Here is a 54,102-nt window from a genome sequence, read left to right on the forward strand (position 1 = left end):
CCCTGAGCCGGCAACCACACCCGAATTTCCTCCCCGCTTTTCCGCGAAGAGCCAAAATTTTTCACCGCGGATAGACGGGGAAGGAGCGGGCCGCCGGGGCCGCCTCCGCCAGGCGACCACGGCACGCGGACGCCGGTGGGCGCGAAATCGGCGTAATCAGGCGCTTCCTGTTAGAATGTGCGGCTTTCCCGGCCCGCCCCCAGCCGCGGCAGCGGTGCCGGAGCCACCCGCGCCGGGCAAGGCGGACGGGTGCGAAACACCGGATTCGCCTTTCCTTCGAGCATTCAATTTCAGGGAGCCAATGATGAAGAAACCGCTTCGCGTCACCATTACCGGGGCCGCCGGCCAGATCGGCTACGCCCTCGCCTTCCGCATCGCCTCCGGCGACATGCTGGGCAAGGATCAGCCGGTCATCCTGCAGCTGCTGGAAATCCCCCCGGCCATGGACGCGCTCAAGGGTGTGGCCATGGAACTGGATGACTGTGCCTTCCCGCTGCTGCAGGACATCATCTGCACCGATGACCCCAACGTGGGCTTCAAGGACAGCAATGTGGCCCTGCTGGTCGGCGCCCGCCCGCGCGGCCCCGGCATGGAGCGCAAGGACCTGCTGGAAGCCAATGGCAAGATCTTCGGGCCCCAGGGCAAGGCCATCAACGACCACGCCAGCCGCGACGTCAAGGTGCTGGTGGTAGGCAACCCGGCCAATACCAATGCCCTGATCGCCCAGGCCAATGCGCCGGACATCAATCCGCGCCAGTTCACCGCCATGACCCGGCTGGATCACAACCGTGCCCTGGCCCAGCTGGCCGGCAAGACCGGCCAGCATCACACCGCCATCAAGGGCATGATCATCTGGGGCAACCACTCCGCTACCCAGTATCCGGACATCGCTCACTGCACGGTGGACGGCAAGGGTGCCAAGGATCTGGTGGACGAAGGCTGGTACAAGGACGATTTCATTCCCACGGTTCAGCAGCGCGGTGCCGCCATCATCAAGGCCCGCGGCGCCTCCTCGGCCGCTTCCGCCGCCTCCGCAGCCATCGACCACATCCGCGACTGGCACCTGGGCAGCAACGGCGAATGGGTCAGCATGGCCGTTCCCAGTGATGGCAGCTACGACATCAAGGAAGGCGTGATCTACTCCTTCCCGGTCATCTGCAAGGACGGCGATTACGAGATCGTTCAGGGTCTCGATATCGATGACTTCAGCCGGGAACGCATGGACCTGACGGACAAGGAACTGCGTGAAGAGCGCGACGGTGTGAAGGATCTGCTGTAAACCGCCCTTTCGCCGTCCATCCGGAAAAGCCCGCCAATCACTGGCGGGCTTTTTTTTGGTTCTTCGCGGAGAAGCGGGAAGCGGATTCGGGTTGGGTTGCCGAGGCGGGTCTTGGCGGCAGTGCTAGCCACTGCCTCGCTGGCGTTCTCCGCCGCCGCCGAAAACCTCCTGCAGGCGGCTGATCACTCGAGATGCGGAAGCCGCGGGCAACCGCTCCAGCATTTTCTTCAGCCGGCTGAACAGGGCCTCCTCGAGCTGCGCGGCGGGATCATCACCGGGTGAACCGGCCTGTGGCCGCAGGACGATGCCACCGCTTCCCTGCCTGGCCGCCGCCTGCACGGCCGCCTGCGCGGCCTTGTAGATGGCCTCGATACTTTCGGACTCGTCACTGCCCGGCAGATAGGCGCCCACTGCGACCTGAAGCCGGATGCCGTGCTCACCGGCAAAGCGACGCTCGCCCAGGGTCTCGCTGATACGTTCAGCCAGGGCGCGGACACCCTCGGCATCGCATTCCGGGCACACGGCCGCGAAACGGGCACTGCCCAGGCGAGCAATCACGTCTTCCTCGCGCAGGGTGGCCGCCAGCTGCTGACCCACCTCCCGCAGCACATCCACGGCCACCCGTTTGCCCCGTTCCCTGACCAGGGACTCGAAATCCAGGATATCCAGACGCATGACGGCCATGGGCAGGTCGTGACGCAGGCCCCAGGCACGACTCTCCCGCAGGCGCTGCTCGAAATAACGGCTGTTACCAAGACCGGTAACCGTGTCCTGGATATTGGCTTCTTCCAACTCGCTGGTACGCCGACGCATGCGATCGTGGGTGGCATGGGCGCGGGCGCGGGCCAGCAGCTGGGCCCGGTCGAAGGGTTTGGTGATGAAATCGGTGGCACCCAGATCCAGGGCCTTGTCCCGTGCTTCATCTTCATCGTTGCCGGTCACGATGATGACCGGCAGCTCCCGGATCCGCTCCTCACCGGAATCCCGGATTCGCCCCAGGAGCTCGAAGCCATCCATGCCCGGCATGCCCACATCCGTGAACAGGGCCAGAATTTCGGGATCCTTGTGCAGACGATCCCAGGCGGCCAGCCCGTCCACTTCCACGATCAGATCGAACTCGGCATCCAGAATCTTGCTGGCCGACAGCCGCATGACCTTGGAATCGTCGGCGACCAGTATGCGTGGCCGGGCTTCACTGGCATCACTCATCGGCTTGAAATCCTCATCGGCTTGAGCCCTGTCCCTGCGACATCACGACCGCCCCACGGAATGCGGCCGCCTTTTCCAGCTTATGTACTGTCGACCCCGCCCGCCCCCCCGCGTGCCATGCCTGCAGAAGCGGCGAAATGCTTTCACTGCGGCGCTCACCATTCTATAGTGACCACGCAGATTCGGCACCGGTGTCCGGCACCGGCCTTGCCGCACGGGGGGGCGTTCCTTGCTCCATACTCTTTACCATAGCTGGAATTGATCCAGTCTGGCGACATTCGGGAGTCGAACCTTGATAACCGCCATCACCATCGCCGCCATGTTCCTGATGGTCCTGATCCTTCTCTACCGGGGATCGGGGCTGCTGCTCACGACCTTCAGTCTCGCTCTGCTGCTCGCGGCCTACAGTGCCTATCAGGCCATCGTGGGTGACGTTGGCCCCGGGGTGATCGCGAGCTGGAGCATCCTGTTGCTGGCCGCCGTGGTATTCAATATACGACCGCTGCGACGACGGCTGATCAGCAGCCCCGGCCTGAAAGCCTTCCGTCGCATCATGCCCGACATGTCGGACACCGAACGCGAGGCCCTCGAGGCTGGCACCGTGTGGTGGGAAGGCGAACTGTTTTCCGGTCGCCCGGACTGGAACCAGCTCTCGGCCCTGCCGGCCGGGGTGCTCAGTGACGAGGAACAGGCCTTCCTGGATGGGCCGGTGCAGGAACTCTGCGCCATGGTGGATGAATGGAAGGTCACTCACGAATGGGGGGACCTGCCTCCCGAGGCCTGGGCCTTCATCAAGGAAAATGGCTTTTTCGCCATGATCATTCCAAAGGCCTATGGTGGCCTTGAGTTCTCGGCTCTGGCCCAGTCGGAAGTGCTGACCCGAGTGGCCGGACACAGCCCGACGGCCGCTTCGCTGATCGCCGTACCCAACTCACTCGGCCCGGGTGAACTGCTGGAAAAATACGGTACCGATGAGCAGAAGAACCACTATCTGCCGAGACTGGCACGGGGCGAGGAAATCCCCTGCTTCGGCCTGACCGGGCCGCGCAATGGCTCGGATGCCGCCTCCCTGACCGACACCGGCATCGTCTGCAAGGGTGAGTGGCAGGGGCAGGAGGTGACCGGCATTCGCCTGAACTGGAAGAAGCGCTACATCACCCTGGCGCCTGTGGCCACGGTACTGGGTCTCGCCTTCAGGCTGTATGACCCGGATCACCTGATGGGCGACACCGACGATTACGGCATCACCGCGGCCCTCATTCCTACCGATCTGCCGGGTGTTACCACCGGGCGACGGCACTTCCCCCTCAACATCCCCTTCCAGAATGGCCCCACGGAAGGCGAAGACGTGTTCATCCCCCTGGATTTCATCATCGGCGGGCCGGCCATGGCCGGTCAGGGCTGGCGCATGCTGATGGAATGCCTGGCGGCCGGGCGGGCCATTTCCCTGCCGTCCAACACCACGGGGGGTGCCCTGGCGGGTATCTACTCCACGGGCGCCTATGCCCGACTGCGCCGGCAGTTCAACATGCCCATCGGCAAGTTTGAAGGCGTGGAAGAGGCCCTGGCGCGCATGGGCGGCTATGGCTGGATCATGGACGCCGCCCGGCGCGTCACCGCCACCGCCATTGATCAGGGGCAGGAACCACCGGTGGCCGGCGCCATCCTCAAGTACCACGTAACCGAGATGGCGCGCGTGGTGGGCAATGACGTCATGGACGTGCAGGCCGGCAAGGCCATCTGCATGGGGCCGCGCAACAATACGGCCCGGGGCTATCAGAGCATTCCCATTGCCATCACGGTGGAAGGAGCCAACATCCTGACCCGCAACATGATCATCTTCGGTCAGGGTGCCATCCGCTGCCACCCCTGGGTACTCAAGCAATTGCACGCCGCCCTGGAGACGGATCAGAAGAAGGCCGTGCGCGAATACGACGCGGCTCTGTTCGGTCACCTGGGCTTTACCATGAGCAATGCCGTCCGGGCCTTCTGGCTGGGCCTGACCCGGGGACGTGGCACCAGCGCCCCGGGCGGCGATACCCGGCGCTACTACCAGCACATCAGCCGTTTCAGTGCCGCCTTCGCCCTGATGGCCGATGTCAGCATGCTCACCCTGGGTGGTGCACTCAAGAAACGCGAACGCATTTCCGCGCGGCTCGGGGACATGCTCAGCTACATGTACCTGGCCTCCATGGTGCTCAAGCGCTATGAGGATCTCGGCCGGCCCGGGGATGACCTGCCTTTCGTGGAATGGGCCTGCCGTGACCTGATTTACAAGCTCCAGGAACAGCTTCATGGCCTGCTGCGAAACTTTCCCAGCCCCTTACTGGCGCGCATCCTGCGGCTGATGGTATTTCCCCGAGGGCGCAGTTTCTCCGCTCCCAGTGATGCCCTGGGCCACCAGATCGCCGATCGCCTCATCAGTGAAAGCTCCAGCCGGGAGCGGCTCACGCGACCGGTCTATGTTGGCCAGGACGGGCCCATGAAACAGCTGGCGGATGCCCTGGCCATGGTGGACGCCGTCGAGCCACTGGAGAAGCGGGTGCGGGAGGCCGTTCGCAATGGCCGCATTCCGCACCGGGCAGCGGCGGAACAGTATCGCCTCGCCGGGGAGGCCGGCATTCTGGACGACGAGGAATGCAAACTCATGCTGCGTTACGACGCCCTGCTGACGGAAATCATCGCGGTGGACGACTTCGACGGCCGGGAACTGGGCACACGCCCCTTCGACGGCATTCCGGCCCACAGCGGCACTGACCGGGATGCCGGCCAACGTGACCACGTTGACGCCTGACAACGGCGAGGTCATTTATGAGGTGACCCTGGAGGTCGCCCCCAGGCGCATCGAGGATTTCGACGCCTGGCTACCCGGCCATGTGCGGGAACTGCTGGCCCAGCCGGGTTTCTTCGCGGCACGCATCCAGCGTGACCGGGAAAAGGCAGCAGACGGCTGGCATCGACGGGTAGTGAGCTACCGGCTGCGCAACCGCGAAGCCCTGGACGACTATCTGGCCGGGCCTGCGGAGGCCCTGCGGGCCGATGGCGTTGAGCGCTTTGGCAAGCAGATGCGTGCCAGTCGGCGGGTACTGACCGTGAAGGCCCATCTGAGCGATCTGGGCGAGTGCGAAAACTGCGCCAGCCCGCTATACGGTCAGTATTGTCGCGACTGCGGCCAGCGCCGGGACTCCCCCATTCAGAGCCTGCCCCGGATGGGCCGGGAAGCGCTGGATCACCTGTTCAATGCCGACAGCCGAATCTGGCGCACCCTGCGCGATCTTGCCCTGCGGCCGGGGGCACTGACCCATCGCTACCTGCACGGGGGCCGGGTACATTACACGCCACCGTTCCGGCTCTACATTCTTCTCAGCCTGCTGTTCTTCCTTGGCCTCTCCCTGCTCGGGGGGCAGAACCTGCCCTTGTTCCAGTTCGGGGCCGAGCCACTGTCGGCGGATGTGAGCCGCCAGGACGAGCAGATCGAACGCGGCATACAGCGTTGCCTGGAATCGGACATGAGCGCATTCGGCATCGGTTTTGCCGGCCTGGAGCCGGAACGCCTGACCCGGCGCATGCGCACCCTCTGCATCCAGGTCGCCGCCGGCGACACTCAGGGCGTCTATCGTCAGGTCCTGGGCAATGCCTCAACCGCCCTGTTCCTGATGCTGCCCCTGATGGCGGGCTTCATGCGGGTGATCTACCCGCTATCGCGGCGGTATTTCGTCAATCACCTGCTCTTTCTCACCCACTTCCACGCCTTCCTCTTCCTGCTCCTGATCGTTCTGGGCGGCAACAGCCTGCTGGCCACTCGACTGGACATCGGCGGTGCCTGGCTGGGCTGGACATGGGCCATCGGGGTGGTGTGGATATTCATCTGGCTGGGCATGGCCCTGCGCCGGGTCTATGCACAGGGCTACTTCCTGACCGCCGTGAAATACCTCTTGCTGGCCGGTGCCTATCTGTTCGCACTGCCGCTGCTGATCGTGGCCCTCCTGATCTGGACCCTCGCCGGCTTCTGACAGCATGGCTTCAGGGCCGGTGATCGTCGGTATTGGGCTCTTCCTGCCGGCTCCAGTCGGGTTCTTCCGGCTCGACTTCCGTGCGTGGATCCATTTCCGAAATCAGGGTGGAACCCGTACGCGGCATGGCCACGAAGGGCTCCTGGTCTTCCACGGCCACTTCGGCCGGGCGCCGACGCAGCGCGGTAATGACCGCGGCAACGGCACACACCAGCGCGATGAACAGGAACAGGCCCTGGGGCCCGATCAGGGCCATCAGAAGAGCCGCCCCAACCGGGCCCAGGGTGGCGCCGACACCATAGGTCTTGATCAGCGTCGCACTGGTGGACACCAGTTGCTGCTGATTGACGTAGTCGGTGACATGGGCCACCGACACGGGATAGATGGTCGCACCCACGCCCCCCATGAGCCCGGCCAGGATCAACAGTGGCCACATGCCGGTGTCACCCAGCAGGGCGAGGGCAAGGCTGATGACACTCACCAGCGCCAGCAGCAGCACCAGCACATTGAGGCGGTCATAGAAGTCGGAAACATGCCCCACCGGCCACTGCAGCACCAGGCCGGACAGCACGGCCACCCCCATGAGCAGTGACACACCCCCGGTAGTCAGGCCGATGTTGGTACCGTACACGGCACCCAGGGCATAGAAAGCACCGAACATCAGCCCGGCGGCGAAACAGCCACCCACGCCGAACGGGGCCAGGCGCATGAGATGACGCAGACGGGTGCGCACGCCCTGGGGCGCCTGGGGGTGGACACTGCGACTGAGCGCGATGGGCACCAGGCAGAGGGAGAACAGCAGGCCGGCCACGAAGTACAGCTCCAGGCCTTCCACATCGGCCAGGTTGAGAAGGAACTGTCCGAGTCCGAGCCCGAGAAAACTGATGACCATGTAGAACGAGAAAACCCGGCCTCGCATCCGGGGTTCGGCCCGCTCGTTCAGCCAGCTCTCGATGACGATGAACATCCCCATCATGGTCATGCCGTTGATGATTCGAAGCACAATCCAGATCCAGGGGCTGAGGATCAGACCGTGCACCATGATGACGGCGCAGCTCAGGGCGGCGAAAGCGGCAAAGGCACGGATATGCCCCACACGATGAATGATGCGGTAGCAGACGATGCCACCCAGCATCATGCCGGCATAAAAGCCGCCCATGATCAGACCGATCAGGGGATCCGCCAGTCCGCTGATACCCATCTTGAGACTGAGCAGGGTCCCCAGCAGGCCGCTCCCCAGCAACAGGAGGAAGGTGGAGAAAAGCAGCGCCGCCAGCGATAGCAGGGTCTGCCGCATCGTCAGCTGTCCTTGTTGGCGAATGGTGAAGGTGTGAGCGTCATGATGAAGGCTTGCCGGTGAGAGCGGCAAGGCCCCCGTCACGGAATCGCCAGCCGCTGCGGTTCCGGGTCAAGGTCCTTGCAGCACCCGTTGCAGAAGGGAAAAGCGTTCAGCGCATGCCGGCATTGCGCGGGTTCCAGTCTTCACCATCATGCAGCCGGGGACGATGGATACGGGCGGATTTCTCGCGCGCCAGCCGGGCCGCCGCCGTATCACAGCTCCCGGTTTCGATGTAGTGAAGGGCCTGGGCAAGACTGGCTTCCTCCGGGTCGCCAAAGGCCAGCCCGGTGTCGTCCGACGCCTCGCAGGTCGGCGGCAGACCATCGAAATAGTCACCCTCGTCACTGGCATTGCGCAATTCGAAAGCGGTGGGGAAAAGCAGGAGGTCACACACATCGAATCCGTAGGAGCCGACCGGCTTGCCGAAGGTGGTGTCGCCGATGATTTCCACGTCCATGAAGGGGCGCAGACCGGTCACGATCAGTTCACTGGCGGAGGCCGTGCGTCCGGTGGCCAGCACCACCAGGCGATCCAGACCCAGCGCTGCGGTTTCCTGCTTGAAGGTTCGCGTCACGTCGTTGCCGCTGCGGGCATCGTTGTGCAGCAGTTGCACGAAAACCTCATCCACGACACGGCCGCCGCCGATCTGTCCGGCCAGTTGCTCGGCCACAGCGATGCGCCCGCCACCGTTGTAGCGCATGTCCAGAATGAGCTCATCCACGTCGGCCTCGGACAGTTCGACAAACAGCTCGTCAAGGCGCGCTCGTGCCGGCTCGATGAAGCTGCGAAAGAGAAAATAGGCCACCCGGCGCTCATCGGGAAGATCGAAGTAGCTCACCGCCGTGACGGAATCCACCGGAAACTCGGCCTTTTCCAGTTCCACGGAATACTCCTCACCGGCCGGGCGTCTCGCCGTCAGACTGACCGGCTCGCCCACCACATTGGGACCGAAGGCGGCGCCCAGGCCTTCATTGAGAAACCAGTCTTCCACCGTACGTCCGTTGATGGTCAGCAGGCGATCACCACGGCTCATGCCGGCAGCTGCCGCCGGCCCTTCCTCGAACACGTCCACGACACGATAGTCGTCCGGCGCCTCCAGCAGGGCAAGCGAGATTCCGATGCCAATGGTGATGCCTTCTTCGGTAAAGCTCAGAGTGCTCTCGCGATCCGCCAGGAAGGAAAAGCGATCAGGCGGATCCACTCGCAGGGCATCGAGCATCTGCTGGGGGGATGCGAAATGGCTTGGATCCCGCTCGGGCATCTGGTCCACGTAGAGATACCAGGCCTGCATGATATTCCGCACCCGCCGGTTCTGCCCCACGGTGGAACAGGCCAGCTGGTTCTCCGCCTGCTGGAAACCCGCCGTCTGATTATCCTGGATGTCACTGAGACAGGCAGTGAGAATCAAGGGCGCCATGATGGCCGACAATGTCATCAGGATTGCACGACGATGGTTGGCTGGCTGTCGGGTCATGTCAGTCTGTTACTCCGGCCGGCAGATCCAGGCGCACAAGGCGCAGGTCCCCGCGGTCAATACTGTCCCGGTGGTGATTCCAGAGGGCACGCATGCTCAGACCTTCCACCGGGTGCTGCAGTTCAGGGGCCAGCTCGGCGAGTGGCCTCAGTACGAAAGCATAGCGGATGATTTCATCCCGTGGCAGATGGGGCTGGCTGCCCGGCGGCGTGACACGCTGTCCGACCATGAGCAGATCCAGATCCAGCACCCTGGGAGCAAAGCGCACGCCATCGCGCTGGCGCCCGCAGGCATCTTCGATCTCGTGAAGGGCATCATTCAGCGAGGCCGGCTCGAGATCACTGTGAAAGCGCACCACGAGATTGATGAAATCGTCGCCGTCGAAGCCCACCGGGGTGGAGCGATAGACCGGGGAGATTCGAATGGGACCGAAACGCTGCCGCAAGGCCTCCAGGCCCAGAACGATGTGGCGCTCGGGGTCGATATTGCTGCCGGCACCGACATAGACCACGTTGTCCATCAGACCTCCGCGTAATCGTCCTGCCGACGCTGGATTCGAACCCCCACGTCCGCCGCGTCGGTGAGTGCCCCCTTTTTGTTGAGGGTCAATCCCACCGATGTGACACCGAACTCCCGCACGATGAGTTCACAGATGGACTCCGCCAGGCGCTCCACCAGCTGGTAGTCGCTGGCCTCCACATGCGCCACCACGGCCTTCGCCACCGACTTGTAATCCAGGGCGTCCTCGATGGCATCGCTTCTGGCCGCCGGACGAATGTCCGTGCTCATTTCGATGTCAAACACGATTTCCTGAGCCAGCCGGCGCTCCCACTCGAAGATGCCGACGATGGTTCGGGCCCGCAGGCCGCGGATGTAGACCGTATCCATTCACATTTCCCTGCTGGAAGATTGCAAGCGAAGAGATCCCGTTCAGGCGGCCGCCGTTGGCGGCCGGAGCTCATCCAGACGCCAGCGGGCGCGGGCCGAGATCCCGGGCGGGGTCACCTCCCCGGCCCTCAGGCGGCAATAGCCGGCGAAGGCGATCATGGCGCCATTATCGGTGCAGAACTCCGGCCGGGGAAAGTGCAGACTCGCATCCTGCGCTTCGCACATGGCCGCCATGGCCCTGCGCAGGCGGCGATTGGCTCCCACGCCGCCGGCAATGACCAGGCGGCGCAAACCGGTCTGGCGGATGGCCCGGCGACACTTGAGTACCAGGGTATCCACCACCGCTTCCTCGAAACTGCGGGCAATATCCGCCTTGAGGGTCGGTGAAGGCTCCGCTTTCTGCAGGGCATAGGCCACAGCGGTCTTGAGCCCGCTGAAACTGAAATCCAGGCCAGGTTTGCGGGTCAGCGGGCGGGGAAAATCGAAACGGGCGGTGCCCGTCTCGGCCAGTTCAGCCAGGGCAGGGCCCCCGGGATAGGGGAGGCCCAGCAACTTGGCCGTCTTGTCGAAGGCCTCGCCGGCGGCGTCATCGATGGACTGGCCGACGGTCTGGTACCGGCCCAGGCCTTCCACCGCGACCAGTTGGCTGTGCCCGCCGGAGACCAGCAGGGCCAGGAAGGGAAACTCGGGCGGATCGTCTTCCAGCAAGGGCGCCAGCAGATGACCTTCCATGTGATGGACACCCAGCGAGGGCACGCCCCAGGCCCAGGCCAGGCTGCGTCCGAGGCTGGCGCCCACCAGCAGCGCCCCCACCAGACCGGGCCCGGCGGTGTAGGCGACTCCGTCAATGTCGGTCGGCCCGCAATCCGCCGCGGCCAGAGCCTCCCGCACCAGCGGGGCCAGCTTGCGGATGTGATCCCGGGAGGCCAACTCGGGCACGACACCGCCGTAGACGGCGTGGGCATCCACCTGGCTGTGGAGCACATGGGCCATCAGGCCACGCTCGCCGTCATAGACGGCGACGCCGCTTTCGTCGCAGGATGTTTCGATGCCCAGCACACGCATTGCAAATCCCCGGGAATGTCTATAAAATTGCGCGCCTTTCCCCGGCGCCGCCGTGTGTGCGCCAGGAAATCCAATTCAGAGGTGAGAGTTTACATGCCCAGCGTACGCGTCAAAGAGAACGAGCCCTTTGAAGTCGCTCTGCGCCGCTTCAAGCGTTCCTGCGAAAAAGCCGGTGTGCTGACCGAAGTCCGCCGCCGCGAACATTATGAGAAGCCGACCCAGGAACGCAAGCGCAAGCGCGCCGCCGCGGTGAAGCGCCACATGAAGAAGCTGTCCCGCGAAAAGGCCCGTCGCCAGCGCCCTTACTGAGGGCGTCTGACACCAGGACCGTTCGCCCGCCCGAACCACGGATGAGTGAGTTCGGGCCCCGGATTCCGCCCGCTTCGGATTGTCTGACCATGAGCCTGCGCAACCGCATTCAGGACGACATCAAGACCGCCATGCGCGAGAAGCAGCGTGAGCGGCTGGCCATTCTTCGCATGCTTTCGGCTGCCATCAAGCAGCGGGAAGTGGACGAGCGCATCGAGCTGAGTGAAGCCGACATCACCGCCGTGCTGGAGAAGATGGTCAAGCAGCGGCGGGAATCCATCCGTCAGTACGAGGAAGGTGGCCGCAGCGACCTGGCCGAGAAGGAAGCGGCGGAAATCGTCGTGCTGGAAGAATACCTGCCCGAACCGCTGTCCGAAGACGAGCTCAACGGCCTGATCGACGCGGCCATCAAGGAAAGCGGGGCGGAATCCATGAAGGACATGGGCAAGGTCATGGGCCTGCTCAAGCCCCAGGTTCAGGGCCGTGCCGACATGGGTGCCGTCAGCCAGCAGATCAAGGCCCGCCTGAGCTGATCCCGCCTCCCGCCGGCGGCGAGCAGGCGGCCCAACGGCGACTCCCCCACTGCATTCGCTCACCGAGGCACCACCGTGCCGGCGGCCTGCTATATTCTGAGGACAGGCCCGGCGGGAGCCACCGTCGGCCGATATCCGTCCATCATTCATCCGGCGACCGGTGAGGGAGCATGGCCCGCATCCCCCAGCATTTCATCGACGAGCTGCTCGCCCGTACGGATATCGTCGACCTGATTGACGGCCGTGTCCCCCTCAAGAAGAAGGGCAGCGAGTACGCGGCCTGCTGCCCCTTCCACAGCGAGAAGACCCCCTCCTTCTACGTCGTTCCCGACAAGCAGTTCTACCACTGCTTCGGCTGCGGCGCCCACGGCACCGCCCTGAGCTTCCTGATGGAATACGACAACATGGAGTTCCGGGATGCCGTGCGGGAGCTGGCCGATGCCGCCGGACTGGAAGTGCCCGAGGACGATGACAGCGGCCCCGGGCCAGACCCGGATGGCGCCCTGCGCGAGGCCCTCGCCCACGCCGACCAGTGGTTCCGCCAGCAGCTCAAGCAATCGTCAGAAGCCAAGGCCTACCTGAAGGGGCGCGGCCTGTCCGGGCGCACGGCGGCGGATTTCGGCCTCGGCTACGCCCCGGAGGGGTGGAGTGGCCTGCTGGATACGGCGGCCAATGAGGCCCGTCGGGATGCCTTGCTCGCCACCGGCATGCTGATCCGCAATGACAGGGGCCGGGTCTATGACCGCTTCCGCGGCCGGGTCATGTTTCCCATCCGCGATACCCGCGGGCGCACCATCGCCTTTGGCGGCCGCATCATCGGCGAGGGCGAGCCCAAGTACCTCAACAGCCCCGAGCACCCCCTCTTTCACAAGGGCCAGGAGCTTTACGGCCTGTACGAGGCCCGCCAGGCCCTGCGGGACATTCCTCGCCTGCTGGTGGTGGAAGGCTATATGGACGTCATCGCCCTGGCGGATGCGGGCATCCACTGGGCGGTGGCGACCCTGGGCACCGCCGCCACACCCGACCATCTCAACAAGGCCTTTCGTACGGCCAATGAAGTGGTGTGCTGCTTCGACGGCGACAACGCCGGCCGCCGCGCGGCCTGGCGGGCACTGGAGAACGCCCTGCCAGTCCTCAGGACCGGTCGGGAACTGCGCTTTCTCTTCCTGCCGGAGGGCGAAGACCCGGATTCCATGGTGCACAAGGAGGGTCGCGAGGCCTTCGAGACCCGCGTGGCCTCGGCCACCACCCTGTCGCGCTGGCTGCGTGAGCGCCTGAGTGAGGGGCTTGCCCTGGACACGGCCGAAGGGCGGGCCGGGCTGGTTGCCCGGGCCCGGCCGCTTCTGGACAAGGTGCGTGACGAGGTCTACCGCAGCCTGCTGGCCGATGAACTGGCCGATGCCGCCGGGCTGGCTCCCGAACGCTGGGCCGCAATGCTCGCTCAGGGTGGAGAGCGGGCGGGCCCGAAAGACGCGGCGGCACGGCGTCAGGCCCAGCGCCCCCCGCGACCGGCCCTGCGCCTGACGCCGGTGCGCGAGGCCATTGCCCTGATCCTGCAGGCACCGCCTCTGGCCGCGGACATTCCCGATCGGGCCGCCCTGGCCCGACTGGACATCAAGGGCGTCAGCACCCTGAGCGAACTGATCGAACAGGCAGGCGAGACCGAGCTGACCACGGCCAGCCTGCTGGAACGCTGGCGCGACCGCCCTGAACACCCTCATCTCGCCCGACTGGCCGCTCACCCCATTCCCGGGGATGAAGACAGCCGGCGGGAAAGGCTGCTGGACATCATCCGACGCCTGATCGGCCCGCGAGCGGTGGAAGCCCGGCTGGAGGCCCTTTTGAAGCGGGAATCCGAATCCGGCCTCAATGCGGAGGAAAAGAGCGAACTCAAGGCGCTCTACCGGGCCAGACTGGAGCACCAGCGCACCGGCTGACGAACGGCGCAGGACTGCCGGGAAGCGAGACAGGACGGGAACTTGAAGCGGATTTGACTGCCTGAGAGAGAGGATTGGGCGCGAGGGAAAGCCCCGCTCCGACTGGAAAAAACGCGGAACGGCCGATATACTGGTCTGTTTCACTGCCCACGAAATCGGGCAGCCACCCTGAAGGCCTTACAGAGCGAACACTACCCGACTATGGCACAGGATCGCAAGAAGCAGCTGAAACGTCTGATCGCCGTCGGCAAGGAAAAGGGTTACCTGACCTACGCCGAAGTCAACGACGCCCTCCCGGACGACATCGTCGATCCCGAGCAGGTGGAAGACATCATCAACATGATCAACGACATGGGCATCGCCGTGCATGAAGTGGCGCCCGACTCGGATCAGCTGCTGATGTCGGATGCCGCCGTCTCACCGGACGAGGACGCCGCCGAGGAAGCCGCTGCTGCGCTGGCTGCCGTGGACAATGAGTTTGGCCGCACCACGGATCCCGTGCGCATGTACATGCGGGAGATGGGCTCGGTGGAGCTGCTCACCCGCGAAGGCGAGATCAAGATCGCCAAGCGCATCGAGGAAGGCCTGAACGAGGCGCTGGAAGCGCTGGCCCTCTTTCCCCGCGCCTCCACCCTGCTGCTGGCCGAGTTCGAAGCGCATCAGGAAGGTGAGGCCCGTCTGCCCGACATCCTGACCGGTTTCCGTGACCCGGACACCATGGAAGAGGAAGTGCTCAACAAGGGCGACGAGGACGAGGAAGAAGAGCCTCAGGACACCGGCCCCGACCCGGAAGAAGTGGAAAAGCGCATGGCCGCCCTGCGCCGCGCCCACGACAAGATGATCCGTGCCCTGAAGAAACACGGTCCGCAGGACGACAAGGCGCGTGAGCTGGTTCAGAAGAACGCCGAACGCTTCCTGGCCTTCAAGCTCAACGCCCGCTTCGTCGGCCGTGCAGCGGAAGAGCTGCGCGATGTCATGGTCCGGATTCGCAAGCTGGAACGGGAAATCATGCGCATCAGCGTCAAGGACGCCGGAATGCCGCGCAAGGAGTTCATCAAGTGCTTCCCGGACAATGAAACCTCCACCGACTGGCTGGATCGTCAGATCCGCGCCAAGCGCAAGTGGTCCTCCGGACTGAACCGCCACCGGGACGCCATCGTGCGGGTGAAGGAAGACCTCAAGACCCTGGAGGAAGAAACCTTCCTCAACATCGCCGATGTGAAGGAGATCAACCGGCGCATGTCCATTGGGGAGGCCAAGGCCCGTCGTGCCAAGAAGGAAATGGTCGAGGCCAACCTGCGCCTGGTGATTTCCATCGCCAAGAAGTACACCAACCGTGGCCTGCAATTCCTGGATCTGATCCAGGAGGGCAACATCGGCCTGATGAAGGCGGTGGACAAGTTCGAGTACCGGCGGGGTTACAAGTTTTCCACCTATGCCACCTGGTGGATCCGCCAGGCCATTACCCGCTCCATCGCCGACCAGGCCCGCACCATCCGCATTCCGGTGCACATGATCGAGACCATCAACAAGCTCAACCGGGTCTCGCGTCAGATGCTGCAGGAAATGGGTCGCGAGCCCCAGCCGGATGAACTGGCCGTGCGCATGGAAATGCCCGAGGAGAAGGTTCGCAAGGTGATGAAGATCGCCAAGGAACCCATCTCCATGGAAACCCCCATCGGTGATGACGAGGATTCTCACCTGGGGGATTTCATCGAGGATGTGACGGTGATCAGCCCGGTGGATTCCGCCACCGCCTTCGGCCTGCGCCAGGCCACCGGCAATGTGCTCGCCGGCCTCACGCCCCGCGAAGCCAAGGTGCTGCGCATGCGTTTCGGCATCGACATGAACACCGACCACACCCTGGAAGAAGTGGGCAAGCAGTTCGACGTCACCCGCGAACGCATCCGCCAGATCGAAGCCAAGGCCCTGCGCAAGCTTCGTCACCCGAGCCGTTCGGATCAGCTGCGGTCTTTCCTCGAAGACTGATTTCGGACTGATTCCGGCCGGGCGATCAAGGCCCCGGGGTTTTCAGAAACCCCGGGGCTTTTTTGTTTGCGTGAGGCCGAAAGGACGCCGCCTGTGCCCGCTGCCACGGCTCGGCATACCAATCGGGTACGGCCCCGGCGCCGTCGAGCAGACAGCCGGGTGCCAGCCAGGGGTAGAAATCCCGATAACTGATCACATTGCGTTCGTCCATGCGGTGATGAAACAGCTCGGGTGTGAACTCACCGGGATGACGCAGGCCAGTCACGGCCATCAACTCGAGCAGATGCGCGATGGTGTGTCGATGATAGCGGCAGACCCGTTCCGCCTTGTCGGGCACATTCAGGCCGCTGGTACGCAGGGGGTCCTGGGTGGCAACTCCGGTGGGACAACGGTTGGTTTCGCATTTGCGGGCCTGGATGCAGCCCAGGGCGAACATCATGCCGCGCGCCGAGTTGCACAGGTCGGCGCCGAGAGCAATGTTGCGCGCAATGTCAAAGGCCGAGATCACCTTGCCGGCGGCGATGAGGCGAATCCCGTCCCTGAGACCGGCACCATTGAGCGTGTTGTGGATGAATACCAGACCATCCCGCAGCGGCGCGCCGACGGAATTGGACAGCTCAAGCGGTGCCGCCCCCGTACCGCCTTCACTGCCATCGACGGTAATGAAATCCGGCTGAACTCCGGTCTCCAGCATGGCCTTCACCAGCGCCATGAATTCAACCCGGCGACCGAGGCAGAGCTTGATCCCCACCGGCTTGCCGCCCGAAAGCTCCCGCAGACTCTGCAGGAACTCCAGCAGACCGACCGGACTGTCAAATTCCGGATGGCAGCGCGGCGAAATGACATCCGTCCCCATGGCAACTCCACGGGCCTGGGCGATTTCACGGCTCAGCTTGCTGGCCGGCAGGATGCCACCACCGCCCGGCTTGGCACCCTGGGACAATTTGAGCTCGATCATGCGCACCTGCGCTTCCACCGCCTTGGCCCGAAACTGCTCGGGATCAAAACGGCCGTCCTCCCGACGACAGCCGAAATAGGCTGTGCCGATGCCCCAGACCAGGTCACCACCCCCCTCCCGATGATAGCGGCTGATGCCACCCTCACCGGTGTTGTGCGAGAAACCGCCCAGCCTCGCTCCGCGGTTGAGTGCCGCGATGGCGCGCCCTGACAAGGCACCAAAACTCATGGCCGAGATATTCAGGTGAGAGGACTGATACGGTTGACGGCAGGCAGCACCGCCGATGTGGACCCGCGGTTCGACCTGAAGGCGTTCCTCCGGCTGCATGGAGTGATTGAGCCAGTCATAGTTGCTGCCATAGACGTCCTGGATGGTTCCGAAGGGCAGAACGTCATTGACACCCTTGGCACGACGGTAGACCAGGGCGCGCTGTTCATGACTGAAGGGATAGCCGTCGCGGTCGGACTCGATCAGGTACTGTCGAAAATGATCACGAAAATCCTCGATCAGATAGCGACCGTGACCAATCAGGGGGAAGTTACGCAGCAGGGTGCGGCGGCGCTGGATCAGGTCATGGGCGATCACCAGCCACACGATCGCCAGCAGTGCCAGGGCCCACCAGCCGCTACCGCTTTGAACAGTGGCTGCGATAACAATGGCGCTCAGGGCAATGACGGTTGCGAGAATGAGGGTTTTGGCAGGCATGATCCGTCAGCTCCGGTTCCGATCCTGGGCTGACAGCATAACGAAGGCGGATGTCACTGGCGAGAAGGACATCCCTGTCCCGTGAGTGCATGAGCAAACCGGCCATAATCAGGGAGGCTGGCCGGAACCACCGTCAATCGATGGTGAAGTCAATCGTCTCGGTCAGGGTCGTTTCCACGGCGCGCCCATTGACGATGCGTGGCTGAAACTCCCAGCGTTCAACGGCGCGCTGGGCGCTGTTGTCGAAAACGGTGCCGGGGCTGGACTCGAGCACACGGACATTACGTGTCTTGCCATCGGTCCCCACCGTGAATTCCACAATGGCAAAGCCTTCAATTCGATTGCGGTAAGCCTGACCGGGATAACGCGGTGCCTCGATCAGAACCGGTTGAAGCTCGCGATTCTGTACATCGGTACTGGCTGCGGGCGTACGCGATGCTCCAGGCGCTTCATCCACCACACGCCGGTCGCTGCGGTCATCCCGGCTCGGGCGAATATCCATCTCGAGTGGAGCGTTTCCGGAGGAACCGAACGCCGGCTCCAGGGCAAAGTCACTACGATCCAGTCGCAGGCTTTCCCGATCCACGGACGGGCGTTCGCGCTCGCCACTGCGGCGCTCAATGCCGCGCAGGCCACCGGAACCCGGCGCACCGACGCGATAACTGCCCAGATCGGTGGAGGCCCCACTGGATCGACGTTGCTCAGAGCGCTCCTGACGTTCCTCTTCCTCTTCCGGTTCCACCGCCGCGGCGGCGGACAGGGAAAGCGAAAAGGCGATGGCGGCAGTCAGCAGCACGGGTGCTGTGGTCAGTCTGAAAGTACGATGTGTCATGGCATCCCCCTGGAAGGTAGCGACCGCCGGGTGACAATCACCCAATGTCAATATGGGCCAGCAACCCGCCCAGGTCAAACCTGAAGGGCTGGCAAATCGACTGACGGCCACAAAAGGCGGAAGACCGGCCGTTTCAGGGCCATTTTTCCCTCGTAACCACCGAATCCCCGGCTTCAACTCCTTTCAGCTGAGTTCGGCGGCAAATGCGCTTACACTACCCCCTCGAAACATTCCGCCCGATGACACTGACAGGAAGACCGACCATGCTTTCACGCCGACTTCTCATGATCACTCCAGCGGCGGCTGGAATGATCCTCATTGTGGCCTGTGGCGATACATCCCGGAGCGCCCCGGAACAGCTCATCAGCGAAGACAAACTGCACGAGCACATTGCCGTGCTGGCCTCGGACGGGTTTCAGGGCCGTGCGCCCGCCACGGAAGGCGGCAGGAAAACCGTCGCTTACCTGAGCGAGCAGCTCCAGGCCCTGCTGCTTGCCCCGGGCAATGAGGGACGCTACACCCAGACCGTCGACATGGTCTCTGTCCGACTGGGGCAGGAACCCGAACTGTCGCTGAGCGGTGATGGCTTTTCCCAAACGCTTCGCTACGGCGACGAGATGATGATCTGGAGCCCTCTCCAGGAATCCGACATCGAGGTCAGCGACAGTGAACTGGTCTTTGTCGGTTACGGCAGTGTGGCCCCGGAATATGACTGGGACGACTATGCCGGCCTTGATCTGGAAGGAAAGACCGTGGTCATGCTGGTCAATGACCCGGGATTTGCCAGTGGAGACGACGCGCTGTTCAACGGCCGCGCCATGACCTATTACGGCCGCTGGACCTACAAGTTCGAGGAAGCCGCCCGTCAGGGTGCCCGCGGGGCCCTGATCATTCATGAAGATGAAGCGGCGGGTTACGGCTGGGAAGTGGTCAGTGGCAGCTGGTCCGGCCCCCAACTGGCCCTGGATCATGACGGCGATGACCCGCAGCTTGCCCTGGAAGGCTGGCTGAGCCTTTCGGCGGCCGAGGCGCTTTTCGAGGCCAGCGGCCACGATCTGGATGCACTGCGCGAAGCCGCACGGCAGCCCGGCTTCGAAGCCGTTGCGCTCGACGCCCGGGCCAGAACGCGCCTGGAGAACCGCTTCGAACGCTCCCGCTCGGACAATGTCATCGCCTACCTGCCGGGCAGCAAGCGCCCCGACGAGGCCATCATCTTCACCGCCCACTGGGATCACCTGGGTGTGGACGAGGAAGACGACAGCCTGATCTACAACGGTGCCGTGGACAACGCCAGCGGCACCGCCGCCGTGCTGGAGCTGGCCCGCGTCTTTTCGGAAATGGACACCGCGCCGGAGCGCAGCATCGTCTTCCTGCTGGTCACGGCCGAGGAGCAGGGGCTGCTGGGTTCCCGCTTCTACGGGGAGAACCCGGTCTTTCCACTGTCAAAGACCGTGGCGGGCATCAACCTGGACAGCATGAACGTCTTTGGCCCGACACGTGATGTGACCGTGGTCGGCTATGGCAACTCGGCCCTGGATGAGCATCTGCGCCGTGCCGCCAAGGCCCAGGGTCGTCACCTGCGTCCGGAACCCCATCCAGAGCGGGGCTACTTCTATCGCTCCGACCATTTCAGCCTGGCGCGGCACGGCGTACCAGTGCTCTATCCGAACCCGGGGATCGACCACGTAGAACGCGGCGTCGAGTTCGGAGAAGCCTGGATGGCCGACTATCAGCAGAACCGCTATCACCGACCCGCTGATGAATATGACCCGGCCTGGGATCTCTCCGGACTGGCCCTGGATACGGCGCTGGTGATGCGGGTGGCCCTGGCGCTGGCCAACAGCAAGGACTGGCCGAACTGGCAGCAAGACAATGAATTTCGAGCCATTCGCGACGAAAGCCGACGGGCGGAGAAGAATCACTGACGGGAGGCGGGACAGGGATTGCCCCGGGGGCCTGGAATGGCGTTATATGTAAGGTGAGATGTGCCCGAGGGAATTGGGGGCGGGCACATCGGACATTCATTTTCGACCCGCGGGTCGTCAACGAGACAGCATTGCACTGGGGGAAGCGGGATGAACATCCTGGTTGTGGACCATTCCAAGGTCTTTCGCGCGCTCTGGCATCGGCTGGTACTGCAGGCCGGCCATGAACCCATCATGGTGGCCACGGGCGAGGAAGGCATGGAGGTGCTGGCCAAGCGGCGAGTGGATCTGGTCTGCGTTTCCCTCACCCTGCCGGATACCGATGGCATCGAGTTCTGCCGCCAGGCCCGCAAGACCCGGCGAGGCCGGCATGTGCCCTTGATCCTGCTCACTTCCACCGAAGACAAGCAGGCACGCATGGAGGCCTTCGAAGCCGGTGCCACGGATATTCATCCGAAAACCGACATTGAGGAACTGTTCAATCAGGCCGCCCGCTTCATCGAGGAAGACGAACGACGCATTTCCGGGCGCGTGCTGTACGTGGAAGACAGTTCCGTGGTGGCCCATGTCATGCTGCGCATTCTGGAACGCCTGGGCCTGGAGGTGGATCACTTCACCAGCGCCACCGAAGCCTATGAGGCTTTCGGCCAGCATGCCTACGACCTGGTGGTCAGCGACATTCTGGTGGAAGGGGAAATGAGCGGCATGGGCCTTGTCAGCCGTATTCGTGAGAAGTTTCCGGACAAGGCACGGGTTCCGATTCTGGCCGTCTCCGGCATGGATGACATCACGCGCCGAATGGAGCTGTTCCGCCTCGGCGTCAATGATTTCATTTCCAAGCCCGTGGTGGAGGAAGAGGTCATTGCCCGGGTGAGCAACCTGATCTCCAACAAGCAGCTCTTCGATCAGGTCCGCGCCCAGCGCCGGCATCTTTATGAACTGGCCATGATCGACCAGCTCACCGGCCTCTATAATCGCAATTCCCTGGCCGAGTTCGGCAACAAGGCCTTTGCCGAATCCAATCGGCACGATTTCCCCCTCAGTCTGATTCTCATCGACGTCGACCACTTCAAGCAGATCAATGACACCCATGGGCATTTGACAGGCGATGAAGTACTCGCCGCCGTGGGTGAAATGCTCAAGCAGAACTGCCGCAAGGAAGACTTTGCCGTTCGCTTCGGGGGCGAAGAGCTGATGCTGATCCTGCCCCACTGCAGCCTGGAGGACGCGATTGAGCGGGCGGAAGGACTGCGCCGGGAGATTCATGAGCTCAAGCCCTCCGGCATTGAACTGACAGCCAGTTTCGGTGTGACGTCACGACCGCTCGGTGTGGAAACGGCGATGGAAGAGCTGTTCCGGGTTGCCGACAAGGCCGTCTATCAGGCCAAGGATGCGGGCCGCAATCGGGTGGTGGCACTGCGGGCCGAGGATCACCCGGCCGAGGTCGCCAACGGCTGAATCACCCGCTTGCATGCCGGGGCGGCATCCCGTCGGCGGGTGTGGTAACTTCCCCTCTCCTCAAGGCAGCAGGGATCGGCACCGTCTCATGGATTCCCCGGACGATCAGGGCATCACCCGATTCGAAACACTGGCCGTTCATGAAGGTCGCCAGGTGGACCCGGTCAGCGGCGCGGTCACCCCCGCCATCCAGCCCAGTACCACCTTTGAACGCGACGCCGACGGCGGCTATTCCCGCGGGCATGTCTACAGCCGTCAGTCCAACCCCAACCGCCAGCAACTGGAAACCTGCCTGGCGGCCCTGGAGGGTGGTCAGTCCGCGCTCGCCTTCGCCTCCGGCAGCGCCGCCACCATGAGCATCCTGCAGCTGCTACGCCCCGGCGATCATGTGCTGATCACGGATGACGCCTACCACGGCAGTCGTCACCTGCTTGATACCCTGTTCCGGCAATGGGGTCTGCAGCACGACCGGGTGGACACCACGGACACGGAGGCGGTGGCAGCGGCAATCCGGCCGGATACCCGCCTTCTCTGGATCGAATCCCCATCCAACCCGCTGCAGGGTCTGAGTGACCTGGAGGCCCTGGGCGCACTGGCCAGCGAGCACGAGATCATCACCGTCTGCGACAACACCCTGGCCAGCCCGGTAGGCCAGAATCCACTCCGACACGGCATGGATCTGGTTTTGCACAGCAGCACCAAATATCTGGGTGGTCACAGTGATCTGCTGGGTGGCGCCGTCATCCACCGGGACAATTTCGCCCAGGCCCAGGCCCTGCGTGACATCCAGAGTGCGGGCGGTGCCGTTCCCTCCGCCTTTGATTGCTGGCTGCTCCTGCGCAGCCTGAGCACCTTGTCGGTGCGGGTTCGGGCGCAGGCCGACAGTGCCCGCACCCTGATGGAGCGCCTGGATGAACATCCGGCCGTGGAAACGGTCTTTCATGCCATGCATCCGAATCACCCGCACCGTGCGCGGGCAAAGCAATACCTGCGCGGTGGCGGTGCCCTGTTTGCCTTCACCGTGCGTGGAAAGGCCGATGACGCCATGCGCCTGGTGGCCGCAACGCGACTGTTTACTCGCGCCACCAGTCTGGGCGGCGTGGAAAGCCTGATCGAGCACCGGGCCTCCATCGAAGGGCCGGGTACACGAACACCGGACACGCTGGTGCGCCTGTCCATCGGACTCGAGCACGTGGAGGATCTCTGGGCCGATCTGCAACAGGCGCTCGAGCACATTCGAAAGGATTGATTCGATTTCTCCCCCGATCTGCAATGACATCTCAGTGAGGAATATTCATGACTGACATGAGAAAACGACTGGCTGCTATTGCGCTGGCCGGGCTGATGGCCCTGCCGGCGATGCTCGTCGCCGACGATAAGATCACCCTGGAACGCATCATGGCCCACCCGGACTGGCTGGGTAACGCACCCGAAAGCTGGTATTGGCGTGAGAACAACCGGGAAGTCATCTTTCAGCAGAAGCGCGAAGGTGAAGATATTCGTGATGTCTTCCGTCTGGATGTGGACAGTGGCGAGATCGAACAGGTCAAGCCCCGCGACATGGGGCGTATTGGCACGCCCGGGGGGGATCTGGACCGAAGCCAGCGCCGACTGGCCTTCGCCCGCAATGGTGATGTCTTCGTCAAGGCCCTCGACTCCGGCAAGCTGCGGCAACTTACCCGCAATGCCCAGGGCGCCACTGACGTGCGCTGGCTGGCGGATGATTTCCGCGTAACCTGGCGCAGCGGCCAGAGCTACTTCGCCTACGACCTGGAAAGCGGTCTGGTGGAGCAGCTGGCCGACATCCGTCTGGAGAAGGATCCACTGGCCGAGGAAGAGCGATTCGACTTCCTGGGTGATCAGCAGGCACGCCTGTTCACCACCCTGACCCGTGAGCGGGACTCGGAAACGGCGCGCCAGCGTCATGACCGCGAACTGGCCCGCCAGGACCGCAGCCGTCACCACCGGGTACATTTCCTGGGCGATGACATCCGCACGCCCGTTCAGAGCATCGCCCCCAGCGGCGACCAGATGCTGCTGGTGATCGAGCCGGCCAATCACGACGGTGGACGCAGCGGCACCATGCCCGCCTATGTCACCGAGAGCGGCTACGTGGAAGCCCGGGACGTGCGCACCCGGGTCGGCCAGAACCCGCCGGTGGGCCAGAAACTGTGGCTGCTGGACCTGGAAAGCGGTGAACGCCGGGAACTGGACCTGTCCGCCCTGCCCGGCATCGATCAGGATCCGCTGGCAGACCTTCGGCCCCAGGCCCTGGAATGGCATGTGGCCCACGGTGCCCCGCGGTATCAGGTGGAGCAGGCACTGAAGGCCCCGGATCAGCGTGACGTCCGCGTCATGGGCATCCGCTGGGATCGGGACAACAACCGGGCCGCCGTCATGCTGCGCGCCGTGGACAACAAGGACCGCTGGATCGCCGTGGTGGATCCCGAATCGGGCGACATGCGCAGCTGGCACCGCCTCACGGATCCGGCCTGGATCAACTGGGCCTTCAACGAGTTCGACTGGCTGCCCGATGGCAGCGGCCTGTGGTACCTGTCCGAGGAAAGCGGCTTCGCCCACCTCTACGTCAGCCAGCGCCCCAACCGTTCCCGTGCCCTGACCGAAGGCCGCTTCAAGGTCAACAACATTCAGCTGAGCCGTGACGGCGAGTGGTTCTATCTGCGCGCCAACGCCCCCCACCCCGGGATCTATGAAATCTTCCGCGTGCCGGTGGCTGGCGGTGAGCTGGAACAGCTCACCGAGCTGGGTGGCCAGAACGATTACCGCCTTTCGCCCCGGGGCGACCGCCTGATCGTGGAGCACGCCAATGCCATGACGCCGCCGGAACTGTACGGTGTCAAGGTGGGTGAGCCGGCCTCCGCGACTCGCCTGACCCACACCGTGTCCGAGGCCTTCCTCGAGCGGGACTGGATTGCGCCGAAGTTCGTGGAGGTGCCTTCCTCCCATGTGAATGACCCCATTCACACCCGCCTCTATCTGCCGCCGGACTTCGACCCCGAGCAGGAATACCCGGCCGTTTTCTTCGTCCACGGCGCCGGCTATCTGCAGAATGCCCACCAGGGCTGGTCGAACTATTTCCGGGAGTTCATGTTCCACAGCCTGCTGGCCCATGAAGGCTATGTGGTCATGGACATGGATTACCGTGCCTCGGCCGGTTATGGGCGGGACTGGCGCACGGCCATCTATCGCCAGATGGGGCATCCGGAACTGGAAGACCATGTGGACGGCGTCCACTGGGTAATCGAGAACTACAGCGTGGACCCGGATCGCATCGGCATCTACGGTGGTTCCTACGGCGGTTTCATGACCTTCATGGCCCTGTTCCGTGAACCAGGCATGTTCGCTGCCGGTGCGGCCCTGCGCCCGGTGAGCGACTGGGCCCATTACAACCACCCATACACGTCCAACATCCTCAACACGCCACTGCTAGACCCCATGGCCTTCGAGAAAAGCTCGCCCATCGAGTTTGCCGAAGGTCTGGAAGCCCCGTTGCTGATCACCAGCGGCATGCTGGATGACAATGTCTTCTATCAGGATGTGGTGCGCCTTACCCAGCGCCTGCTGGAACTGGAAAAGGAAGACTTCGAAAACGCCATGTATCCCCTGGAGCCCCACGGCTTCGTGCACCCGGAAGCGTGGCTGGATCAGTATCGGCGGATCTACAAGCTGTTCGACCAGCATGTGAGATAAGGCCACAGGAAGTCGATGGCTCGAAGGAAAGGGGGCGGTTGATGACCGCCCCCTTTTTTCGTTGTCGTTGTCGTTGTCGTTGTCGTTGTCGGCATTTTAAGGGTTCGAGAAAGCCGATTACGATTACGACACAAATGCGTAGGGAACGTATTTGAACTCGCGCTCTGCGCGAGGCCCCGACCAACGGGAGGGGTAAGTCTCATGGATGAGACGCATGACGACAACGATGGCCTTGGCAGGGACACCGCGCTTCATGATGACTACAATGGGCCCATGAAAACCTACCTCGTGGGCGGCGCGGTCCGTGACAAGTTGCTGGGTATTCCCGTGAAGGAGCGGGACTGGGTGGTCGTGGGTGCGACACCCGATGAAATGACCGACCAGGGCTTTCGGCCCGTGGGGCGTGACTTCCCCGTGTTTCTTCACCCGCAGACCAGTGAGGAATACGCGCTGGCCCGCACGGAGCGCAAGAGCGGCCGGGGTTATCACGGTTTCCGCTTTCACGCCGATCCCTCTGTCAGCCTGGAAGAGGATCTCGCGCGCCGGGATCTGACCGTCAATGCCATGGCCGAGGATGAACAGGGCCGGCTGATCGATCCCCATGGTGGCCGTCGGGATCTGGAGGCGCGTTGCCTGCGCCATGTCACCGAAGCCTTTGCCGAAGACCCCCTGCGCGTGCTGCGCGTGGCCCGCTTTGCCGCCCGTTTCCATCACCTGGGCTTTTCCATTGCCGGGGAAACCCTGGCGCTGATGCAGGATTTGTCCACGGCCGAGGAACTGGGCGCCTTGAGCCCGGAACGGGTGTGGCAGGAAAGCGAACGCGCCCTCGGTGAGGCCGCGCCACAGGTCTATTTTCAGGTATTGAGGGACTGCGGTGCGCTGGCTCACCTTTTCCCGGAGGTGGATGCGCTCTTCGGCGTGCCACAACCGGCCAGGTACCACCCGGAGGTGGATACCGGACTGCATACCCTGCTTGTGCTCGAGCAGGCGGCCCGGCTGAGCAAAGACACGGTCGTTCGCTTTGCGGCCCTGGTGCATGACCTGGGCAAGGGCGTGACGCCGGAACGATACTGGCCCAGTCATCATGGCCACGAGAAGAAAGGCGTAAAACAGGTTCAGAACCTGTGCCGGCGCCTGCGTATTCCCAGTCGCCATGAACGGGCCGGCTGCCAGGCTTCCCGCTGGCACCTGCACGTTCACCGCGCACTGGAACTGAAACCCGCCACCATCCTCAAGGTGTTCAAAGGCTGTGATGCCTTCCGCCAGCCCGAGAATCTGGAACGGCTGCTGCTGGCCAGTGAAGCGGATGCCCGCGGCCGCACCGGGCTTGAGAACCGGGACTACCCCCAGGCCGATTACCTGCGCCGCTGTTACCAGGCCGCGGCCGCGATAAGCGGAAGGGACGTGGATGGCGAACGCTTTCAGGGCAAGGCCTTTGGCGAGGAACTGGATCGTTTGCGGGTGGAGGGGATTGGGCGAGTTCTGAGTTCTGAGTTCTGAGTTCTGAGTTCTGAGTGCTGAGTTCTGAGTGCTGAGGTGGCAGTGCCGGTCGTAGTCGTAATCGTAATCGTAGTCGTAATCGGCTTTTTCGGAAGACCTTAAAAGATCGATTACGATTACGACTACGATTACGAGGGCAAGGCTCGGCGCGGCCTCGCCTTGCCTCGCCCTGCCGGGTCAGGGGTACCAGGTGACGCCAATCCCCACCGAATGACTCGCGTCAAAGCCGTCGGTCTGGGTTCGTCCGACTTCCAGACGCAGATCCCAGGCAGCGGAAAGCGGCTGCAGATAACTGAGAATGATGCTGTCCGCGTCACGCCCGTCCACGGCGGATCGGTCACGGCTGACATAGACTGACAAGTCGCGATAATTCCCCAGGTCGTAACGGGCGTCCAGGTAAACGCTACGATCCAGAAAACCCTGGGCCAGTGTCACGGCTGAAGCGGAATAGCGCTCCACCTGGTCGCGGGCAGCCAACTGGGTCGGGTCACGATCGTAATCGTAGTGGGTAAAACCAGCGGCGAAGGTCCATTCCTCGCTGGGACGATAACGCAGACGAAGCCCTAGATTGATGGCCCGGGTGTCGTAGTCTTCGGCAATTACCTCGCCGTCATCCGGGTCGCCGGGGTTCACGGGGATGTTGATAGGTGGGCCTTCCGCACCATTTCGGTCGCGTCGGGCCGGGGCCCCCGCTTCCAGCGTGATCCAGCGCGCGCCCGCGTTGGCGGAAAAACCCCATTGATCGAAATCACGCGCCAGGATGAAGGCAACCCGGTCACTGATGATGTCTCCGCGACGCCCCCAACGCTCGTAATAGCCGGTCAACCGCCACTCGTCATCCAGGCGCAGCATGCCACCGACGGACTGGCGTCGGGTGTCCATATCCTGTTCACTGCCATTGATCCAGGTTTCACCGAGACTGACAAAGGCCAGGCCGCGCTCGCCGATGGTCCGGTCCAGGGAGATGAGAAAACTTCGGGAATCCGCATCACTGGCACGAAACTCGGATTCCGCCACCCAGTCCCCGGCCATCCCGGTCGGAGACAGCAGAAACGCACACAGAAAAAAGACCATCCCGAAAACGTGCTTAGAATGAACGTACATGCCGGATCCCAATGAATGTCGAGTGCCACCCCGTGTCGATCTGATTATCTCAGCATCAGAACTCACAACCGCATCCGCAGATCCCGGAAACCGAAGCCGCTCATGCCGATGTCATCACCGCGGGCAAAGCCGATGACCTTGAAACGCTCGCCCATCTCGCCCGGCAGGGTGAGCAGTTTCACTTCCTGGGCCAGCTTGAGCTGACTGAGGGTATCTTCCGGGTTCACATGCGCCACATGCCGGTCGATACCGGCCCCCAGCAGAAAATGGGCCTGGGTGGTGTATCCCAGCAGGGAGCAGCCGGCCTGGACGGCGGTCTCGGCAACGGCGGTAAAGTCCACCCAGGCGGTGATGTCCTGAATGCCCGGATGAAGAAAGGGATCTTCGTGGGCGCGATGCCGGTAATGGCACATGAGCGTGCCACGACCTCGATCGGGCATGTAGTACTCGCGCCGGGGCAGGCCGTAGTCCACCAGTAGAGCGGCGCCGCGCCGGAGGCAGCCGGCGATCCGTTCCACCAGTGCCGGCATGGCCGTGGAGACCTCGGACTCATAGCCCTCGGGCAGCTTGCGACCCAGCTCTTCCTCGATGGCACGGACCCGCTCGGACAGATCCCGGTCATGGGGCATTTCCCGCCAACTGAAACCCTCGCCCTTGCGGGCCACGCCCAGGCGGCGCACCGCGCCGCCGCGAATGCGGAAACGCTCCACCGGCAGGGCGTCCAGCACCTCATTGGCCAGCACCACACCGCGCAGGGCCTCGGGAAAATCATCCAGCCAGAAGACGCGGTCCGCCAGATCCGGCACCCGCTCTTCCAGGGTACGCGCCTGCCGTTCCCTGAGTTCGGCACTCACTTCAAGAATGAGGTATCGCTCCGGCAGGCAGCCGCTGCTGGCCAGACGGTCCAGTACCGAGGCCGCCATGGCGCCGGAACCCGCACCCAGCTCAAGGATGTCACCGCCGCCCAGACGGTCCAGCACCTGGGCGGCCTGATCAGCGAGGCAGAAACTGAACAGGGAGGACATTTCCGGAGCGGTGATGAAATCGCCCGCCTCGCCGAACTTGCGCGCACCCGCGCTGTAGTAACCCAGCCCCGGGGCATACAGGGCCAGGTCCATGAACCGGGAAAAGGGAATGACACCGTCGGCTTCATCGATGATGCGGGCGATATGCGCCCGAACCTCGCGGCTATGCGCCTCGGCGTCCGGGGGCGGAGGCGGCAGCACACCTTCGTCACCGGGACGGATGCGCGAACCGCTGTTGCGATTGCTATGGTCGCTCATGAGCCTTAGTCTGCCCTGATCAAACGTTGCGGATGGCCGGGAGGCACCGAAAACCATGCAGGATAATACACCCTCGCTGGCCGGAAAAACGGTCCTGGTCACTGGCGCGGCCCGGCGAATCGGGGCGACCATCGCCGACAGGCTGCACGGGGCGGGGATGAACGTAGTCATCCACTACCGCCATTCCGGCGAGGAAGCCCAGGCCCTGAGCACCAAACTCAATGCCCGTCGCCCGGATTCCGCGGTCACGGCCCAGGCCGACCTGCTGGCACCGGACGGATTCCCTTCCCTGATCAAGACCGCCGAACAATGGGGTGGCCTGGATGTACTGATCAACAATGCCTCCAGCTTCTATCCCACACCCATGAGCGAGGCTGACGAGAACCAATGGGATGATCTCATCGGCAGCAACCTCAAGGGCCCCTTCTTTCTGGCCCAGGCAGCGATGGAAAACCTGCGTAATCGCCGCGGCCAGATCATCAACATCATCGATATCCACGCTTTCCGGCCACTGGGGGAGCACCCCATCTACTGCGCGGCCAAGGCCGGACTGGCCATGCTGACACGCAGCCTGGCCAAGGAGCTTGCGCCCTGGGTTCGGGTCAACGGCATCGCACCGGGGGCCATCCTGTGGCCGGAACAGGGCATGGACGACGCCACCCGTCGCCACGTTCTGGACCGGGTACCCCTGCAGTGCACGGGCAAACCGGAGGACATCGCCGCGGCCGCCCTGTTCCTGATCCGGGATGCCCCCTACGTGAACGGGCATATACTGCCGGTGGATGGTGGCCGCAGCGCCGTGGAATAGGCGCCGCCTGGAACCGTCATGCCCACGGACGAGTCTGATGCAGGAGACAGCACACATCATGGGAGGCCGTCGAGTGAGAACCGCAAGCACCTTGCTGTGCACCCTTGTTGCCCTGGCCTGGCTGACCGGCTGTGCCACCACCCGGGCCGAGTACGACCGTGAGGCGGACTTCAGTCGCTACCAGACCTTCGCCTGGTCGGAGCCAGAGCGGCGCGAGGTTCGCGACCCGGTGCTGGACAGCGAACTGCTGGATCGGCGGGTGGAACGCGCCGTTCGCGACGCCCTGCGTGAAAAGGGCTTTCGCGAAGTGGCGGTGGACGAAGCCGATTTCATCGTCACCTACCACATCACCTCGCGGGAACGGGTCTACACCAGCCCCAATGTCCGCGTGCACCTGAGCTATGGCCGTGGCTATCGTTACTACCCGCACTGGCACGATCCGTTCTACGGCCCCTACCCCTACGAGCATCGCAGCTACCGGGAAGGCACACTGATCATTGACATCGTGGACCGGGAACGGGAAGAGCTGGTCTGGCGCAGCTGGCGGGCCAGCGAGGCGCGCCAGGATCAGTTCTCCGAGAGCCAGGTGAACCGCCGCGTCGAGCGCATTCTGCGGGAATTCCCGCCCGCAAGGAGTTGAGGCCATCATGAACCGCCACCGCCCCGTCCTGCTGCTGCCCCTTCTGGCGTTGCTGCTCGCCTGTGCCGCGCCGGTCAAGACCGAATACGACCGCCAGGCGGATCTCGATCAGCTGCAGCGCTTTGCCTGGCAGGCGCCAGGCCAGCACGCGGTGGAAGATCCGGTTCTGGATTTCACACTGCTGGATGTGCGCGTGGCGCGGGCCGCGGAAATCGTACTGAGTCAGCGCGGCTTCCAGGTGGTTGACGCCGCAGAAGCGGATTTCCTGGTGACCTATCACCTGATTGAACGTAGCCAGCCGTCCGGTTCCGGGGCCAGCATCGGCATCGGCATGGGCAGTGGCGGCTTTGGCACCGGCGTGGCGGTGGGAACCAGCCGCAGCCGCATGCAGCGGGTCATTCTCATCGACATCCTCGATGCCGACAGCGGCGCCCTGCTCTGGCGCGGCTGGCATGATCGCAGTGAACGCCAGGACCGCCTCGATACACCCGGCCTGGAGCGCCTGCTTGGCCAGGTGCTGGATCGGTTCCCACCCGGCCGCTGACCCCCGCCATGAACACGGACGCATTACAGGGCTTTCTGACCTTCCGGGAACTGGATGCCGCCATGGCCCACGGCAAGGGCAGCGCCTTCCGGGCCTTCAAGCGCCTCGCCCCGCCCCTGCGGGAAGGCGAGGACTTCCTGCGCCTGACACCGGCAGACTCGGCCGACGCCATCGAAGCCCTGCGACGGCAGGCGCGCATCTATCCGGCCAGCATCAACGTTGTGCTGCTGCACCCAGGCGCCGCCGACCGGGTTCGAGCAGGGATGCAGGCTCATGGCTGACCGCCTGATCCTGCACGTGGATCTGGATGCCTTCTATGCCTCGGTGGAACAGCTGGACAACCCCGAACTGCAAGGCCGGCCGGTCATCGTTGGTGGCCTGGGCGGACGCGGCGTGGTCTCAGCAGCCAGCTATGAAGCTCGCCGCTTCGGCGTGCATTCGGCCATGCCCGGGGCCCGCGCCCGCCAGCTCTGCCCGGAGGGCGTGTTTCTCGCCCCACGCATGGCCCGCTACCGCGAACTCTCGGCCATCGTCTTCGACTGTTTCCGGGCCCTGACTCCCCTGGTGGAAGGCCTGTCCCTGGACGAGGCCTTTCTCGATCTGAGCGCCGACCCCGGCGCCCGTGAGCATCCGAAAGCCTGCGCCCAGGGGCTGCGGGAGCAGATTCGCGCCCGAACCGGCCTGGTGGCCTCGGTCGGCATCGCCCCCAACAAGTTCGTGGCCAAGCTGGCCTCGGATCTGGGCAAGCCGGATGGCCTGGTGCATGTCAGCGAAGCGGGCCTTCGTGCCTTTCTCGATCCCCTGCCGGTGGAACGCCTCTGGGGGGTGGGCGAGGCAACCACCGCCCGGCTGCGACGGGCTGATATCCGCAGCTTCGGCGCCCTGCGGCGCACCCCGGAGCCACGTCTGCGGGCCCTGGTGGGTCGGCAGGCACCGCGTCTGCTGGCCCTGGCCCGTGGCGATGACCATCGGGCCGTGACCCCGGAACGGACAGCCCGCTCCATCAGCACCGAACGCACCTTCGATCGGGATCTGAAGGATCGCAGCGAACTGCAGACGTTGATGGCCGACATGGCCGAACAGGTCGCCGCCCGTCTGCGATCGAAATCCCTGCAGTGTCGCACCGTGGCGGTAAAACTGCGCAGCCCCGATTTTCGCACCTTCAGTCGCCAGCAGAGCCTGGGACAGCCCAGCGATGCGGGGCCGGCACTTCGGCGCATTGCCCAGTCACTGGCGGATGAATGGTGGCGTCAGCAGGGTCCGCGGCCGCGTCTGCGCCTGGCCGGCGTGGTCGCTCGTGATCTGCTGGAAAACACCGGCCAGATGGGACTGTTCACCGGCAGGGACACGGCCGCGGGCAAGGACCGGGACACCGATCGCCTGCTGGATGCGGCACGTGAACGCTTCGGTGAGGGCCTATTGCGCCGGGGCATGGCGCGAGGCAAGCGCTCAGACAGTGAGCCCGGTGTCTGAACGATGCTTCGGGCCCGCTGGAGCCGCTGGCCGAATTGCCGCTATGCTGTCGTCTGAACTGGTTACCGGAGCCCGTGAATGAGCCGTCATCCCGCCATCGCCTACCTGGATGGACACCGCCTGCGACTGGCCTTGCAGGTCGGCGTCCATCAGCTGCTCAGCCGGCAGCAGCACCTGAACAAGATCAATGTCTTTCCGGTCGCGGACGGCGATACCGGCACCAACCTCAGCCTCACCCTCCACGCCATGCTTGGCGGCCTGCGGGCCCGGCCGGAACGCCATGCCGGGCGCGCCCTGGCACGGGTGGCCGATGCCGGCCTGGATGGTGCCCGAGGCAATTCCGGGGCCATCATGGCGCAGTTCTTCCAGGGGCTGTCGGATGCCGCCGCAGCCCATGCCCGGCTGAGCCCGGATCATTTCGCCGTGGCGGCGCATGCCGGTGCGAGCTACGCCCGCGAAGCCCTGAGTGAGCCCCGAGAGGGCACGCTGCTGAGCGTTCTCTCGGCCTTTGCCGAAGCCGTGCGGCAACAGGCCGCACGCCGCCGCGCCGATTTCATCACCCTGCTGGATGACGCCCTTCAACAAAGCGAAATCGCCCTGGCCCGCACGCCGGATCAGCTGGCGGTACTGCGCAAGGCCGGGGTCGTGGATGCCGGAGCGGAAGGCTTTGTGGAACTGCTGCGCGGCATGCGCGACTTTCTCAGTGAGGGCGAGGCGCGCCGGCCGCCGGCCGCCACCATCGCAGGGCTGGACGGCGAAGCCGCCCATGCCCATGAAGGGGATGAGGCCCAGGCCACGCACCGTTACTGCACGGAATGCGTGGTGCTGGGAGAGGACATGGATCCGCGCAAGCTGCGCGAAGCCCTCACGGATGAAGGTGATAGCCTGGTCATTGCCGGCGCCCGCCACAAGCTCAAGGTTCACCTGCACACCAACCAGCCGGATCGGGCCTTCAACATTGCCGCCGGTTTCGGTGAAGTGCACGGCCAGAAGGCCGACGACATGTGGCAGCAACAGCGGGATGTGAGCAACCGCAGCCGCAAGGTGGCCATCGTCACCGATTCCGCCGCTGACATTCCGGACAAGCTCATCGACGAGCTGGGCATTCACGTCATCCCCGTGCATGTGCGTTTCGGCGAAGCCAGCTACCTGGACAAGCTGAGCATGAGCTGGGAAGACTTCTACCGACGCCTGGACGAAGACCCCAATCACCCGGCCACCTCCCAACCGGCTCCGGGTGAGTTCCGCCGCATCTACCAGATGCTGGCCAGCCATTACGACAGCATCATCTCGATTCACGTCACGGCCGCCGCCTCCGGTACCTGGCAATCCGCGGTGAGCGCGGCCAGGCGCCTGGAAGACGCGGACATTCACGTGGTGGACAGCCGCAGTGTGTCGGCCGGGCTCGGGCAGCTGGTGATGGCCGCCGCCGAGAAGGCCGGTGAAGGGGCCGATGCCCGGGCCGTTCTCGAACACATGGAGGCCCATCGGGATCGCACCCGCGTCTGGGGCGCGGTGGCTGATCTCAGTTTCGGGGTGCGCGGTGGCCGGGTGTCACCGGCCAAGCAGAAGATCGTGGATGCCCTGCACCTCACTCCCGTCCTGACCGCCCGTCGCAACGGCAAGGTGGATGCCGGCGGCGTCCTGTTCGGCCAGAGCCGAACGGTGGAACGCTTCACCGGCTTCGTCGCCCGACGCGCCCGCAAAGGGCGCCACTATCGCCTGCTTGTGGGTCACTGCAATGCCGCCGAGGAGGGCCAGGCCCTGCTGGATGCCCTGCGGCAGCGAATCCCGGAGGTGGACGCCCTCCCCCTGGTACCGGTGGGCCCGGCACTTGGCGCCCATGCCGGCCCCGGCACCCTGGTGGCCTCCCTGCAGGAACGCGACGTGGATGACCCCCGAACGCCATGAGGCTCGGATTGCTGCCGCTCCTCTGCCTGCTGCCCCTGGCCCTTTCGGCCAGCGTGCTCGAACAACGGCACCCCTACCAGATACACGTGGACAAGCACTTCAATCAGATGACCGTGGCGGCCTGTTTTGAGCGCCGGGTGCCCGAGACCCTGCTGGCCGCCTCCAACGACGCCAGCCGCCTGCTGCGCGACCCTCACATCATTGTTGACGGCGACAAGCGACCCCTGCGGGTCATGCGCAACCGCATGACCATCCCCAGTCAGCCGGATGACCTCTGTGTGCATTACGCAGTGGATCTGGGTCTGGCGGCCCGCAGCCGCAGCCTCGGCATTGCCGCCCGCACCGGCGATGCCCTGGTGCTGTCACCACGGATCTGGCTGTGGCGTCCTCGCCGACTGACTCGTTACGCGGACATCGAACTGAGCTTCGATCTGCCACCGGAATTCAGCCTCTCCACCCCCTGGCCACGGATTGGTGAGGACAGTGAAGGGCGACCACGCTTCCGGCTCGATCACCCACCCCTGGGCTGGGACAGCAGCATTGCCATTGGCCGCTTTGAAACCTTCACACTGCACAACGACGACATCCAGGTCGATGTTGCCCTGGCCAACGGCCCCAGTGATCCGCCACCGCCCTCGTCGGTTGAGGCCTGGCTGCAGCCGGGTCTGGACGCCGCCGCCACCATCTTCGGCGGCTTTCCCGGGCACCGGGCGCAGGTGATCGTCGTGCCACTGGACAGCGGCGACCGCCCCCTGGCCCAGGGGCGGGTCAGCCGTGCCGGTGGCATGGGGCTGCTGCTGGGCATGAGCACCAGCCGACCCGAAAGCGACTATCACCTGGACGGTCTGGTCGCCCACGAATTCATGCATCTGCTGCATCCGCCGGTCATCCCCCATCACCGCTGGCTGTCCGAGGGAATCGCCAGCTACTACCAGTACATCGGCCTGGCCCGTGCCGGACACCTGAGCGAAGCCGAGGCCTGGCAACGCCTGCTGGCCGACATGTACGACGGTTACTGGGATCGCCGCCAGGGCACCCTGCGCGACATCACGATGCGAATGAGTGGTGGCGGCGCCGATTACGTGTACTGGGCCGGCGCCGCCCTGATGCTCATGAGTGACGTGGCCCTTCGCAGCCGTGAGGAAGACGCCACCACCCTGGATCATGTGCTGGCCGAGTGGGCCCGCTGCTGTTTCCACGAACGCCGTGCCCATGACGGCCGTGACAGCCTTCGGCGTCTGGACAAGTTCGCCGGCGGCGAGCCCGTCTTCGCCCCCCTTTACGACGAACACGTATTGAGCACCCGCTTCCCGGACATCAGCGCCCTGCTCCAGGCCCTGGGCCTGCCCGAGCTGGGTGAGCATGGCGAAGACTTTCAACTGGATGACGACGCCCCCCTGGTCTCCATCCGGCGGGCCATAATGAGGGCTCACGACAGGCCGCTGCTGGACACACCGCGCGAGGAATGAAGGCGGGGCACCGTGACCGGGAGGCGCGACGAAGGCTATAATCGCGGGCTGGTCTGGTGCAGCATTCATTTCAAGGGCCTGTAGCTCAGTTGGTTAGAGCAGGGGGCGAACCGGGACCGAAATGCCGGTGGCATTTCGCAGCCCGGTGAGCGACCGGCCATGGATGGCCGGGCTGGACCGCGCGCGGAGCAGGATTGCGCAGCGCGAGGCATAATCCCGTGCGGTCGAGGGTGCTCAATGCACCCGAGAACGCTGGCCTGAATCCGGCACGACACTGTTTTCGAAGGGCCTGTAGCTCAGTTGGTTAGAGCAGGGGACTCATAATCCCTTGGTCCCAGGTTCGAGTCCTGGCGGGCCCACCATTTTCCTTCACCGGATTCCGGCACGAAAAAAAGGGGAGCCGATGGCTCCCCTTCTTTCTTCATTCAACCTCTATCAATCACGTCAGTGGCGAATGAACTCCAGCTGCGTGTCGTCCTGCATCCAGCTCTGCTCACTGAACACCGGACCGGGTTCGGCCAGCACGCGGATATCAGCAGCCGTGGCGGTATCCTGACCCAGGCTGAGCTCGGCGCGTCCGTCATTGGAGCGGAAGGCGAGTACCCCCTGAGCGGCTTGCGTGGCCATACCGTCAAAGACCATCGGCTGACCCGGCAGGGTGGACATGACCAGGCGCTCACCGGCATGCGCTTCGGCAACCAGCTTGAAACTGACCTCGCGCTGACCCTGGTGCTGCGTCACATTCATCTGCAGCTGCCCCATCAGCTGATCGTCCTGCTTGAAGTAGTAGTCGGCTTCCCCGTTCTGGCCAATGGACAGCTCGGCAATGGCGGTCAGCAGGGAAAGCTGATCGGCGGCACGATCATGTCGATCCTGGCTGGCAGCCAGGGTAGCGGCGGCGGGCGCCCAGGAACCCTCGTCCACGAACTCCAGGGTGGCTTCACGATCGGAAGGCTCAAGGGTGACGGTAAGACGATAATTGTAGGTTCCCGGATCCCAGCCCTCGACCTCGATCGTCCAGCTTCCTTCCCGCGGGTCATCGAATTCGCATTCGTCTGGCTGCGTACCCGCATTGAATGAGCCACAGCTGGGCGCCCCACCGGGGCCGATCACCCATAGATCCGCATCACCGCCCAGTTCATGCAGACGAACCGTCAGCTTGGTGGTATCTGCCGGCACTTCGGTTTCATACTCGTGCCAGACATCCTCAGAAATGCTCCGGCTTTCCGACGCGGTGTTGATGCCACCACCGTCATCGCTGCTGCTGTTACAGCCGGCCAATGCCAGTGCCGACATGGCAATGACGACACCGCCCCAGCGGCCCCATGTATTGATTGTTTCCTTATCCATCACCTTTTCTTCCTCCATGGTGTGTAATTCTTGATTTTGGCGCCGGACAAACGGTTCGCTTGCACCAGGATCAGGCAACATCCCTATTTCCGCTGCACCGACAAAGGGAAGTATTGGCGAGGGGGACTGGGGCAGCCACCCCCCATACGGGCTACCCCGGCAGAAAAATGCTATCTGCTACGCAAGTTCCCGGTTTGGCGATATGATGACAAGATCGTTCGCACACGAATGAAGGGGCCCCATGAGCAGGCAGGCACTTCTGCCCGGAATCCACTGGCCGGGCCCGGTCGGTCGGGTACCGCTGTGGCTGTTCACACTGACCGTGGTCGCGTTCTACCTGGGTTCGGCCGCCCTGGCCATCCATTTCATCGGTGCGGGCCCGGTGGCCACCATCTGGCCGGCGGCCGCCGTGGCCCTGGCTGCCTTTCTGCTGGCGGGCTGGTGGATGCTGCCGGTGATTCTCGTGGCGGATATTGCCAGCGCCTGGCTCAATGGCCTGCCTGTCCTGCCGCTGGCGGTTGCAGGCAATACACTGGGCCCGTTGCTGGGGGCCATCGTCTTCCGCCGGATCGTCAGTCTCTCACCCCTGCCACAGAGCCTGCGTGAAACCGCACGTCTGCTGTTTCTGATCCTCCCCCTGATTGCCGTGATCACGACCCTTTCCGGCGTCCTCGCCGTTCAGTTGGCGGGCCGGCTGAATGACATCGATTCTGCGATACTGATGGGCAGCTGGTGGCTGGGCGACATGCTGGGTCTGGTTGCCTTCGCACCACTGTTCATGGCGCTTGGAACCCGCATCTGCGGTTTCACCGGCGTGCTGTCCGGACGTTCCGGTGCCGGGCGCGAGGAGACGCTGCTTGTGGTAAGCGGCATGCTTGTACTGGCCTCCGTGACCTGGCTGCTGCCCGATCGGCCAGCCCTGTTGCCGGCGCTGGGCAACGACGGCCTGCAGGTGATTCCCCTCATGCTGCTCCTGTTCGTGATGACCCTGTGGTCGGCTCTGAGACTGCCTTCCCTGCTGACCTATTGCCTGCTGCCCCTGGCCATCCTCATTGCACTGGATCACGGCACCAGCAATCTGCAGACCATGAACGACATGGCGATCACCCTGCAGTGGCTGCTTCTGCTGCCGGCCCTGCTGATCATGGCGGCTGCCACACACCTGATCGAGGCCGGCGACCGGGAGCGAGACTTCTTCGAGCAGCGCCTGCGCTACCAGTCGGCCCACGACCCCCTGACCGGCCTGCTCAACCGGCGCGCCTTCGAACGACGGGCCAGGGAGGGGCTGGCGTCGGCAAGAAGTGAACGGGAAACCTTGCTTGCCTATCTGGATCTGGATCAGTTTCAGACGGTGAATGACACCCTTGGGCATGGCGTGGGTGACGAAATGCTGGCCGAGCTGGCCAAGCACATGGGCGATGTGCTGACCGAGGAGGACTGCCTCGCCAGGCTGGGCGGCGACGAGTTCGGCCTGATCATTGACGGTCAGTGGGAGGAAGATGGCGGGGAACGCCTGCAGACACTGCATCGGCATATCGAGGCATTCCGCTTTCTGCGCAGTGGCCGCAGTTTTTCCGTTCGCGCCAGCATCGGCGTAACCACCCTCAGCGGTGATCCGGAAGACTACGGGCGACTTCTGGGAACCGCCGACGTGGCCTGCATGAAAGCCAAGGAGGAGGGTCGCAACCGCATCCTGTTCAGCACCGGACCAGACGAAGTCCACCAGCGTCTGGACGAAATGGAATGGCTGCCGATCATTCAGAATGCCCTGGACGAGGGGCGGATCCAGCTGCATTCCCAGGCTCTGGTGAACCTCAATGGCGATTACCAGCAGAAGCCAACCATCGAGATACTCTGCCGCCTGTTCGATACCGCGGGCGAGTTACTGTCACCGGCTCGATTCATTCCGGCGGCGGAGCGTTTCGGCCTGATGCCGGAGCTGGATCGACAGGTAGTCCAGCGGGCTCTGGAATGGCTGGCAAGCACGGAACGACCACCCGGCCGCTGCTTCATCAATCTGTCCGCAACATCCATCAGCCAGGCGGAGTTTGTCGAGGAGCTGGTCGACGCCATCCGCGACAGCGGCGTACCGGGTCAGCGCCTGGGTTTCGAGATCACCGAAACCGCCACCATTCGCAATTACGCCTCCGCCCACCGCCTGATCCGCCAGTTGCAGGGCCTGGGCTGCGTCGTTGCCCTGGACGATTTCGGCGCCGGCATGTCCTCTTTCGGTCACCTGGAAGAGTTGGCGGTGGATTTTGTAAAGATCGACGGGCGATTCGTGCGCTCCATGTCGGAACGCCCCATGAACGAAGCCATCGTACGCTCGATCAGTGAAATCGGTCGCTCCAGCGGCATTCGCACGGTGGCGGAATGCGTGGAGAATGCCGAAACCGTGGCCATGCTGCGGCGAATCGGCATCGATTATGCCCAAGGCTTCCATTTCGGCCGCCCGGCCCCCCTGGAAGAAGTCCCACCCAGGGAAGCAACACCGGCTGAAGCGCCAATGAAGCCGGCCCCCTCAAGCTGAAGGGCCGAGAGACAACCCCTCATTCGAGCGCCGGCATGTGATCCAGCCAGACGTGATACCGGGTCCGCAGGGCCTCATCCCTGGCCGGTGTGAATTCACTGCAGGCCGGGACGGAAAACCCACCGCCCACCAGCAGGGCCAGCAAGCCCATGGCGGTGGCCTCACCTCCCTCCAGACGTTGCACGGGTCGGCCAGTGAGATTGGCCAGGTGCTGACAGAAACCGTCACAGTGGCTCAGCCCCCCGGACAGACGCACCACCCTGACAGGACCTCCCGCTGCTTCCATGGCCTCCAGGTTGACGCGCAACAGGAAGGCGATGCTATCCAGGACGGCCGCCAGACGCTGGAGATGATCGCTGCCAGCCGCGTACAGGAAGGCGGGCGCCGGGCCGGGCTGCCACCAGGGGGAGCCCAGGCCATCGATGGTGTTGATGAACAGTGGTCGGTCACCCGTTGTCATCAAGGCCTCGGTGAGGGCCGGGTGGGGAATTCGCTCCTGCCCCTCGGCGCGGGCAAACCAGTTCAATGCCGACGCTGCACCATGGATACTGCCTTCGAGAGCCCAGTGCGGCGGCCCATCCACCGACAAAGGCGGTAACTGGCTGAGCTGGAAGGGGGTGGATTCGGGATCCTCAAGAGGATTTGACAGCGGCCGCAGAATGAAGGCACCCGTGCCTGCATTGATATAGACGGTGTCTGCGGTCGTCTCACCACACTGCAGCGGCACCGCATTCTGATCACCCATCAGCAGGGACAGCCGACAGGGCGCTGCCTGCAGGGCACCGAAGTCATGCCGGGACGGCCGCAAGACGGGGAGCTGTGCCCGCTGCAGACCGAAGGACGTCAGCAACGTCTCGTCCCAGTCCTGAAGCGTGCGAGAGAACAGCAGTGTGCGTTGGGCCAGGGTCGGATCCACGAAATCTTCCCCGCTGCCGGTCAGGCCGCGAGCGAGAAAGGCACCCAACGGCCCCATGCACAGGCGACCCTGCCGGGCGGCCGTGCGGACGGCGGGCAGTTCGTCCAGGCACCAGCGCAGCTTGGGCGCGCCCCCATAGGGAGAAAAGCGCAGGCCAGCCGTCCGTCGCACCCTGCCAGGCAGATCTCGCGGCCAGGCCTGGGCTGAAGTACGCCGATCCCGCCAGGACAGCACCGGGCTGAGCGGTCGGCCGCTGTCCTTGTCCCAGCACAGGATCGAGCCGCGCTGAACGGCCAGACCGGCCCCGGCCAGGCCATGACCGTCGGGGCAGACTGAAACCGCCTCGGCCACGGACGCCTGCAGATCGGCCAGAATGGCGGCGCCGTCCTGTTCCACTCGATCACCGCCCGCTTCACGGGTTGCCACGGGCCGCCGCCCCTCGCCCAGTACACTGCCTCGCTCATCCACCAACAGGGCACGGCTGCTGTTGCCACCCTGATCCATCAGTAGCCAGCAGGGCCGCTCAGACACGCTCGCCTCCTTCGGCTTCCATCCAGGCGCGGGCCAGCTCCGGCAGGCAATCGGTCTCGATCAGGTGCGCACCGCGTTGGCGCAATGTGAGGGCAAGCCGGAGCTCGTTGACCCCATAGACCACCCACTGCCAGCTGCCGGGCCAGAAAGGCCGCTCGCCCTCCGGGATCCGATCCTGGCGCACGAAGAGATAATCGGGCTTGAGGCGGGCCGCCTCCACCCGGGCGCTTTCGTTCCAGGGCTTGAACACCCAGCCAATGCGTTCGGCCCCGCGACTGCGGGCCATCTCCACGGCCGTGTGATCAAAGGAAATCATTACACAGGGGTTGGCGTGCCCCTTGAGGGCCTTGAGGACGGACTCAATCAGGGCCGGGCGACCGAATCGGCGCATGCTCGCCCGCTTGAGTTCCACGAACACCGTCACTTCGGGCCACTCGGCCAGCAGTTGCAGCATGTCAGTCAGCCGGGGAAGGCGTTCCTCCGGGAAACGATCGCCGAAGCGCGTGGCCTCGCCGATCACCACCTGAGCCAGGGCGTCAGCATCCAGGCGATTGACCCGCTGCCGGGTACCGCTGACCCGGCGCAGATCTTCATCGTGCACCACCACCGGGCAGCCATCCCGGGAGAGATGCACATCCAGTTCAACAAAACGGGCCCCGGCCTCCAGCACGGCCCGCATGCCGGAAAGGGAGTTCTCGGGCCATTGGGCCGGCCAGCCCCGGTGGGCAACCAGCCAGTCGAGCGCTGAAGTCACAGTGGCGTTCATGCCGCCAGGGTCCGACCGAAACGCCGATTCACGAAATCCAGGATGGCCGTTTCGATGTTCTCGGGTGCGGAAAGCAGGCGAACCGTGAGTTCGAACAGAGGGTAATCCGCAAGCCGCAGCAGACCGTGGCGCTGCACCATGACGGCCGTGTTGACCCCCTCGCTGCGCAGGTTGGCGGTATCGGTGGCCACGTGGGAATGATCGCCACGGGCAAGCGCCTCGCCGATGCCGCGATGATGTGAGGACGCGCTGGTGGCGGTTGTGATCAGATCACCCAGGCCGGCCAGACTGTAGGCGGTCCTGCCCTGTCCGCCACGGGCTTCGACGATGGTCGCCAGTTCCCGCAGGGCTTCGGCGAGCAGGAAGCCGCGCAGATTGTCGCCCAAACCGAGTCCATCGGCCATCCCGATGAGCGGCACATAGACATTCTTGAGAATGGCCGCCCAGGCGGCACCCACGGGATCGTCATCCGGCTGCAGGTACAAGCGGGTCGTGGCGAAGAGGCCGGCCATGGCCTCGGCCGTCTCCCGTTCCGGTGATGCCGCCAGTGCAAAGCCGGTGCGCCCTTCACTGAGGTCGCGGGCAATCATCGGGCCATAGACCAGTCCCCATCGAAGCAGGCCACCGGCAGGAAAGTGCTGGGCGAAGATTTCCGCCGGGCTGTGACCATCGGCATCCAGTCCCTTGGCGATGGACAGGCAGATCGCGGGTGTCTTCAGGCAATCAGCGATGCGGCCGGCCAGCTCGGCGTGTGGATGGGCCGGCACGGCGAAGATGACGCAGTCATGGCCGGGAGCGAGCTGCTCCAGCACTGCGCTCTCCTTGCCACTGTCAGGATCCCGGTCCCAATGACTGACATGATGGTCATGCCGGAGCAGGCCCGAAAACATGCGACCCATGGCACCCTGACCCAGTATGAGGATTCGCCGCTGCGACATGTGGTCTCCCCTGATGGCTTCATTCCTGCTCTCAACATAGCATCCCCGGGGCCGAATCAAGGAACCTCGGGCGTCTCGCTGATTCCTGCCCCCCCATTCGGGGGCGTGACGATCTCGTGTCGGCCCTCTATGCTGAAAGGATCCACACCGAATTGAGGAATTCACATGCCTGTCTCACCCCCTGCCTCATCCCCGCTTTCACGTGCCCTGCTGACCGCCCTGCTGGGCTCCAGTCTGACTCTGTCCGCCTGCACCGCCCTGGATGTACTGTCGGATCCCGCAGGCACCGCCGAACGCGCGGCCCGGGATGCCGCCAGTGAGGCCGTCAGCGAGGCGGCACGGGAAGCCGGGCGGGAGGTGGGCCGCGCCGTTGGCGAAGCCATTGTCCGCCACTACACGCCCCAGTTCATGAGCTGGTACGCCAGTTACCTCAGCCAACTGGCTTTTCACGCCCAGGGCTATACCGTGGAAAGCGAGACACGCGGCTACCAGTCCGGCGAGTACAGCGAATGGCAGGTGCGTGATGCCCATGGTGATGCGCCCATGAGCCGAATGCGCCGGGCCTATCTTGGCAATGATGCGAATGGCAATGAACGCTGGCAGGTGGTGTACCACGATGCGGCTGGTGACGACACCATCATTATGGAGACGGTGTTCACGCCCGGGCGTGAGCAGGCCCTGCGCATCTTTGCGCGCTTCCCGGATGACAAGGAAGTGCATGAGATCGAGGCCACGGATCGCACCTTTGCTGCACCGACCAAGCTGAAACTCTCCGAGGTTGAAGGGGCCCGGGAAAGCCGGGAACGCATTAGCGTGCCGGCCGGTGATTTCGAAGCGCACCGGATCAGCGTGGGTGAGGAAGACTGGCAGCAGGACTGGTGGCTGAACGACCGGGTGCCCGGCGGCGTGGTGCGCTATGGCTGGCAGTCACGGGGCGGTGACGAGGCTCCCGAGCAGGCGGAAGGCATAGCCACCGATGCCTACATTCTTGAGCTCACCGATTTCGGGACAGGCGCCCGCAGTCGCCTGGAGCGGGGCTGAATAAGCGGTCATTTCGGCCCAAGCAGAAACCACAGAATCAGCCCAAGGACGGGCAATACCAGCAGGATAACGATCCACAGTGCTTTTTCCAGGTTACCGGCCGGGCTCTGAGCCGTTCTCAGAATGGCCCAGATCACAATCACGAGCCATATAAAACCAAGCAGTCCGCCAACTTCAAGTCCCATGGGGCCTCCTTCCTTTGGCCAGTGCAGAACGGCTGTGTTGCCCACTGACATCAGCCTATAATGATGGGCCAGGGAACGCCAATGCCCCATCACAATCGGAGATCGGCATGCCCGCCTTTTCACCGCTTTTCCTCGGCCTGGGTGCCGTCAATATGGCCATCGCCGTGGCCCTGGGTGCTTTCGGTGCCCATGCCCTGAGATCCCGGGCGGAAAACCTGCCCCTGGAGCGCGGACTGGCTGTCTGGGAAACAGCAGTGCAATACCACCTGATTCACGGTCTGGCGCTGCTTGGTGTCGCCCTGGCAGCCCACTGGCTGGATTCCCAGCTGCTGCGTGCGGGCGGTTGGCTCATGCTGCTTGGCGTGCTGCTGTTCTCAGGTTCCCTCTACCTGCTTGTGCTCACGGGCTGGCGACTGCTGGGCCCACTCACACCTTTGGGTGGTCTTTGTTTCATCGCCGCCTGGCTACTGATTGCGACGTCGGCATTCACACATCTGCGTAGTACGATGGGCTGAACCCCTTCACGAGCCAGGGGTGGCCTGAAAGCAAAATTAGCACTTCAAGAAAAAAGCCCCGCCGTAGCGGGGCTTTTTACAAGCGGCAAGACACCGGTATCAGACGTCGCTGTCACAACCCTCGAACAGAGCTTCCACTTCAGACTGACTGAAGGTCTGGCCGTTGACAGTGACGCTGCCATCACTGTGGTAAACGACTTCAACGGTGTCACCACCACTTTCGGGCGTCAAGTGTAGCTCCCCCGCCGTCGCCATGGGCTGGCCGGACGAGGCGCCCTGTACCACGATGGGCTGCACGGTATCGAAGGTGGCAGCAAACTGGCAGCTCTGGCTGCCGGAATCGAAACCCATGAAGCCGTTCATCTGGTATTCCCGATTATCCGCGCCCAGATCCGTCACTTCCATGTGCATGCGGTCCGAAGTGCTGGTTCCCCAGCGCAGGTGGAAGTCCATGTCCGGTTGATTCTGCATCCGGATATCAAAGTTGATGTCCGCGAACAGCAGCATTCGCGCATTGGCACCACCACCAAGCTCCGGACAGCCCTGGCAGATATGGATATACATCTGCGATGCCTGGTCCATGGATGTGGCACCTGAGTCCAGTACTGAAATGTAGGGGCCGGCATCCGCGCTCTGCCCCGGCCCCGGTGTCAGCTCGCCAAACACCACGGTGTGATCAGGACTGTGACCGAAACGCATGTAGCCCCGGCTTTCCACGGTAAAACTATCGTGGGAGATCACGCAGTCGGCATCCACTTCCAACAGTTCAATGTTGCCGGTATAACCAAAAGCGGAATCCAGGCCGACACTGCTGCCGGAGACAACGCTCTCGTCGATGTACAGATGCCCGGTGCCGGAACACTGATTGGTGGCAGTGCCATTGGCCGCGTGCAAGGCCATCGATCCTGGACCATCGTCATCCAGATTTGGGTCCTCAATAAAACCCTCTGCGCCATCGGCCATGCCCACGGCAATCAGTGCGGCCACCGCACCGTCGCTGTTGGACATGCCGACAGGACCATCATCATCGCTACTTGAGAAACAGCCACCCAGCCCCAGACACAATGTCGCGAGCGGCACCAGGCAATAAACTTTACGGGTTCTCAGTTGAGCCATCGTTATCTACTCCCTTCATGGATTATAGCTACCGCAATTGAGCAGCAGTCTCAGGCGCCGGGTCATGTAAAGGATCCGACGGCCTGACAGCCTTGCCGACAGGCTAAGGCATGGAAGATGATGCAACGATCCCCTCTTTGGGGTACCCCGCCCGGGGTTGCCGCGAATTATCGGGCCGGAAAGCGGGCCTCAACCGGCTCACCGTCACGTTTGTAGACAATTCCGCCTTTCATCACCCATTCCACATCTTGCAGCAGGCGAATGTTATCCATCAGGTCGCCGTCCACGGCGATGATATCGGCGTACTGGCCGGGAGCAATGGTCCCCCATTGATCCAGTACCCCCATCATGCGGGCCGGCCAGTAGGATGCCGCCTGAATGGTTTCCATGATGGGGATATCCATGACCTCCACAAAGAAGGCCATCTCGTTCCAGGTCGACTCGCAGTGGAATTTCAGCGGGATTCCGGAATCCGTACCCACGAGAAGAATCACACCTGATTCGCGCAATTGCGAGACTTTTCGTTTCACGGTTCGTTGTCTTAGCGGATGCAGCTGATAGTAATCGAGTCGATCCGGATGCTGAATGGAGGCTTCAATATCGGCGATCGTGTCTGCTTTCAGGCCACGCTTCCAGCAATCCGGGTGCATGAACGCCTCGGGATCATCCCGCAGGCTGGCGTAATTCCAGATACCCTCGACGGTCGGCGTCCAATACAGTGGACCACCGTGCACACGCCCGGTGGCCGTGCGCTCCCGCAGTTGCCGGATGATGTCATCCGGGTACTCCGGTGCCAACGCGAGCCCGGTGTGTTCGAAGTTGTCCACCCCGAGCTCCAGCCCCAGACGGATTTCATCGGGACGGTGGGCGTGGGCCACCACGGGCAGGCCGTGGGCATGGGCCGTGTCCACCACCGCCCGAGCCTCCTCAAGACTCATCAAATCCTGGTCTACCAGTTTGATCACATCCACACCCGCCTTGGCCAATCGGCTGACCTTGCGGCGGGCGTCCGCTGGGCTGTCGACACCCCAGCGGAATCGCTCGGTTCCGGGATAGGGCTCGGGCTGAATGAAAGGTCCGGAAACAAACAGGCGGGGACCGGCCAGTTCACCACTTTTCAGGCGCTCCTTCACACTGATGGAATCTTCCAGCGAAGCACCCAGATCCCGAGCCGTTGTTACGCCGGCCAGCAGAAGCTGCTCCGCGGCGGCGGGCATGATCTCATCGGCCAGACGATGCGGATATTCCCGATCCCAGTGCTCATAATCCGTGTGGCCGACCAGCATGAGGTGCGCGTGCATTTCCCAAAGCCCCGGCAGGATGGTTCGCCCCTCCATGGAAATCCGCTGATAGCCCTCGGGAATATCCACTCCACCTCGACGGCCGACTGCGACCACGCGCTCGCCCTCGATCAAGACCACACTATCGGCAATCGGCTTCGCGCCGTAACCATCAATCAACTGCCCCCCGACCAGTGCCTTGCCGACGGGTTCGGCCATCAGTGTATTGAGCAGGATCATTGTGATGAAAAGACAGAACAAGATGGCCTTGCGCATGGAAAACTCCCGGATGAATGGATCTGAAAAGGGTAGTTCCGAATAGCAAGAGACCGGGCTGGGCCCGGCCTCTCGTGTTTGACGGTCAGCTGGATTCCCGGATTGTTTTTACACCCTCGGCGTCGAGTGGCCGAATCCGCCGAACCGAACATTCCTGATCATCCACCTTGAGGGTATCGAAGCGGGAAATCTCACTGAAACCCTCCGGGCGCTGCTGGCGCCCTTCGAGAAGGATACGAAGATCCAGGCGAAGCACACACTTGGGCTCGAGATCGATCAACCAGAATTTCCCGCGCCGAGTTTCGGCCACCAGATTGTCGTCGCCAACCGGGGTCCAGCCGTGGATTCGTGTGTACCGAATCCGGTTGACCGGCTCACCGGCAATGGCCTCATGGCGCTCATAGAGCGTCGGCTCATCATTCTCGTCACCGTTTTCATCAGCCATGACGGGAAAGGCGAACGCGAACAGTATCGGCACAAGTACCCACATTCTCATGGCTTCAACCTCCCGGGTAAAACCCTAACTTCAACATAGCAGAAACAGGGTGCAAAACACCGCCCGGAGCGTTACTCCGGTATCATTGCTCCCTGATATGCGCCTAGTTGGACAGTTCAGGAGCGGAAAAGATGCAGGCGAGCGTGAAGTGGATTGATGACATGCGGTTTGTGGCCACGTCCGGTAGCGGCCATAGCGTGGTCATGGACGGGGACCAGGGGCGGCATGGCCCGAGCCCCATGGAGATGGTGCTGATGGCCGCGGGAAGCTGCTCATCGGTGGATGTGGTGGGGATCCTGGAGAAGGCCCGCCAGCCGGTGTGGAGCTGTGAAGTGGAGCTGAGCGCCGAGCGGGCGGACAGCACCCCGGCGGTGTTCACGCGCATTCACATGCGTTTCATCATCACCGGCGCGGGGGTCTCGGAAAAGCACGTGGAACGGGCGGTGAAGCTCTCCGCCGACAAGTATTGCTCCGTTTCCATCATGCTGGGCCACTCGGTGGAGGTCAGCCACGATTTCGAAATCCGGGAAGACTAGTGCCTCGGTTCATTCCTTCAGTCGGTAGCCTGTCCGGAAAATCCAGGCCACCAGGGCCAGGCAGGTGAAAAGAAAGCCGAAAATGGCCGCGAGACTGGCCATGAGGCTGACATCGGCAATGCCGTAGAAGCTCCAGCGAAAACCACTGATGAGATAGACCACCGGGTTGAACAGGCTGACGGATTGCCAGAAGGGCGGCAGCATCTCCAGGGAATAGAAGGTGCCACCAAGAAAGGTCAGGGGCGTGATGACGAGCATGGGCACAAATCCCAGCTTTTCGAAGTTATCCGCCCAGATGCCGATGATGAAACCCAGCAGGCTGAAGACAAAGGCCGTCATGACCATGAAGAAGAGCATCCAGAAGGGGTGCTGAATCTCGATGGTGACGAAGAAATTGGCGGTGATGAGGATGATCACGCCAATGATCAGGGACTTGGTGGCGGCCGCCCCCACATAGCCCAGTACCGCTTCCAGATAGGACACCGGCGCGGATAGCAACTCGTAGATGGTGCCCGTGAAACGGGGAAAATAGATGCCGAAGGAGGCATTGGAGACGCTCTGGGTCAGCAGCATGAGCATGATCAGGCCGGGCACGATGAAGGCCCCGTAACTCACCCCCTCCACGGTCTCGATGCGCGAACCGATGGCGGCACCGAAGACCACGAAATACAGGCAGGTGGTGAGTACTGGCGAGACGATACTCTGGCCGATGGTGCGCCAGGTGCGGGACAGTTCGAAAAGATAGATGGCCTTGATGGCATAGAAGTTCATCGCTTGTCCTTCACCAGGCTGACGAAGATCTCCTCCAGGGAGCTCTGGTGGGTGTGCAGATCGCTGAAGGCGATGCCGTGGTCTTCCAGTTCAGAGAGCAGCTCAGCCACGCCGGAATGCTCCTTCCGCATGTCGTAATGAAAGACCAGCTGCCAGCCGTCTTCGCTTAGCTCAAGATCACGCGCCTGCAGTGAATCGGGCAACGTTGTCAGTGGTTCGCGCAGGTGCAGACGCAGTTCCTTGCGCCCCAGCTTTTTCATCAGGGCCTGCTTTTCATCCACCAGAATCAGGCGCCCCTGGCCGATCACGCCAATGCGGTCGGCCATTTCCTCCGCTTCCTCGATGTAATGAGTGGTGAGGATGATGGTGACCCCCTGGCCCCGCAGGCGATGCACCAGAGCCCACATGTCACGCCGCAGCTCTACGTCCACACCGGCGGTGGGCTCATCCAGGAAAAGAATTTCCGGCTCATGGGCGAGCGCCTTGGCGATCATGACCCGGCGCTTCATGCCACCGGACAGGTTCTTGATCTGCTCATTGCGCTTTTCCCAGAGTGAGAGATCGCGCAGAACCTGTTCCACATGAACGTCATTTCGAGGCAGGCCGAAGAGACCGCGACTGAAGGAGACGGTGTTGTGAACGGTTTCAAAGGAATCCGTGGCCAGCTCCTGGGGAACCAGACCGATCAGGGAACGGGTCTTGCGGTAATCCGCGATGATGTCATGGCCATTGACTCGCACCTGCCCTTCCCCGGGATTGACCAGGCCACAGATGATGCTGATGAGCGTGGTCTTGCCGGCGCCATTGGGGCCGAGAAGTGCAAAGATCTCGCCCCGTCGGATTTCCAGGTCGATGTCGCTCAGAGCCACCAGTCCGGAGGCGTAGGTCTTGTTGAGAGCGTGGACACTGACGGCCGCCGGAGCGTCCGCCCGGCCTGAGTCTTCCGTCACGGGACTCATTCCTCCTCATCTCGTGGGCCAGGGGGCATGTGACGGTGGAAGAAGTCCACCAGGCGGCGGAAGGTATACAGGGCATAATGCTCCTGCGCAGCCCACCAGTGGCCCGAATCATGCACGATATCCAGCTCGAACTCCTTGCCTAGCAGCATGAGTTTTTCACTCAGCATCAGGGTGGTCTTGAGTGGCACGATATCATCATGCAGTCCGTGGATGATAAGCAAGGGATCGGCCAGATCTTCACCCAGGTCCATCAGGCTGCCCTGCTCGAAGATTTCGGGATGGGTATCCGGGCGGCGCGTCAGGTGCTGGTCGAATCCGGTGAAATGCCACACGTCCACGGCCGGCGCACCGGCAACACCGGCGGCGAACAGGCCGGGTTTGCGGAACAGACCGGAGAGAACCATCAGGCCACCGTAGCTGTTGCCCCAGATACCGATCCGTTCGGGGTCCACATGGGGCAGAGTGCTCAGGTACTCCACCGCCGCGTGGAGATCTTCCAGGTCACCCCGGCCCCAGTCACCCTGGAATGCTTCCCGGAATGCCACGCCGTAGCCAATACTGCCACGCACATCCACCTGCACGGCAATATAACCATCCGACAGTGCCATTTGTTGCTGCAGCGTGCTGGTGGGGCGGTCAGACTGCCAGATGTTGCGCACCGTATCCGAGTAGATATTGCCGATGATGACCGGGTAACGCTTGCCCGCCTGCATGTCCGGCGGCTCAACGATGCGGGCATGGATCTCGTAATCCCCATCGCGGCTGGGAAAGCGGACGTATCGAGCCGGTATCCAGTCATAGTCATTGAATTCCGGCAATGGCGAATGGGTGACTCGCTGCTCATCGCTTTCCCCATCCGTGCGCAGAAGGTATAACTCGGCGGGACGCACATCACTTGAATGAATCAGCGCCAGATAGTTGCCATCCGGAGACAGTACCGGCTCATGGGTGCCGGGCAGGCGGGTCAGACGCTGCGTGCCATTTTCTTCCGGCAGCAAGCGGTGCACATGCCGTTCATGGGGACTGTACTCGGTGGACTGCAGGTAAATGGTCCCGTCCGGCGCCACGTCCAGCCAGGCCGGGCCCCGTTCACCGGCCACGTCATAGTCACCGCTCAGGCGTCTGGCTTCGGCCCTGTCGGCGCCGCTCTCCGCGGCAATGGCGTAAAGACGATAGTAGGCTTCGTGATCACCGATGAAGTAGATTTCGTCACCACTGGCACTCCAGACGGCGCGAAAGACCGGATAGATTCGCTGCGGCCGATGGTCATGCCATATCGTCTCCAGGCGGGTGCCATCGGCACTGGCCTTCAGAATCCAGCGATCTTCGGCCACATCGGCCCCCTGCATGATCATCAGAGACCGCCCGTCCGGTGACCAGGCCATCTCCAGAATCAGACGCCGATTGGGCTCCGGCGTCTCCAGCAACTTCAATTCAGTGTCCGGCACCGTCAGCAAGGCCACCCGCCGGATGAGATCGGTGTCACCGGGATAGGGCCGGCGGACATGATGAAGAATGGGTTCGTCGTGCAGATAGGACGGGAAGGGCACCTTGCGGACCGTGCGCTGATCAATGAGCTGCAGGGTGATGGCATCACTGCTCGGAGACCATTCATAGCTCGCCACATAGCGATCCGGCCTGACGAAGGCACCCAGCGCCACCTGGCCGGGACCGGTTTTGGCCAGGTCGGTGGCAGGACGGATCCCGCCCTCAACCCGGTTCTTCAGCCAGAGGTCGCCGCCGGAGAGGAAGGCCAGCCAGCGGCCGTCGGGCGAGAAGCGCAGACGGGAAACGCCGGATTCGCCTTCGTACACGAGGCTCTGCCCCTCGCCGTCCGGCCGGATGCGCTCAAGTCGGCCCTGGTAGGTGTAATACAGCCAGTCACCCTCGGGATCCCAGCGAACCTCACTCACCCCTCGCTGTGCCCGTTCACGGATTCGGGCCTGCAGGGTATCCAGCCGGCCTTCCTCGAGGCGCGGGGGCACATCGCCAGGTGCCGGCGCAAAGTGAGTCAGACGGACCGGTGACGGTTGCCCCACCCGGGTCAGCCAGAGGTCCCGATAGGGCATGCCGTGCTCATTCCATAGAAAGACCAGCTGCCGGCTGTCCGGAGACCAGCGCGGCTGCTCGGGAGCGGTGCCGGTGAGACTGGGGAGCGTCACGATCGACTCGAGTGTGGGGGCGGCATGAGACGGTGGTTCCGCCGGCTCCGGCTCGCAGCCCGCGAAAAGGAAGAGCAGAAGGGTGAGAGGCAGATAGCGAGTCACTGACATGGCGTGGCATCCCGGGTTCACGAATCGTGGCACTGCGAGCATCATGCCGCATGACAATGCCACGTCAACCACCACCCGGAGCCCGCCTGACCACCAGCAGCGTTCAGACCGTGTTCAGCGTGCCCTGATACAGGCGATCCACATAGGTCTCGGTGACACGGGCTACGTCCACACCATACCGGGCCGGATCCACTACCCGCATGATCTGGAACTTGTCACCGCCCCGCATCTCGGCGCGCTTGTCCAGATCCATCAGTGGCCAGTTGCGATACATCTGTCCCTTGGCATTCTGCAGGATCATCACCTCCGGTCGCAGGCGAGTGCGGCGAGTGTGGCTGACCACCAGGGCAATGTCACCACTGTGCAACTGAACCACACTGCCGATGGGGTAAATGCCAATGCAACTCATGAAGGCCTGTACCAGCGAACGCTTGAATTCACGATCACCCAGCTGCTTGATGACATTCATGGAGCCATGGGGCGAAGCGGGGGTCTTGTAAGGCCGCTCCGTGGTCATGGCGTCATAGATGTCAGCCAGCGCCACGATCATGGCTTCCTCGGGGATACGATCACCGGATAGGCCATCCGGGTAGCCACTGCCATCCAGGCGCTCGTGATGATGGCGAATGATGTTGACTACCGTGGACGAGAGCTGGGCCTTGCCTCGCTGAAGCAGGTGCTCGCCCTGAGTCGGGTGTTCACGAAGCTCACGCTCCTCCTCGGGGGCCAGCTTGCCCGGCTTGTCCAGTAGATGTATCGGAAGGCGCATGAGACCAACATCGTGCAAGAGCGCGCCGATACCCACATCAATGAGCTTCTGCCCGGAATAACCCAGGTAATGGGCAAAGGCGAGGGACACCACGGCCACATTGGTGCAATGATTGGCGGAATGCTCATGCCGCCGCTTGAGGCTGTTGAGCCACATGGAGGCATTGATGTTGACCTCGACCGACTTCGCCAGCCCCTCCACCACATGCACGGCCGCCCCGGTATCCACCGACTGGCCGGAACGGACGCCCTGCAGGACATTATCCAGAAAGGCAGTAGCGCGGCGACGGTACTGGTAGACCTGTGTCAGGGCCTTGCGAAAATCCGGCTCGGCGGGCAACAGTTCGGGAGCCGGCTGACGGGCCACTTCCTTGCGGGCGACCGGCGGGGCGCTGGGTGGTGGCTGACGTTGCTCGAACGCGGGCCCGTCGTAGCCCCGTTCATTGTCGATCACCACATAGCGACAGAGAGAGCGAAGCTTCTTCAGCTCCTCGTCACC

General features: G+C 63.4%; 45 protein-coding genes and 1 tRNA gene. 24 read left to right on the forward strand and 22 right to left on the reverse strand.

The features are described 5' to 3' along the window. Nucleotides 1-304 precede the first annotated feature (304 nt). A complete protein-coding gene (locus RBH19_RS13290; protein ID WP_306729344.1) occupies nucleotides 305-1,279 on the forward strand; it encodes a malate dehydrogenase in 975 nt (324 codons plus the stop codon). Nucleotides 1,280-1,402: 123 nt separating this feature from the next. On the opposite strand, the gene RBH19_RS13295 is transcribed toward RBH19_RS13290, so the two are convergent. Then, nucleotides 1,403-2,488, reverse strand: coding sequence for a diguanylate cyclase domain-containing protein (locus RBH19_RS13295; protein ID WP_306729345.1), 1,086 nt, complete (start codon nucleotides 2,486-2,488; stop codon nucleotides 1,403-1,405). 292 nt (nucleotides 2,489-2,780) lie between these two features. Between RBH19_RS13295 and RBH19_RS13300 the strand changes: the two genes are divergently transcribed. Further along, entirely contained in the window at nucleotides 2,781-5,282 is a 2,502-nt protein-coding gene (locus RBH19_RS13300) for an acyl-CoA dehydrogenase (protein WP_306729346.1), read from the forward strand. Beyond that, nucleotides 5,263-6,501, forward strand: a complete 1,239-nt coding sequence (locus RBH19_RS13305) for a DUF4286 family protein (protein ID WP_306729347.1) — start codon at nucleotides 5,263-5,265, stop codon at nucleotides 6,499-6,501. The genes RBH19_RS13300 and RBH19_RS13305 overlap by 20 nt, the downstream gene beginning before the upstream one ends. Nucleotides 6,502-6,511: 10 nt before the next feature. Here the strand turns inward: RBH19_RS13305 and RBH19_RS13310 are convergent, their stop codons facing one another. The 5 genes from RBH19_RS13310 to tsaD form a co-directional block, all read right to left on the reverse strand. Further along, entirely contained in the window at nucleotides 6,512-7,798 is a 1,287-nt protein-coding gene (locus tag RBH19_RS13310) for an MFS transporter (protein WP_306729348.1), read from the reverse strand. A 151-nt stretch (nucleotides 7,799-7,949) separates the two neighbouring features. After that, nucleotides 7,950-9,314 (reverse strand): S41 family peptidase, encoded by a 1,365-nt coding sequence (locus RBH19_RS13315; protein WP_306729349.1) that lies wholly within the window; start codon nucleotides 9,312-9,314, stop codon nucleotides 7,950-7,952. Between the two features lies 1 nt (nucleotide 9,315). After that, complete coding sequence (folK, locus tag RBH19_RS13320) at nucleotides 9,316-9,834, reverse strand: 2-amino-4-hydroxy-6-hydroxymethyldihydropteridine diphosphokinase (protein WP_306729350.1); 519 nt, start codon at nucleotides 9,832-9,834, stop codon at nucleotides 9,316-9,318. After that, nucleotides 9,834-10,202, reverse strand: coding sequence for a dihydroneopterin aldolase (gene folB / locus RBH19_RS13325; RefSeq protein ID WP_306729351.1), 369 nt, complete (start codon nucleotides 10,200-10,202; stop codon nucleotides 9,834-9,836). The genes folK and folB overlap by 1 nt, the downstream gene beginning before the upstream one ends. Nucleotides 10,203-10,244: 42 nt before the next feature. After that, complete coding sequence (gene tsaD, locus RBH19_RS13330; RefSeq protein ID WP_306729352.1) at nucleotides 10,245-11,267, reverse strand: tRNA (adenosine(37)-N6)-threonylcarbamoyltransferase complex transferase subunit TsaD; 1,023 nt, start codon at nucleotides 11,265-11,267, stop codon at nucleotides 10,245-10,247. Between the two features lie 93 nt (nucleotides 11,268-11,360). Here tsaD and rpsU point away from each other — a divergent pair, with 93 nt between their 5' ends. The 4 genes from rpsU to rpoD all read left to right on the forward strand — a co-directional run bounded on the left by rpsU (nucleotide 11,361) and on the right by rpoD (nucleotide 16,035). Continuing rightward, nucleotides 11,361-11,576: a 30S ribosomal protein S21 gene (gene rpsU / locus RBH19_RS13335; protein ID WP_306729353.1), complete on the forward strand. Its 216-nt coding sequence runs from the start codon at nucleotides 11,361-11,363 to the stop codon at nucleotides 11,574-11,576. Nucleotides 11,577-11,665: 89 nt separating this feature from the next. Then, complete coding sequence (locus RBH19_RS13340; protein ID WP_306729354.1) at nucleotides 11,666-12,109, forward strand: GatB/YqeY domain-containing protein; 444 nt, start codon at nucleotides 11,666-11,668, stop codon at nucleotides 12,107-12,109. Nucleotides 12,110-12,279: 170 nt separating this feature from the next. Then, nucleotides 12,280-14,046: a DNA primase gene (dnaG, locus tag RBH19_RS13345; RefSeq protein ID WP_306729355.1), complete on the forward strand. Its 1,767-nt coding sequence runs from the start codon at nucleotides 12,280-12,282 to the stop codon at nucleotides 14,044-14,046. A 168-nt stretch (nucleotides 14,047-14,214) separates the two neighbouring features. After that, nucleotides 14,215-16,035, forward strand: coding sequence for an RNA polymerase sigma factor RpoD (rpoD, locus tag RBH19_RS13350; RefSeq protein WP_306729387.1), 1,821 nt, complete (start codon nucleotides 14,215-14,217; stop codon nucleotides 16,033-16,035). Between the two features lie 25 nt (nucleotides 16,036-16,060). On the opposite strand, the gene RBH19_RS13355 is transcribed toward rpoD, so the two are convergent. Both RBH19_RS13355 and RBH19_RS13360 read right to left on the reverse strand, forming a co-directional pair. Continuing rightward, nucleotides 16,061-17,698: an FMN-binding glutamate synthase family protein gene (locus tag RBH19_RS13355; RefSeq protein WP_306729356.1), complete on the reverse strand. Its 1,638-nt coding sequence runs from the start codon at nucleotides 17,696-17,698 to the stop codon at nucleotides 16,061-16,063. Nucleotides 17,699-17,831: 133 nt separating this feature from the next. Further along, nucleotides 17,832-18,530, reverse strand: a complete 699-nt coding sequence (locus RBH19_RS13360; RefSeq protein WP_306729357.1) for an energy transducer TonB — start codon at nucleotides 18,528-18,530, stop codon at nucleotides 17,832-17,834. 263 nt (nucleotides 18,531-18,793) lie between these two features. Between RBH19_RS13360 and RBH19_RS13365 the strand changes: the two genes are divergently transcribed. The 5 genes from RBH19_RS13365 (at nucleotide 18,794) to RBH19_RS13385 (ending at nucleotide 27,124) form a co-directional block, all read left to right on the forward strand. Continuing rightward, nucleotides 18,794-20,455 carry a M28 family metallopeptidase gene (locus tag RBH19_RS13365; protein WP_306729358.1) on the forward strand — a complete coding sequence of 554 codons (1,662 nt, stop codon included), beginning with the start codon at nucleotides 18,794-18,796 and terminating at the stop codon, nucleotides 20,453-20,455. A gap of 150 nt (nucleotides 20,456-20,605) precedes the next feature. Continuing rightward, nucleotides 20,606-21,913 carry a diguanylate cyclase gene (locus RBH19_RS13370; protein ID WP_306729359.1) on the forward strand — a complete coding sequence of 436 codons (1,308 nt, stop codon included), beginning with the start codon at nucleotides 20,606-20,608 and terminating at the stop codon, nucleotides 21,911-21,913. Nucleotides 21,914-22,001: 88 nt separating this feature from the next. Next, complete coding sequence (locus RBH19_RS13375; protein ID WP_306729360.1) at nucleotides 22,002-23,162, forward strand: trans-sulfuration enzyme family protein; 1,161 nt, start codon at nucleotides 22,002-22,004, stop codon at nucleotides 23,160-23,162. A gap of 47 nt (nucleotides 23,163-23,209) precedes the next feature. Continuing rightward, nucleotides 23,210-25,624: a prolyl oligopeptidase family serine peptidase gene (locus tag RBH19_RS13380; RefSeq protein ID WP_306729361.1), complete on the forward strand. Its 2,415-nt coding sequence runs from the start codon at nucleotides 23,210-23,212 to the stop codon at nucleotides 25,622-25,624. Between the two features lie 273 nt (nucleotides 25,625-25,897). Further along, entirely contained in the window at nucleotides 25,898-27,124 is a 1,227-nt protein-coding gene (locus tag RBH19_RS13385) for a multifunctional CCA addition/repair protein (RefSeq protein WP_306729388.1), read from the forward strand. Nucleotides 27,125-27,301: 177 nt separating this feature from the next. Here RBH19_RS13385 and RBH19_RS13390 read toward each other — a convergent pair whose 3' ends face one another. Together RBH19_RS13390 and RBH19_RS13395 are read right to left on the reverse strand one after the other, a co-directional pair. Then, nucleotides 27,302-28,228, reverse strand: coding sequence for a TonB-dependent receptor (locus RBH19_RS13390; RefSeq protein ID WP_306729362.1), 927 nt, complete (start codon nucleotides 28,226-28,228; stop codon nucleotides 27,302-27,304). Between the two features lie 62 nt (nucleotides 28,229-28,290). After that, a complete protein-coding gene (locus RBH19_RS13395; protein WP_306729363.1) occupies nucleotides 28,291-29,511 on the reverse strand; it encodes a class I SAM-dependent methyltransferase in 1,221 nt (406 codons plus the stop codon). Nucleotides 29,512-29,566: 55 nt separating this feature from the next. Between RBH19_RS13395 and RBH19_RS13400 the strand changes: the two genes are divergently transcribed. The 8 genes from RBH19_RS13400 (at nucleotide 29,567) to RBH19_RS13435 (ending at nucleotide 36,718) form a co-directional block, all read left to right on the forward strand. Beyond that, the gene (locus RBH19_RS13400) at nucleotides 29,567-30,319 is read left to right on the forward strand and encodes a pteridine reductase (protein WP_306729364.1); all 753 of its coding nucleotides are present in this window, start codon (nucleotides 29,567-29,569) and stop codon (nucleotides 30,317-30,319) included. 73 nt (nucleotides 30,320-30,392) lie between these two features. Then, the gene (locus RBH19_RS13405; RefSeq protein ID WP_306729365.1) at nucleotides 30,393-30,959 is read left to right on the forward strand and encodes a DUF4136 domain-containing protein; all 567 of its coding nucleotides are present in this window, start codon (nucleotides 30,393-30,395) and stop codon (nucleotides 30,957-30,959) included. A gap of 7 nt (nucleotides 30,960-30,966) precedes the next feature. Beyond that, on the forward strand, nucleotides 30,967-31,503 hold the full coding sequence (locus tag RBH19_RS13410) for a DUF4136 domain-containing protein (RefSeq protein WP_306729366.1): 537 nt from the start codon (nucleotides 30,967-30,969) through the stop codon (nucleotides 31,501-31,503). An 8-nt stretch (nucleotides 31,504-31,511) separates the two neighbouring features. Next, nucleotides 31,512-31,784, forward strand: coding sequence for a hypothetical protein (locus RBH19_RS13415; protein WP_306729367.1), 273 nt, complete (start codon nucleotides 31,512-31,514; stop codon nucleotides 31,782-31,784). Next, nucleotides 31,777-32,976, forward strand: a complete 1,200-nt coding sequence (gene dinB, locus RBH19_RS13420) for a DNA polymerase IV (protein WP_306729368.1) — start codon at nucleotides 31,777-31,779, stop codon at nucleotides 32,974-32,976. The genes RBH19_RS13415 and dinB overlap by 8 nt, the downstream gene beginning before the upstream one ends. 78 nt (nucleotides 32,977-33,054) lie before the next feature. Beyond that, nucleotides 33,055-34,887, forward strand: coding sequence for a DegV family protein (locus RBH19_RS13425; protein WP_306729369.1), 1,833 nt, complete (start codon nucleotides 33,055-33,057; stop codon nucleotides 34,885-34,887). Then, nucleotides 34,884-36,356 carry a M61 metallopeptidase family protein gene (locus RBH19_RS13430; protein ID WP_306729370.1) on the forward strand — a complete coding sequence of 491 codons (1,473 nt, stop codon included), beginning with the start codon at nucleotides 34,884-34,886 and terminating at the stop codon, nucleotides 36,354-36,356. The genes RBH19_RS13425 and RBH19_RS13430 overlap by 4 nt, the downstream gene beginning before the upstream one ends. Nucleotides 36,357-36,641: 285 nt before the next feature. Further along, a tRNA-Ile gene (locus RBH19_RS13435) sits at nucleotides 36,642-36,718 on the forward strand. 82 nt (nucleotides 36,719-36,800) lie between these two features. On the opposite strand, the gene RBH19_RS13440 is transcribed toward RBH19_RS13435, so the two are convergent. Beyond that, on the reverse strand, nucleotides 36,801-37,706 hold the full coding sequence (locus tag RBH19_RS13440) for a PPC domain-containing protein (protein WP_306729371.1): 906 nt from the start codon (nucleotides 37,704-37,706) through the stop codon (nucleotides 36,801-36,803). A 241-nt stretch (nucleotides 37,707-37,947) separates the two neighbouring features. Here RBH19_RS13440 and RBH19_RS13445 point away from each other — a divergent pair, with 241 nt between their 5' ends. Continuing rightward, a complete protein-coding gene (locus RBH19_RS13445) occupies nucleotides 37,948-40,236 on the forward strand; it encodes a putative bifunctional diguanylate cyclase/phosphodiesterase (protein ID WP_306729372.1) in 2,289 nt (762 codons plus the stop codon). 19 nt (nucleotides 40,237-40,255) lie between these two features. On the opposite strand, the gene RBH19_RS13450 is transcribed toward RBH19_RS13445, so the two are convergent. The 3 genes from RBH19_RS13450 to RBH19_RS13460 are packed head-to-tail and all read right to left on the reverse strand — an operon-like array spanning nucleotide 40,256 to nucleotide 43,387. Then, on the reverse strand, nucleotides 40,256-41,683 hold the full coding sequence (locus RBH19_RS13450) for an FGGY family carbohydrate kinase (RefSeq protein ID WP_306729373.1): 1,428 nt from the start codon (nucleotides 41,681-41,683) through the stop codon (nucleotides 40,256-40,258). Next, nucleotides 41,676-42,449 (reverse strand): glycerophosphodiester phosphodiesterase family protein, encoded by a 774-nt coding sequence (locus tag RBH19_RS13455; protein ID WP_306729374.1) that lies wholly within the window; start codon nucleotides 42,447-42,449, stop codon nucleotides 41,676-41,678. Before RBH19_RS13455 ends, RBH19_RS13450 begins: the two co-directional genes overlap by 8 nt. Then, nucleotides 42,446-43,387, reverse strand: coding sequence for a hypothetical protein (locus RBH19_RS13460; protein ID WP_306729375.1), 942 nt, complete (start codon nucleotides 43,385-43,387; stop codon nucleotides 42,446-42,448). The genes RBH19_RS13455 and RBH19_RS13460 overlap by 4 nt, the downstream gene beginning before the upstream one ends. Before the next feature lie 165 nt (nucleotides 43,388-43,552). Between RBH19_RS13460 and RBH19_RS13465 the strand changes: the two genes are divergently transcribed. Next, nucleotides 43,553-44,428 (forward strand): hypothetical protein, encoded by an 876-nt coding sequence (locus RBH19_RS13465; protein ID WP_306729376.1) that lies wholly within the window; start codon nucleotides 43,553-43,555, stop codon nucleotides 44,426-44,428. An 8-nt stretch (nucleotides 44,429-44,436) separates the two neighbouring features. On the opposite strand, the gene RBH19_RS13470 is transcribed toward RBH19_RS13465, so the two are convergent. Further along, nucleotides 44,437-44,613 (reverse strand): PLDc N-terminal domain-containing protein, encoded by a 177-nt coding sequence (locus RBH19_RS13470; RefSeq protein ID WP_306729377.1) that lies wholly within the window; start codon nucleotides 44,611-44,613, stop codon nucleotides 44,437-44,439. Nucleotides 44,614-44,720: 107 nt separating this feature from the next. Here RBH19_RS13470 and RBH19_RS13475 point away from each other — a divergent pair, with 107 nt between their 5' ends. Then, on the forward strand, nucleotides 44,721-45,128 hold the full coding sequence (locus RBH19_RS13475; protein WP_306729378.1) for a DUF423 domain-containing protein: 408 nt from the start codon (nucleotides 44,721-44,723) through the stop codon (nucleotides 45,126-45,128). A gap of 99 nt (nucleotides 45,129-45,227) precedes the next feature. Here the strand turns inward: RBH19_RS13475 and RBH19_RS13480 are convergent, their stop codons facing one another. From RBH19_RS13480 to RBH19_RS13490, 3 genes are all read right to left on the reverse strand, one after another. Continuing rightward, the gene (locus tag RBH19_RS13480) at nucleotides 45,228-46,136 is read right to left on the reverse strand and encodes a hypothetical protein (protein ID WP_306729379.1); all 909 of its coding nucleotides are present in this window, start codon (nucleotides 46,134-46,136) and stop codon (nucleotides 45,228-45,230) included. Nucleotides 46,137-46,411: 275 nt separating this feature from the next. Next, nucleotides 46,412-47,800, reverse strand: coding sequence for an amidohydrolase family protein (locus RBH19_RS13485; protein ID WP_306729380.1), 1,389 nt, complete (start codon nucleotides 47,798-47,800; stop codon nucleotides 46,412-46,414). An 85-nt stretch (nucleotides 47,801-47,885) separates the two neighbouring features. Beyond that, nucleotides 47,886-48,296, reverse strand: coding sequence for a DUF6491 family protein (locus RBH19_RS13490; protein ID WP_306729381.1), 411 nt, complete (start codon nucleotides 48,294-48,296; stop codon nucleotides 47,886-47,888). Nucleotides 48,297-48,427: 131 nt separating this feature from the next. Here RBH19_RS13490 and RBH19_RS13495 point away from each other — a divergent pair, with 131 nt between their 5' ends. Further along, nucleotides 48,428-48,832, forward strand: coding sequence for an OsmC family protein (locus RBH19_RS13495; protein WP_306729382.1), 405 nt, complete (start codon nucleotides 48,428-48,430; stop codon nucleotides 48,830-48,832). 9 nt (nucleotides 48,833-48,841) lie between these two features. On the opposite strand, the gene RBH19_RS13500 is transcribed toward RBH19_RS13495, so the two are convergent. The 4 genes from RBH19_RS13500 to RBH19_RS13515 all read right to left on the reverse strand — a co-directional run. Then, the gene (locus RBH19_RS13500) at nucleotides 48,842-49,603 is read right to left on the reverse strand and encodes an ABC transporter permease (RefSeq protein ID WP_306729383.1); all 762 of its coding nucleotides are present in this window, start codon (nucleotides 49,601-49,603) and stop codon (nucleotides 48,842-48,844) included. Next, nucleotides 49,600-50,562, reverse strand: coding sequence for an ABC transporter ATP-binding protein (locus RBH19_RS13505; RefSeq protein ID WP_374728982.1), 963 nt, complete (start codon nucleotides 50,560-50,562; stop codon nucleotides 49,600-49,602). Before RBH19_RS13505 ends, RBH19_RS13500 begins: the two co-directional genes overlap by 4 nt. Then, nucleotides 50,559-52,835 carry a prolyl oligopeptidase family serine peptidase gene (locus RBH19_RS13510; RefSeq protein WP_306729385.1) on the reverse strand — a complete coding sequence of 759 codons (2,277 nt, stop codon included), beginning with the start codon at nucleotides 52,833-52,835 and terminating at the stop codon, nucleotides 50,559-50,561. The genes RBH19_RS13505 and RBH19_RS13510 overlap by 4 nt, the downstream gene beginning before the upstream one ends. A gap of 103 nt (nucleotides 52,836-52,938) precedes the next feature. Continuing rightward, a partial coding sequence (locus RBH19_RS13515; protein WP_306729386.1) for a cyclic di-GMP phosphodiesterase occupies nucleotides 52,939-54,102 on the reverse strand: 1,164 nt, incomplete at its 5' end.

Origin of the sequence: Natronospira bacteriovora (assembly GCF_030848495.1) — a bacterium.
Lineage (GTDB): Bacteria > Pseudomonadota > Gammaproteobacteria > Natronospirales > Natronospiraceae > Natronospira > Natronospira bacteriovora.

What these genes read in the sequence shown, in the direction of transcription:
- RBH19_RS13290 (WP_306729344.1), top strand. Translation starts at nt 305, where the DNA reads ATGAAGAAACCGCTTCGCGTCACCATTACCGGGGCCGCCGGCCAGATC.
- RBH19_RS13295 (WP_306729345.1), bottom strand. Translation starts at nt 2,488, where the DNA reads ATGAGTGATGCCAGTGAAGCCCGGCCACGCATACTGGTCGCCGACGAT.
- RBH19_RS13310 (WP_306729348.1), bottom strand. Translation starts at nt 7,798, where the DNA reads ATGCGGCAGACCCTGCTATCGCTGGCGGCGCTGCTTTTCTCCACCTTC.
- RBH19_RS13315 (WP_306729349.1), bottom strand. Translation starts at nt 9,314, where the DNA reads ATGACCCGACAGCCAGCCAACCATCGTCGTGCAATCCTGATGACATTG.
- folK (WP_306729350.1), bottom strand. Translation starts at nt 9,834, where the DNA reads ATGGACAACGTGGTCTATGTCGGTGCCGGCAGCAATATCGACCCCGAG.
- folB (WP_306729351.1), bottom strand. Translation starts at nt 10,202, where the DNA reads ATGGATACGGTCTACATCCGCGGCCTGCGGGCCCGAACCATCGTCGGC.
- tsaD (WP_306729352.1), bottom strand. Translation starts at nt 11,267, where the DNA reads ATGCGTGTGCTGGGCATCGAAACATCCTGCGACGAAAGCGGCGTCGCC.
- rpsU (WP_306729353.1), top strand. Translation starts at nt 11,361, where the DNA reads ATGCCCAGCGTACGCGTCAAAGAGAACGAGCCCTTTGAAGTCGCTCTG.
- RBH19_RS13340 (WP_306729354.1), top strand. Translation starts at nt 11,666, where the DNA reads ATGAGCCTGCGCAACCGCATTCAGGACGACATCAAGACCGCCATGCGC.
- dnaG (WP_306729355.1), top strand. Translation starts at nt 12,280, where the DNA reads ATGGCCCGCATCCCCCAGCATTTCATCGACGAGCTGCTCGCCCGTACG.
- RBH19_RS13355 (WP_306729356.1), bottom strand. Translation starts at nt 17,698, where the DNA reads ATGCCTGCCAAAACCCTCATTCTCGCAACCGTCATTGCCCTGAGCGCC.
- RBH19_RS13360 (WP_306729357.1), bottom strand. Translation starts at nt 18,530, where the DNA reads ATGACACATCGTACTTTCAGACTGACCACAGCACCCGTGCTGCTGACT.
- RBH19_RS13365 (WP_306729358.1), top strand. Translation starts at nt 18,794, where the DNA reads ATGCTTTCACGCCGACTTCTCATGATCACTCCAGCGGCGGCTGGAATG.
- RBH19_RS13370 (WP_306729359.1), top strand. Translation starts at nt 20,606, where the DNA reads ATGAACATCCTGGTTGTGGACCATTCCAAGGTCTTTCGCGCGCTCTGG.
- RBH19_RS13375 (WP_306729360.1), top strand. Translation starts at nt 22,002, where the DNA reads ATGGATTCCCCGGACGATCAGGGCATCACCCGATTCGAAACACTGGCC.
- RBH19_RS13380 (WP_306729361.1), top strand. Translation starts at nt 23,210, where the DNA reads ATGACTGACATGAGAAAACGACTGGCTGCTATTGCGCTGGCCGGGCTG.
- RBH19_RS13385 (WP_306729388.1), top strand. Translation starts at nt 25,898, where the DNA reads ATGAAAACCTACCTCGTGGGCGGCGCGGTCCGTGACAAGTTGCTGGGT.
- RBH19_RS13390 (WP_306729362.1), bottom strand. Translation starts at nt 28,228, where the DNA reads ATGTACGTTCATTCTAAGCACGTTTTCGGGATGGTCTTTTTTCTGTGT.
- RBH19_RS13395 (WP_306729363.1), bottom strand. Translation starts at nt 29,511, where the DNA reads ATGAGCGACCATAGCAATCGCAACAGCGGTTCGCGCATCCGTCCCGGT.
- RBH19_RS13400 (WP_306729364.1), top strand. Translation starts at nt 29,567, where the DNA reads ATGCAGGATAATACACCCTCGCTGGCCGGAAAAACGGTCCTGGTCACT.
- RBH19_RS13410 (WP_306729366.1), top strand. Translation starts at nt 30,967, where the DNA reads ATGAACCGCCACCGCCCCGTCCTGCTGCTGCCCCTTCTGGCGTTGCTG.
- RBH19_RS13415 (WP_306729367.1), top strand. Translation starts at nt 31,512, where the DNA reads ATGAACACGGACGCATTACAGGGCTTTCTGACCTTCCGGGAACTGGAT.
- dinB (WP_306729368.1), top strand. Translation starts at nt 31,777, where the DNA reads ATGGCTGACCGCCTGATCCTGCACGTGGATCTGGATGCCTTCTATGCC.
- RBH19_RS13425 (WP_306729369.1), top strand. Translation starts at nt 33,055, where the DNA reads ATGAGCCGTCATCCCGCCATCGCCTACCTGGATGGACACCGCCTGCGA.
- RBH19_RS13430 (WP_306729370.1), top strand. Translation starts at nt 34,884, where the DNA reads ATGAGGCTCGGATTGCTGCCGCTCCTCTGCCTGCTGCCCCTGGCCCTT.
- RBH19_RS13440 (WP_306729371.1), bottom strand. Translation starts at nt 37,706, where the DNA reads ATGGATAAGGAAACAATCAATACATGGGGCCGCTGGGGCGGTGTCGTC.
- RBH19_RS13445 (WP_306729372.1), top strand. Translation starts at nt 37,948, where the DNA reads ATGAGCAGGCAGGCACTTCTGCCCGGAATCCACTGGCCGGGCCCGGTC.
- RBH19_RS13455 (WP_306729374.1), bottom strand. Translation starts at nt 42,449, where the DNA reads ATGAACGCCACTGTGACTTCAGCGCTCGACTGGCTGGTTGCCCACCGG.
- RBH19_RS13460 (WP_306729375.1), bottom strand. Translation starts at nt 43,387, where the DNA reads ATGTCGCAGCGGCGAATCCTCATACTGGGTCAGGGTGCCATGGGTCGC.
- RBH19_RS13465 (WP_306729376.1), top strand. Translation starts at nt 43,553, where the DNA reads ATGCCTGTCTCACCCCCTGCCTCATCCCCGCTTTCACGTGCCCTGCTG.
- RBH19_RS13470 (WP_306729377.1), bottom strand. Translation starts at nt 44,613, where the DNA reads ATGGGACTTGAAGTTGGCGGACTGCTTGGTTTTATATGGCTCGTGATT.
- RBH19_RS13475 (WP_306729378.1), top strand. Translation starts at nt 44,721, where the DNA reads ATGCCCGCCTTTTCACCGCTTTTCCTCGGCCTGGGTGCCGTCAATATG.
- RBH19_RS13480 (WP_306729379.1), bottom strand. Translation starts at nt 46,136, where the DNA reads ATGTCCAACAGCGACGGTGCGGTGGCCGCACTGATTGCCGTGGGCATG.
- RBH19_RS13485 (WP_306729380.1), bottom strand. Translation starts at nt 47,800, where the DNA reads ATGCGCAAGGCCATCTTGTTCTGTCTTTTCATCACAATGATCCTGCTC.
- RBH19_RS13490 (WP_306729381.1), bottom strand. Translation starts at nt 48,296, where the DNA reads ATGAGAATGTGGGTACTTGTGCCGATACTGTTCGCGTTCGCCTTTCCC.
- RBH19_RS13495 (WP_306729382.1), top strand. Translation starts at nt 48,428, where the DNA reads ATGCAGGCGAGCGTGAAGTGGATTGATGACATGCGGTTTGTGGCCACG.
- RBH19_RS13500 (WP_306729383.1), bottom strand. Translation starts at nt 49,603, where the DNA reads ATGAACTTCTATGCCATCAAGGCCATCTATCTTTTCGAACTGTCCCGC.
- RBH19_RS13505 (WP_374728982.1), bottom strand. Translation starts at nt 50,562, where the DNA reads ATGAGTCCCGTGACGGAAGACTCAGGCCGGGCGGACGCTCCGGCGGCC.
- RBH19_RS13510 (WP_306729385.1), bottom strand. Translation starts at nt 52,835, where the DNA reads ATGTCAGTGACTCGCTATCTGCCTCTCACCCTTCTGCTCTTCCTTTTC.